Genomic DNA, 56,007 nt, shown 5'->3' on the forward strand with positions numbered 1-56,007 from the left:
CGCCAACACCAAGCCCGCATCAGCCACTACAGGCGACGCGGACACAGCCCATAAACCTGCCCAGCAATCAGCACAAGCACCGTTGCAGTACTAGGACCTTTCGTTTGGATCAGCTCGGCCGTGAGGTGCGGTTCTTCTCAGCCGACCCGTCGCGTGCCATGCCCCGCGACGCCGAGATGATCCAAACGACAGGGCCTGGGCCGGACACGGCCCAGGGGGGACGCCTCCCACGTGTGCCCGGTGGAGCCGCTTGCTCCGTCGGGCGCACGCCTGTTTGACTCAAGACATGGAGAACTATGGGGGACGGCGCCGTCAGGCCGAGCGGGACGCGATCACCGTCGAGATCGGATACGCCCTGTTCAGCGCCGCGTTCGCGGCGGCGGTGCTGTTCGGAGCGATCGTCGGGCCCGCGTTCGCCTTCGACGTGTCGGACGGCGCCCGCGGCACCCTCGTCGGCGTGGGTACCACGGTCGCGGTGGTGGTGTTCTTCGCCCGGGTCGTCAGCGTGCTGACGCGGTTCCGGCAGGCGTCTCAGCCCAACCAGCCCGGCCGCACCAACCCCGACTCGTAGGCGAGTACGACGAGTTGAGCCCGGTCCCGGGCGCCGAGCTTGACCATCGTGCGGCTGACGTGGGTCTTCGCGGTGAGGGGGCTGACGACCAGGCGGCGGGCGATCTCCTCGTTGGACAGGCCGATGCCGACCAGCGCCATCACCTCCCGCTCGCGCTCGGTGAGTTCGGCGAGGGAATCGGCCGCGGCCGGCTCCTTCGAGCGGGCGGCGAACTCGGCGATCAGACGCCGGGTCACTCCGGGTGACAGCAGGGCGTCGCCCTCGACCACCGCCCTTACGGCGCGCAGGAGTTCCTGCGGCTCGGTGTCCTTGACCAGGAAGCCGGAGGCGCCCGAGCGGATGGCCTCGAAGACGTACTCGTCGAGTTCGAAGGTGGTGAGCATGACCACCTTCACGCCCTCCAGGGCGTCGTCCTCGGTGATCCGGCGGGTCGCGGCAAGGCCGTCGAGGAGTGGCATGCGGATGTCCATCAGGACGATGTCGGGCCGCAGTTCGCGTACCTTGCGCAGCGCCTCCTCGCCGTCGGACGCCTCCCCGGCCACCTCGATGTCGGGCTGTGCGTCGAGCAGCGCCCGAAAGCCCGCCCGCACCAGTGACTGATCGTCGGCGAGCAGTACGCGGATCACCGGTCCTCCTTGGTGTGGGCAGGAGCCTTCAACGGCAGTACGGCGAGCACCCGGAACCCGCCTTCCGCACGCGGGCCCGCCTCGATCGTGCCACCCAGCGCGGCCGCCCGCTCCCGCATTCCGGCCAGCCCGTTGCCGCTGCCGCCCGCGTCGGCGCCGGTCGCGGGACCGTCGTCGTCGATCCGCAACCGTAGCGTCGCGTGGTCGTCCTGATCGAGGTGCACGCGCGCGTGCCGCGATCCGGAGTGGCGTACGACGTTGGTGAGGGCCTCCTGGACGATCCGGAAGGCGGCGAGGTCGGTACCGGGCGCGAGGCGGGGCGGCTCGCCCTCGACCTCCACGGTGAGGCCGGCGCTTGCCGCCTGACTCACCAGTTCGGGCAGCCGGTCGAGGCCGGGCGCCGGAGCGCGGGGGGCGTCGCCGGGGGTGCGCAGTGTGTCGAGGACCTGGCGGACCTCGCCGAGGGCCTCCTTGCTCTGGGCCTTGATGGTGGAGAGCGCCGTACGCGCCTGCTCGGGGTCGGTGTCGAGGAGCGCGAGGCCCACGCCTGCCTGGACATTGATGACGGAGATGCTGTGCGCGAGGACGTCGTGCAGCTCACGGGCGATCCGCAGCCGCTCCTCGTCGGCCCGCCGCCGTGCCGCCTGCGCGCGCTCGGCCCGCTCCCGCGCCCACTGCTCGCGCCGCGTCCTGGCCAGCTCCGAGACCGCGACGATCGCCGCGACCCAGGCGGCGATCACACCTTCCTGCCCCCAGGAGGCAGCCGAGTCACCGGACGGCGGCAGCCACTGGTACAGCCAGTGGGCCACGAGCGCGTGTCCGACCCAGAACACCGCGACCGCCGCCCAGGCGGCCTTGCGGTGCCCGGTGAGGATGGCGTTGAAGCAGGCCACCGCCACGGCCAGGAAGACCGGCCCGTAGGGGTAGCCGGCGCCCAGGTAGAGCGTGGCGGCCACCGAGGTGCCGAACATGACGGCCACCGGATACCGCTTGCGCCACAACAGCAGTCCCGACGCCACGAACAGCAGCACACGCGCGAAGGGGTCGAGTTGCTCCCGGTAGTCCCCCTGGGCCTCGGCCGCGAAGTTCGAACCGGCCATCACGAAGACCGTGATCAGCACGGTGGAGCGCCACGGCCAGCGGGGAGTGTGCTCCTCGTCGTCCCAGCGGTTCCACCACGGCGGCCCGTGCCGCCACCACGTCGGCGGGCCGCCGCCCCGGCGTACCTGCTGCTCGTCCATGTCCGCCACGCTAGACGCGATGGCCGCCGAGCGGCGTCCCCCGCGCGTGGTGATCACGCGTACTCCCCGCGAAGTACGCCCCGCTCACCGACTCACCTCAGGCCCACACCCTGCGCGAGCCGCGTCACCGCGTGCCGGAAGAACGCCTCCCTGTCCTCGACGACCCGGTTGAACTGCCCGAACAGCTCGAACCCGACGAGTCCGAAGAGCTCGGCCCAGGCGGCGATCAGAGCCGCGACCGTCGCCGGGGGGAGGTCGGGGGCCAGGTCGGCGGCCATGCGCTCGGCCTCGGGGCGCAGATCGGCGGGCAGGGACGGGGGTTCGGTGAGGTCCGCGCCCCGATGGGCGTCACGGACGATGCCGATGAAGACGAGGCCGACGCGGGAGGCGGGCGGGACCGTGGTGTCGGGCGCGGTGTATCCGGGCACGGGCGAGCCGTAGATCAGGGCGTACTCGTGCGGATGCCGCAGCGCCCAGTCCCGTACGGCCTCCGCCACCGCCGTCCAGCGGCGGAGGGGTGCGGCGTCCGCGGACTTGTCGTGCGCCGCTTCCGCGCTCTCGCCGATGGAGTTGTAGGCGTCGATGATGAGAGCGGTCAGCAGGTCGTCCCGGCTGGGGAAGTAGCGGTAGAGCGCGGAGGAGACCATGCCGAGTTCGCGGGCCACGGCACGCAGCGACAGCTTGGCGGCGCCCTCGGCCGCGAGCTGTCTGCGGGCCTCGTCCTTGATGGCCGCGGTGACTTCCATCCTGGCGCGGGCACGGGCGCCCTGTGCGGTGCGACTGCTCATGTGAGCCAGTCTCCCACGAATATCGGAGCAGTGCACACAATCGAGAGCACTGCTCTTGCATTGGATCGGCGATCTCGTGCACACTGCTCTCAAGCGAGAGCACCGCTCTCTCAAACTCTCACCGGGGGTTCCCATGTCATCGCCGTACTACCTCAAGGGCAGCCCGCTCAACGTCCGCCTCAACAGCGTCATCGGCTGGCTGGCCCGGCACGGACTGAGCATCGCCGGCACGGCGGAGATGTCCGTGCGCGGACGCAAGAGCGGCAAGATGCAGCGCATCCCGGTCAACCCGCACACCCACGAGGGCGGGCAGTACCTCGTCTCGGCCCGCGGCCACTCCCAGTGGGTGCGCAACATGCGCGCCGCGGGCGGCGGGGAGCTGCGGGTCGGGCGCCGGGTCCGTGCGTTCTCCGCGGTGGAGCTTCCCGACGAGGAGAAGCTCCCGATCCTGCGGACCTATCTGGAGAAGTGGGGCTGGGAGGTCAACCAGTACTTCCAGGGGGTCACCGCGAAGTCCTCCGACGAGGAGATCATCGCGGCGGCCAAGGACCACCCCGTCTTCCGGATCACCGTCGGCCGGTGAGCCGCGCCCGCGTCAGGCGGTGACCTCGTCGCCCTCCTGCGCGGGGCGGCGGTCCAGCGCGGTCAGGGCGCGCTGGGCCATGGGATGGCTGCGGACGATCTCGCCCAGCGACGTGGAGCCGCGGGTGATGTCCGTGAACGCCTTCCAGGCCGGCCGGAAACCGGTCAGCGCCGCGTGGAAGAGGCCGGGCCGGCGCTCGAACACCGTCAGCAGCCGCTTGCCGACGCTCATCTCGACACCGAGGCCCGCCTTGACCGCGAAGGCGTAGTTCAGGGCCTGGCGCCGGGCGTCCACCGCGTCGTGCGCCTCGGCGATCCGGACCGCCCACTCCCCCGCGAGCCGCCCCGAGCGCAGGGCGAACGAGATGCCCTCGCGCGTCCACGGCTCCAGCAGACCCGCCGCGTCACCGCACACCAGCACGCGCCCGCGTGACAGCGGCGAGTCGTCGGCCCGGCAGCGCGTCAAGTGCCCGGAGGAGACGCTCGGTTCGAACCCGGCGAGCCCGAGCCGGCCGATGAACTCCTCCAGATACCGCTTGGTCGCGGCGCCTTCACCGCGTGCCGAGATCACCCCGACCGTGAGCGTGTCGCCCTTGGGGAACACCCAGCCGTAACTGCCGGGAATCGGGCCCCAGTCGATGAGGACCCGTCCCTTCCAGTCCTCGGCGACCGTGTCCGGCACCGGGATCTCCGCCTCCAGGCCGAGATCCACCTGGTCGAGCTTCACCCCGACATGGGCCCCTATCCGGCTCGCGCTGCCGTCCGCGCCGACCACGGCCCGCGCGAGCAGCGTCTCGCCGTCCTGCAGGACGACGGCGACGCTGCGCCGGTCCGGGACCGCCGAGCCGTGCTGCTCGACGCGCTGCACGGTGACGCCGGTGCGCAGCTCGGCACCCGCCTTCTGCGCGTGCTCGACGAGCTGCTGGTCGAACTCGGACCGGTTGATCAGCCCGAACAGCATCTGCCTGGAACGGCGGGTGCGGGTGAAACGGCCGTTGTTCGAGAACGTCACCGCGTGCACCCGGTCCCGGAAGGGCAGCTCGAACCCGGGCGGGAGCGAGTCGCGCGAGGGTCCGATGATGCCGCCGCCGCACGTCTTGTAGCGCGGCAGCTCCGCCTTCTCCAGCACCAGCACGCGCCGCCCGGCGACCGCCGCCGCGTACGCGGCCGAGGCCCCCGCGGGTCCCGCGCCCACCACGACGACGTCCCACACCTGCCGCACGTCGTCCGCCGAAGAGTTCTCGCTGCTCACGATGGTCTACTGCTCCCGATCAAGCCGCCGCCTGCTGCTGTCCCCCGCATCCTACGGCGGGCGTCGTCGCAGGCCGCTGTGGGAGGATCACACCACTCATACGTACAACGTCGCACCCACAAGGAGCGTGCCCATGTCGTCGAATCCGGTCGCCGAGACCGTCGCCTCGCTGATGCCAAGGGCGAAGGCGGAGCTCACCGAGCTGGTGGCATTCAGGTCGGTGGCGGACTTCGACCAGTTCCCGAAGGCCGAGAGCGAGGGCGCGGCCCGCTGGGTCGCCGACGCGCTGCGCGCCGAGGGCTTCGAGGACGTGGCCCTGCTCGACACCCCCGACGGCACGCAGTCGGTGTACGGCTACCTGCCCGGCCCCGAGGGCGCGAAGACAGTCCTGCTGTACGCCCACTACGACGTGCAGCCCCCGCTGGACGAGGCCGCCTGGAGCACCCCGCCCTTCGAGCTGACCGAGCGCGACGGCCGCTGGTACGGACGCGGTGCCGCCGACTGCAAGGGCGGCGTGATCATGCACCTGCTGGCGCTGCGCGCGCTCAAGGCCAACGGTGGCGTGCCGGTGCACGTCAAGGTGATCGCCGAGGGCTCGGAGGAGATGGGCACCGGCGGTCTGGAGCGGTACGCCGAGCAGCACCCGGACCTGCTGGAGGCCGACACCGTCGTGATCGGCGACGCGGGCAACTTCCGCGTCGGCCTGCCGACGGTCACCTCGACCCTGCGGGGCATGACCCTGGTGCGCGTGCAGATCGACACGCTCGAAGGCAACCTGCACTCCGGCCAGTTCGGCGGTGCCGCGCCGGACGCGCTCGGCGCGCTGATCCGCGTACTGGACTCGCTGCGCGCGGAGGACGGCTCGACGACGGTGGACGGGCTGACCGGCGAATCGACATGGCAGGGGCTGCAGTACGACGAGGCGCAGTTCCGCGAGGACGCCAAGGTCCTCGACGGTGTCGGGCTGATCGGCTCCGGCACGGTCGCCGACCGGATCTGGTCGCGCCCCGCCGTCACGGTCCTCGGCATCGACTGCCCGCCGGTCGTCGGCGCCACCCCGTCCGTGCAGGCGAGCGCGCGTGCGCTGATCAGCCTCCGGGTGCCGCCGGGCGTCGACGCCGCCGAGGCGACCAAGCTGCTCCAGGCCCACCTGGAGACCCACACGCCGTGGGGTGCCCGGGTGCGCAGCGAGCAGATAGGGCAGGGCCAGGCGTTCCGCGCCGACACGAGCAGCCCGGCGTACCAGGCGATGGCGGACGCGATGGCGGTGGCGTACCCGGGCCAGGAGATGCAGTACGCCGGCCAGGGCGGCTCGATCCCGCTGTGCAACACCCTCGCCGCCCTCTACCCGCACGCGGAGATCCTCCTCATCGGCCTGAGCGAGCCGGAGGCGCAGATCCACGCCGTGAACGAGAGCGTGTCCCCGCAGGAGCTGGAGCGGCTCTCGGTCACCGAGGCGCTGTTCCTCCGTAATTACGCGGCGAGTTGAGGGACCCGCAGCTGATGATGGGGCGATGATCCGCAACGAACGCCTCGCCGCCCACACCGACATCGCCACGTCCCTCGCGCTTCTCGGCGACCACGAACTCGCGGCCCTGGTGGAGTCGGGCGAACCGCTCGGCACCGGAATCGGTGGCCGTTCGACGCTGGTCGAGGTGGACGGCAGACGGGTCTTCGTGAAGCGGGTCCCGCTCACCGACGTCGAGTTGCGGCCGGCGAACGTCCGCTCCACGGCGAATCTCCTCGGACTGCCGACGTTCTTCCACTACGGCATCGGCAGTCCGGGATTCGGGGCCTGGCGGGAGCTCGCCGTGCACACGATGACCACGAACTGGGTCCTGGCCGACCGGTTCGCGGGGTTCCCGTTGACGCACCACTGGCGGGTTCTGCCCGACGTACCGCAGCCGTTGCCGGAGTTGCTGTCCGACGTGGAGCGGGCCGTCGCCTACTGGGGCGGCGGCCCGCGCGTGCGCGAGCGTATCGAGGGGCTGCGGACGGCGTCCGCGAGCCTGGCGCTGTTCCTGGAGTACGTGCCGTACACGCTGAACGAATGGCTGGACGCCCGGCTGCGCACGGATGAGGCCGACGCCGCGTGCGCCCTGGTGGAAAGGGAACTCGCGGCCACCACCGGCTTCCTCCGCGAGAGCGGGCTTGTGCACTTCGACGCCCACTTCCTGAACTTCCTCACCGACGGCCACCGGCTCTACCTCGCCGACTACGGCCTCGCCCTCTCCGCCCGCTTCCCCCTCACCCCGCAGGAGCGCGGCTTCTTCGAGCGGCACCGGCACTACGACCGTGACTACACGGCGTTCCACTTCGTGAACTGGCTCGCGACCGCCCTGTACGGCTACGGCACGGACGATCGCGAGGCCTTTGTGCGTGACTGCGCCGACGGGGCGAGGCCGCGGGACATCCCGCGGGTCGCCGCCGGCATCATCGAGCGGTATGCGCCACTGGCCGTCGTGATGGGTGACTTCGCCAGGCGGCTGCAGCACGAGAGCAGGCTGGCCCCGTACCCGTACGACGAGCTGCGGCTCGTTCATGAAGGCGTCGGAATGCCCGCCTCCAGGTAGAGCGCCGCCCCTCGTTCCCGCGCCCGCAGCGCCCAGCGCAGCCGCTCGTAGCGCACCGGCGGCAGCAGGTCGGCCGCCTCCTCCTCCGTGACGAAGCGCCAGTCACGCAGTTCGGGGCCGGGCAGCAGGAGGCGTTGGGCCTCCTCGGAGTCCAGCCGACCGCCGTCGAAGAGCAGGCGCAGACCGCCGTAGCCGGGAGGCGAGGGCCGCTCCCAGTCGACGACGAGGAGGCGGGGCACGTCGTCGAGCCGTATCCCCGTCTCCTCGGCGACCTCGCGCATGCCCGCGCGCGCGGGCGCCTCGCCGCGCTCGACGACACCGCCGGGGAACTCCCAGCCGGCCTTGTACGTGGGGTCGACCAGCAGCACCCGGTCCTGCTCGTCGAAGAGGAGCACACCCGAGGCGAGGGTCTCGGCGGTGGGCTCGGGGGTCTGCACGATGTCGCAGACGGGGAGCGTACCGTCGCCGACCGTCTCGGCGATCCGCGCGGCGGTCTCGTACGGCGTCAGGCCGCTGTTGTCGACAGGGTAGGCGTCGGCGGTGAGCCAGGCGGCGAGCGCGGCGCGGTACGGCTCTATGTGGTCGTACGACCACTGCCGGATCCGTATGTCGCCGTCGGGCAGGTCGGGCGGGATCTCCCGCCCGGCTATTCGCTCGCGCAGGATCGTTTCCGCCGGGGCGAGCAGGACATGCTGGACGGTGATGCGGCGGGCGGCGAGGCCGCCGAAGATCTCGTCGCGGTACTCCTGGCGCAGCAGGGTCATGGGGACCACGAGGGTCCCGCCGAGCTCGGCGTGCAGCGCGGCCGCCGTGTCGATCACGAGACGTCGCCAGATCGGCAGGTCCTGGAAGTCACCGACCTCGGTGAGGCGTTTGGGCGGAAGCAGGTGGGTGAGTGCTCCGCCGATGACCTCGGGGTCGAAGAGCGTGCTGTTCGGGATCAGCTCGATCAGTTCCCGTGCGGTGGTGGTCTTCCCCGCACCGAACGCGCCGTTGATCCAAACGATCACGTTTCCCCCTCTTCTGTTGGCCCCCTGTGGCTTGCCCGCTCCACCCTGCCACGGAAACCACCTCTCGTAGAGAGCGCATGACGACGGCGCCGTCCTCCGCTCGGATACGGGGGTACGGCGCCGTGTGGTCGGGTCGGCGGGCTCGTCAGCCCTTCTTCCCGTGCTTTCCGTGCGGGGCGTTGTTCACCGCCCGGTCCGTTTCGCGGTTGATCGCCTTGCCGAAGGTGTCCAGGGTCTGGTCCACGTTGATCCCGGCGAGCTTGGTCGGAGCGGTCGTGTTGAGGCCGGCGAGCTTGTTCTTACCGCTCATGTCCAGGCCCGCGGCCTTGATCTGACCGCCGGTGCCGGGCAGTCCGGCCGAAGGGGACCCGGTGCCGGAGGTGCCGGAGGACTCGGCCGAGTGGGACGGCGTGACAGCGGCGACGACGAATCCGGTGGCCAGGGAGGCGATGGCGAGCATGCTGCGCTTCTTCATGCCCGGTTCAACTGCGAAACGGCCCCGGAGTCACGCCCCACCTCCGGACGAACCGGACAGCGACGCGACCTCGGCCCCGGCCTGCCGCCGATCATGTCGGCGCCGCCGGGCCAGATCGCCGGCCGCCTCCGGCCATCCCGGAAAGGCGAACTCGAACCCCTCGGCGAGCAGCCGGCCGGGGACGACCCGCCGGCTCTTCAGCAGCAGCTCGGTGTCCGAGCGCAGTGCGAACGCGCCGAGTTCGGCCATCCACTTCGTCGCGGGCAGTCCCACGGGGACACCCCAGGCGGAGCGCAGGGCGCGCATGAACGCGCGCTGCGGCAGCGGCTCGGGCGCGGCGAGGTTCACGGGCCCGACGAGATCGTCCCGCTCGACCAGGAACCGGACCGCGCGGACGAAGTCCCGGTCGTGGATCCAGGAGACGTACTGCCCGCCGCCCGCCACGGGCCCGCCGAGCCCCAGCCTCGCCAGCCGCAGCAGGACGTCGAACACACCGCCGCGATCGGGGCTCATCACCATCGCGGAACGCAGGGCGACCTTGCGGGTGCGCGGCGTGTCGGCCTCCTCCTGCGCCCGCTCCCAGGCCCTGGCGATCTCGACGCTGTAGGACCAGTAGCCCGGCACATCGGGCTCACCGCCGCCGATGACACCGGTCGCCTCGTCGTTGGCGGCGTCGAAGCGGTGGGCGTAGACGGTGGCGGTGCTCATCTGGAGCCAGACGCCGGGCGGCCGGGCGGCGTTCGCGATCGCCTCGCCCACGATCTCGGTGGAGTGCACCCGCGAATCCATCATGTCCTGCAAATTGGCCGGGGTGTAGCGGCAGCTGACGCTGCGCCCGGCCAGGTTGATCACGACATCGCTGCCGTCGATCTCCTCGGTCCACGGGCCCCGGGTCGCGCCGTCCCACCGGACCTCGCCGTCGCGCGTGGGCCGCCTGGTCAGGACGACGACCTCGTGCCCCGCGCTGCTCAGCGCGCGGTTCAGGATCGTGCCCACCTGCCCGGTTCCACCGGGAATCACTATCTTCATCGGCTCCCCCTCGAGTGTCGGAACGAGCCTAGCGCAGAGTATTGAACATGTTCAAAAGTCGGTTGTGACGCCATTCCCGGTCCAGACACTTTCCAACACACTCCGACAGGTTCTACCGTGAGCGCACCATGACGCGTACATGCCGTCATCTCGCTCTCGCAGGTACGGAGGAACGTAAGGATGCGTCACCTTCACACCCGCACAACCCGAAGAAGGCTGGCCGGAGCCCTGGCCGCGGGCCTGCTGTGCGCGGCGGGACTCGCCGTCCCCGCGGCCACCGCAGCGCCCGCCGCACCCGCCGCGGACGACGGTCTCGCGCTCACCCCGCCCATGGGCTTCAACAACTGGAACTCCACGCACTGCCGTGCCGAGTTCAACGAGGCCATGGTCAAGGGGATCGCCGACATCTTCGTCGAGAAGGGCCTCAAGGACGCCGGGTACCAGTACGTCAACCTCGACGACTGCTGGGCCCTGCCCACCAGGGACGCGAACGGCAAGCTCGTGCCCGATCCGGTTCGCTTTCCCCACGGGATCAAGGCCGTCGCGGACTATGTCCACGCCAAGGGCCTGAAGCTCGGCATCTACACCAGCGCGGGCACGAAGACCTGCGACACCATCGGCTTCCCGGGCGCCCTCGGCCATGAGTACAGCGACGCCCGGCAGTTCGCGGACTGGGGCGTCGACTACCTCAAGTACGACAACTGCAACAACCAGGGCGTGGACGCCAAGCTGCGTTACACGACCATGCGGGACGCGCTCAAGGCCACCGGCCGCCCGATCGTGTACAGCATCTGCGAATGGGGCGAGAACAAGCCCTGGGAGTGGGCGGCCGACGTCGGTCAGCTGTGGCGCACGACCGGCGACATCAGCGACAACTGGGGCTCGATGCTGTCGATCCTCAAGCAGAACCTGGCCCTCGCGCCGCACGCCGGCCCCGGCCACTGGAACGACCCCGACATGCTGGAGGTCGGCAACGGCGGCATGACGGGCACCGAGTACCGCTCGCACTTCTCGATGTGGGCGATCATGGCCGCGCCGCTGCTCATCGGCTCCGACCTGCGGTCCGCCTCCGAGGAGACCTTCGCGATACTCGGCAACCGCGAGGTCATCGCGGTCGACCAGGACCCGCTGGGCAAACAGGGCAGCGTCGTCTCCTCGGCGGGCGGGCGCTGGGTCGTCGCCAAGGAGATGCGGGACGGCAGCCGCGCGGTGGCGCTCTTCAACGAGTCCGGCACCGCCCAGCGCGTCACCACGAGCGCCGAGGCGGTGGGCCTGCCCGACGCCGACGCGTACACGCTGCGCGACCTGTGGCAGCACCGCGACTACAACACCGCGGGCACCATCTCGGCGACCGTCCCCGCCCACGGCACGGTCCTGCTGCGTGTCTCCGCCGACGACACGTGGGCCCAGCACCCGCCGGCCGTGGAACTCGGCCTGGACGGCAGCCCCTTGGTCGAGGCGGGCACGGCGGCCGCGCTGACCTCGACCGTCACCGACCTCGGACGCACCCCTGCCAGGCGCGTGTCCGTCACGCTGACCGGCCCCGAGGGATGGTCCGTGAAGGCGACGTCACCGACCACCTCGCCGACGCTCCCGACGGGCCGCTCCCTGCGCACCAAGTGGACGGTCACGGCGCCGAAGGGAACGCCCACCGGGTCGTACGGCCTCACCCTCAAGGCGAGTTACCGCTCACCGACCGGTGTCCGCGTCGACAGCGCGCTGCCGCTAACCGCGACCGTGGTGGCGCCACCGCCCTCGGGGACGTCCGGGCTCGGTGACCTTCCCTGGCTGTCGGCCACCAACGGCTGGGGCCCGGTCGAGCGCAACACCAGCAACGGCGAGAGCGGCGCGGGCGACGGCAACCCGATCACCATCGGCGCGGTGGTGTACGGCACGGGCCTCGGGGTCCACGCCGACAGTGCCGTCGAGTACTACACCGGCGGTGCGTGCGAGACGGTCACCGCGCAGGTCGGGGTCGACGACGAGGAGGGCGCGGACGGCACCGTCGCCTTCGAGATCTGGGCGGACGGGCGCAGGGCCGCCGCGACCGGAGTCCTCGGCAACGCGTCGCCGGCCCAGCCGATCACGGCCGATGTGACCGGCGCCCAGGTGGTCCGGCTGGTCGTCACCGACGGCGGCGACGGCGTCACTTCGGACCACGGGGACTGGGCGGAGGCGCGGTTGAGCTGCTGAGCGGGGGAAGCCGGGGTGAGTGCGCGCGCCTGTGGTGTGCCGCTCACCCCTGATTCCGGCGGCTGAACGTTCCTGCCCCAGCCGCCGCCTCACACTTTCGCCGCGGTCGCCCCCGCCTTGCCCGCGAGCGCGAGCGCGGCCGCCGCGGCTCCCACCAGCCCCGCGTCCGTGCCCATCTGGGCCGGTGTGATGGTCAGCCGCTGGACGAAGGACAGGGTGGCGTATTCGTGGAGGGCCTTGCGCAGTGGCGTGAAGAGGACGTCGCCCGCCTTGCCCACTCCCCCGCCGATCACCGCGATGTCGATCTCGACAAGGGTCGCGGTGGCCGCGATCCCGGCGGCCAGGGCCTGTGCCGCCCGCTCGAAGGAGGCCACGGCGACCGGGTCGCCGGCGCGCGCGGCGGCGGCCACCGCGGCGGCGGACGTGTCGCCGTCCGGGCCGGGCTGCCAGCCGTTCTCGATCGCCCGCCGGGCGATGTTGGGACCGCTCGCGATGCGCTCCACACAGCCGCGCGAACCGCACGGGCACAGATCGCCGTCCAGGTCGACGCTGATGTGACCGATGTGGCCGGCGTTGCCGGTGGGGCCGGGGTGCAGCCGGCCGTTCAGCACCAGACCGCCGCCGACGCCCGTGGAGACGACCATGCAGAGCGCGTTGTCGTGCCCCCGGGCCGCTCCCTGCCAGTGCTCGGCAGCCGTGATGGCCACCCCGTCCCCGATCAGCTCGACGGGCAGCCCTCCGGCCGCCTCCTGGACCCGCCGGACCAGCGGGTAGTCGCGCCAGCCGGGCACGTTCACCGGACTCACGGTGCCCGCCGAGGCGTCCACCGGTCCCGCGCTGCCGATTCCGAGGGCCGTGGCGCGCCCCCACAGGGGCGCAGCGGTGAGTTCGCCGACGACCGCCTCGACGGCCCGCATCACCGTCTCACCGTCCTCCTGGGCCGGCGTCGAGCGCTGGGCCCGGGAAACGATCGTGCCGTGGCCGTCCACCAGCGCTCCGGCGATCTTGGTGCCGCCGATGTCGAGCGCAGCCACGAGGTCGGTGTGCATCAGTGTCAGTTCTCCCCGTCAACCATTCGGATCTCCCCGTCAACCACGGGAAATGGGCGAGCCGGTCTCGCGGTGGGGACGCAGGCCGGAGATTGCGGTGGACAGTGTCTCCCGGATCTGACAACGTTGTCCAGGCTCTATGCTCGACGCCACATCCTCATACAAACCCATGGACCGACGCATCCCCATGGACCGACGCGTCCCCATCCGTCCCATGGATAGACGCATTTCCATGGACCGACGCATCCCCGTGGACGACGACAGGACAGGACATCCGCATCGTGCCCGAGACCATCCGCCGATCCGACCGCGCGCCCGAGAACCGCTACGGCAACCGTCCGACCATGAAGGACGTCGCCGCGCGTGCCGGAGTCGGCCTGAAGACCGTCTCGCGCGTGGTCAACGGAGAGCCCGGGGTCACCCCGGAGACGGAGCGCCGCGTCCAGGAAGCCATCGACGCCCTGGGCTTTCGCCGCAACGACAGCGCGCGGGTGCTGCGCAAGGGCCGTACGGCGAGTATCGGACTGGTCCTGGAGGATCTCGCGGACCCCTTCTACGGCCCGCTGAGCCGATCGGTGGAGGAGGTCGCCCGGGCGCACGGCGCGCTGCTCATCAACGGCTCCAGCGCCGAGGACCCCGACCGCGAGCAGGAACTGGCGCTGGCGCTGTGCGCGCGGCGGGTGGACGGGCTGGTGATCATCCCCGCCGGTGACGACCACCGGTACCTGGAGCCCGAGCTCAAGGCGGGTGTCGCCACGGTGTTCGTGGACCGCCCGGCGGGGAAGATCGACGCCGACTGCGTCCTGTCCGACAACCACGGCGGCGCCCGCGACGGCGTCGCCCACCTCATCGCCCACGGCCACCGCCGGATCGGTTTCATCGGCGACATGCCCCGCATCCACACGGCCGCCGAACGGCTGCGCGGCTATCGGGCCGCCATGGAGGACGCGGGCATACCGGTGGCCGACTCCTGGATGTCCCTGGGCGTCACGGACCCGGAGCGGGTGCGCCGGGCGGCCGAGGTGATGCTCACCGGCCCCTCCCCCGTCACCGCGATCTTCGCGGGCAACAACCGTGTGACGGTCACCGTGATCCGTGTCCTCGCCGAGCAGAGCCGCCGTGTCGCCCTGGTCGGCTTCGACGACATCGAACTCGCCGACCTGCTCCAGCCGGGCGTCACCGTCGTCGCCCAGGACGCCGCCGCCCTCGGCCGCACCGCCGCCGAGCGGCTGTTCCGGCAACTGGACGGCACCCTGGTCGCTCCGGAGCGCATCGACCTGCCGACGCGGCTGATCACCCGTGGCTCGGGCGAACTGCCGCCGGAGGACTGATCCGGGTATGGACGACCGCGACCTGGAGACGCTCGGCCTGGCGGACGCGCCGCGCGATCATCCGCTGCTCTACCCGGGCGCCTGGCCGGCCGACTCCGGGCTCCTCGACGGGAACCGGCTGCTGCCCCTGGACCGCCTGGTGTACGACGACCGGGTGCCCGTCCTCGCGGTCGGCTCCAACGCCTGCCCGGGCCAACTGCGGCGCAAGATGAACGCGTTCGGGATCGTCTCACCGCTGCCGATGGTGAAGGTACGGGTGACCGGCATCGAGGTGGGCGTCTCCGCGCACGTGAGCCGCTTGGGCTATGTGTCCGCGTCGCCGTTCCACGCGCCGGGCCACGTACGCGAGTTGTTCCTGACCTGGCTCGACGACGAGCAGTTGGCGGTGATCGACGCGAGCGAGGGCGTGCCGCTGCCGGACGGCAATTTCGGCCGCGCCTGGCTGCCGTCGACCGAGGTACGGATCGACCTGGCCGACGGGACCACGCTCCCGGGGGCCTTCGTGTACGTCAACCGCCATGGCGTCCTGCGTGACGGCGGCGGCGCGCCGCGCACCCACCCCGGCCAGCGCGCGCTGCTCACCGAACTCCTGATGGGGTCGGCCCGGTTGCGGAAGCTGTTCGGTGTCGCGCCCGAGGAGTTCTGCGAACGGGCGCGGGCCGACGCCGAGCTGTGCCGAAGGGGCACCCTGCTGTTCGCGGAGGAGAAGCTGGTGACGGCCTCCGGGCTGGAGGGCTACCTCCCCGCCGAGCGGTCCTGAGCTCAGCAGACCGGGAGTCCGGGCACCGGCTCGTCGTTGTTGCCGCCTTCGATGTAGACGTCGCTGACGTAGACGTTGGTGTTGCCGCTGTCGTCGTCCGTCCTGGCCCACCAGACGTTGGTCCACTGACCGGACGTCTCACGACGGCCCAGGTTCTGCTGGCAGTAGAAGTAGTTGGTGCCCGCGTTGAGGACGCCGACCTTGGTGCCGGAGGCGGTGTAGGAGTCCGCCGTCTTCCACACCTGGCAGTTGTACTTGCCCCCGCCGATGGAGAAGCAGGACGGGTCCGGTGTGGTGCCGCCGCTTCCGCCCGTGGTGCCTGCGCCTCCTGTGGTTCCGCCACCACCGGTGGTGCCGCCGTCGCCGGAACCGCCGCCCGTGGTACCGCCGTTGGTCCCGCCCCCGCCCGAGGTCCTGGAGGGGGACGAGGTGCCGGGCCGGTCCGAGGGCTCGGTCTCCGCGGAACGGCTGGGGGACTTGGACGCGTCGGGGGACTTCTCGTCGTCGCCCTTCTCGGTCAGACCGGAGTCGTTCGAGGGGTCGGTGTCGGGGCTGCCGCTCGCCTCGGCGGACCTGCCCTCCTGCGCGGTGGCGGACAAGGAGTCCTGCGCTTCGGTCTTGGCGTCGCCCTTGTTGTTGACCAGGGCGACCGTGACCCCGGCCGCCGCGAGGACGACGGTGACGGCCACGGCGGCGAGCAGAGCGCGCCCCTTGCGCCGGGAGGGCGGATCGGAGGAGGTGACCATCGGGCCGGTGGCGTCCGCGTCGTGCGGCGGGGTGGGGCCGCCGTGGCCGTGCTGGTACGGCCCGGAGGGTGCCGGGGCACCGCCGTACGGGGACACGGGCGGCTGCCCGGGGCCACCGGGCCCCTGTGCGGCCGGGCCGGAATGGCCGACGGCGCCGAAGCCCTGGGCCGGCGGTGTGCCCTGCCCGGGAGTCGCGGCTCCCTGCGCTCCCTGGGCCGGGGCGCCGAAGACCGGTGCCCCGGGGAGGCCGGACGCGGGCACGCCCTGCCTCGGTGTGTCGCCGCCGCCCTGCGCCGCGGGCGCGCCCTGTCCCTGGCCGCCGTACACCTGTGGCTCTGCTTGGCCGGTGGGGCCGACGGGGGCCGTGGGTCCGAATCCGGGCGGCACCGACGGGACACTGCGCTGCGTCTGCCCGGGCCCGGGGTCCGCCGGCCCCCGCAGCGCCGCCGTCGGCGCGTCCGTGCCGTCGGCGTCCGCGACCGCCTGGAGGAGTCCGCGCGCCTCGTCCGCCTCGGGGCGGGACTCGGGCCGCTTGTCCATCAGTCGCTGGAGGACGGGGCCGAGCGGTCCCGCGTTTCGGGACTCGGGCAGGGGCTCGCTGACGATCGCGGTGAGCGTGGAGAAGGTCGATGTGCGGCGGAAGGGCGCGGAGCCCTCCACCGCCGCGTACAGCGTGGCGCCCAGCGCCCAGACGTCCGAGGAGGAGCCCGGCTCGGCGCCCTGGGCGCGCTCGGGCGCCAAGTAGTCCAGGGAGCCGACGAGATGGCCGGTGCGGGTCAGATGGGTGGCCGAGCCGTCGCCCGGGTCGTCCATCGTCGCGATGCCGAAGTCGGTGAGCACGACCCGGCCGGAGGTCTCCAGCAGGATGTTGCCGGGCTTGACGTCACGGTGCAGGACGCCGGCCCGGTGCGCGGCGGCCAGCGCGGCCATGACCTTGGCGCCGATCCCGGCCGCCTCACGCGGATCGAGCGTGCCGCGCTCGCGCAGCACGGCCTCCAGGGAGGGGCCGTCGACCAACTCCATGACGATCAGCGGGCGGCCGTCGACCTCCGCGACATCGTGAACGGCCACGACACCGGGGTGCCGCACCCGGGCCGCCGCACGGGCCTCGCGCTGCATCCGCAGCCGCAGATCGGCCAGTTCGGGGCCGTCGGCATCACTGTAGGTGCGCAGCTCCTTGACGGCGACCTCGCGGCCGAGGACCTCGTCGACGGCCTTCCAGACCACGCCCATGCCGCCGCGCCCGAGTTGCGTCACGACGCGATAGCGCCCCGCCAGCAGTCGACCGGCCTCGTCCGCCTGTCCGTACTCCCCCGAAGACACCGCTGCCCCGTTCCTGTGACACGTCTTTGCGTCCGTACAGACTACGGGGCGGCAGTGACAACGCCAGCGGCCGGCGGCCGTTGTGACTGGCCCGCTACTTGGCGGACACCGTCAGGTCACCGCGCCGGGGTGCCGCGAATCCCTCCAGATCGACACGGGTCAGACCGGCGAGCCGGGCGACCTCGGCGATGTCGAGGGCACCGCAGTCCAGTCCGCGCAGCAGATAGCCGCTGAGCGCCTTGGCGGTCGCGGGCTCGTCCATGACGTCGCCGCCGGCCCGGTTCGCGTACCGGGCGAGGCGGCCCGCCGCCTGCTCGAAGCCCTCGCGGTAGAAGGCGAAGACCGCCGCGTACCGGGTCGGGATGTGGCCGGGGTGCATGTCCCAGCCCTGGTAGTAGGCGCGCGCCAGGGCACGGCGGGTGAGGCCGTAGTGCAGCCGCCAGGCGTCGTGGACCTTCTCGGTCGTACCGATCGGCAGGACGTTCGTCGAGCCGTCCGAGACGCGTACGCCGGTGCCCGCCGCCGCGACCTGCATGATCGCCTTGGCGTGGTCGGCGGCCGGGTGGTCGCTGGCCTGGTAGGCGGCGGAGACGCCGAGACAGGCGCTGTAGTCGAAGGTGCCGTAGTGCAGGCCGGTGGCGCGACCCTCGGCGGCCTGGATCATCCGGGCGACGGTGGCGGTGCCGTCGGTGGCGAGGATGGACTGGCTGGTCTCGATCTGGATCTCGAAGCCGATCCGGCCGGGTTCGAGACCGCGCGCCTTCTCGAACTCCTCCAGGAGCCGCACCATCGCGGTGACCTGCTCGGGATAGGTCACCTTCGGCAGCGTCAGCACCAGTCCGTCGGGCAGGCCGCCGGCCTCCATCAGGCCGGTGAGGAAGATGTCGAGGGTGCGGATGCCCCGGTCGCGTACGGGCGCCTCCATGCACTTCATGCGGATGCCCATGTACGGGGCCGCCGTGCCGTTCTCGTACGCCTCGGCGATCAGGCGTGCCGCGCGGGCGGCCGTCTCGTCCTCCTCGGCGTCGGGGCGGGGGCCGTAGCCGTCCTCGAAGTCGACGCGCAGGTCCTCGATGGGCTCGCGCTCCAGCTTGGCGCGCACGCGCGCGTACACGGGCTCGGCGAGTTCGCCGGACAGGCCGAGGACGGCGGCGAAGGACGCGGCGTCGGGCGCGTGGCGGTCGAGGGCGGCGAGGGCCTGGTCGCCCCAGGAGCGGATGGTGTCGGCCGCGAAGGCGTCGCCGGGGACGTAGACCGTGTGGACGGGCTGACGGGTGCCGGGGTCTCCGGGGTAGCGGCGCTCAAGCTCGGCGTCGACCGGCGCGAGGGAGGCGCTGATCTCCTCGCTGACGGCGCCCGCGAGGCTCGTCGCCACCTTCTCCTGTTGGCCCTGACCCATTCCCACACCCTCCTACTTCCGCGATACGGAATCAACAATCCGTATAACGAAGTTATCCGGGGACCTTCCACCTGGTCAACACCATGTCCACGGGGAGTCACTCCCCCATCTCGCCATGTTCACGCTCATCTCAGGACGCGGTATCACACTTCCATACGCACGCCCCGCACGACTCGTCCGGCAGTTCCCACCGAAGGAGCCCCTGTGCCGAACCACAGTCGAGTCACGCGCCGTCTGGGCCTGAAGGCCGCGTTAGCCGCGGCGGTCACCGCGCCCCTCTCCAGTACAGCACTGTCCACGTCGGCCGCCTCGGCGGGTGAGCGGCCGGCCCGCCGCCACCTCCAGGTCATGTCCTTCAACCTGCGCTTCGCGAGCACGGCGGAGCCCAACAGCTGGGCCGTGCGCAGACCGGTGATGCGCGAGCTGCTGCGCCGCGAGGCCCCGCACGTCATCGGCACCCAGGAGGGCATCTTCTCGCAGCTGCTCGACATCGACTCCGACCTCGGCCCGCGCTACGACTGGGTGGGCACCGGCCGGCTGCACGGCGGCCGCGACGAGTCCATGGCGATCTTCTACGACTCCCATCGACTGCGCCCGACCGAGTACGACCACTTCTGGCTCTCCGGCACCCCGGACGTGATCGGCTCCAACACCTGGGGCGCCGCCTTCCCCCGCATGGTCACCTGGATCCGCTTCCGCGAACTGACCGACGGCGGCCGCGAGTTCTACGTGCTCAACACCCACTTCGACCATGTGAGCCAGTACGCGCGCGAGCGCAGCGCCAGGCTCATCGCCGAGCGGATCGACGGCTTCGACCGCTCGCTGCCGGTCGTCGTGACCGGGGACTTCAATGTCGCCGCCCACAAGAACACGGTGTACGACACGCTGCTCGGCGCCGGTCTCGTGGACACCTGGGACAGCGCGCGCGAGCGCGGCGATCTGTACGCGACCTTCCACGGCTACAAGCCGCTGACGCCGAACGGCGACCGCATCGACTGGATCCTCAGCACGCCCGGCGTGACAGCGCACCGGGCGGCGATCAACACCTACGCGGAGAACGGCCAGTTCCCGAGCGACCATCTGCCCGTACAGGCGTTCCTGAGCCTGGGATGACACAAGGCCCCCGTGACCGTCGGCACGGTCACGGGGGCCTCGCTGCGCCTGTTCGGGATCAGCCCTTGCGGGACTTGATCTCCTCGGTCAGGGTCGGGACGACGTCGAAGAGGTCGCCGACGACGCCATAGTCGACCAGCTCGAAGATCGGGGCCTCGGCGTCCTTGTTGATCGCCACGATCGTCTTCGAGGTCTGCATACCGGCACGGTGCTGGATCGCGCCCGAGATGCCGGAGGCGATGTACAGCTGCGGCGAGACCGACTTACCGGTCTGACCGACCTGGTTGGTGTGCGGGTACCAGCCGGCGTCCACCGCGGCACGCGAGGCGCCGACGGCCGCGCCGAGGGAGTCGGCGAGGGCCTCGATGATCGCGAAGTTCTCCGCGCCGTTGACGCCACGGCCACCGGAGACCACGATCGCGGCCTCGGTCAGCTCCGGACGACCGGTCGACTCACGCGGCGTGCGGCTGGTGACCTTGGTGCCGGTGGCCTGGGCGGAGAAGGTGACGGACAGCGCCTCGACCGCGCCGGCGGCCGGGGCGGCCTCGACGGCAGCGCTGTTCGGCTTGACGGTGATGACCGGGGTGCCCTTGGAGACACGGGACTTGGTGGTGAAGGACGCGGCGAACACCGACTGGGTGGCCACCGGGCCCTCGTCGCCGGCCTCCAGGTCGACGGCGTCGGTGATGATGCCGGAGCCGATGCGCAGCGCCAGCCGGGCGGCGATCTCCTTGCCCTCGGTGGAGGACGGCACCAGCACGGCGGCCGGGGAGACGGCCTCGACGGCGGCCTGGAGGGCGTCGACCTTCGGGACGACCAGGTAGTCGGCGTACTCGGCGGCCTCGTGGGTGAGGACCTTGACCGCGCCGTGCTCGGCGAGCGTGGCGGCGGTGTCACCGGCGCCGTTGCCCAGCGCGACGGCGACGGGCTCGCCGACGCGGCGGGCCAGGGTCAGCAGCTCCAGGGTGGGCTTGCGGACGGCGCCGTCCACGTGGTCGACGTAGACGAGAACTTCAGCCATGGGATTGCTCTCCTGCGGATTGCGAAGGCTTGAGGGGCGGAAGGGGTGTTGAGCCTCAGCGGGCCGACAGGCCCTTAGATGAACTTCTGGCTCGCGAGGAACTCGGCGAGCTGCTTGCCGCCCTCGCCCTCGTCCTTGACGATCGTGCCGGCGGTGCGGGCCGGACGCTCGGCCGCGCCGTCCACGACGGTGTAGGCACCCTCAAGGCCGACCTCCTCGGCCTCGATCTCCAGGTCGGACAGGTCCCAGGACTCCACCGGCTTCTTCTTGGCGGCCATGATGCCCTTGAAGGACGGGTAACGCGCCTCGCCCGACTGGTCGGTGACGGACACGACCGCCGGCAGGGATGCCTCCAGCTGCTCGGAGGCGGAGTCGCCGTCGCGGCGGCCCTTGACCGTGCCGTCCTCGACGGAGACCTCGGACAGCAGGGTGACCTGCGGGACGCCCAGCCGCTCGGCCAGCAGGGCCGGTACGACACCCATGGTGCCGTCGGTGGAGGCCATGCCGGAGATCACCAGGTCGTAGCCGGCCTTCTCGATCGCCTTGGCCAGCACCAGCGAGGTGCCCAGGGCGTCGGTGCCGTGCAGGTCGTCGTCCTCGACGTGGATCGCCTTGTCGGCGCCCATGGACAGCGCCTTGCGCAGCGCGTCCTTGGCGTCCTCCGGGCCCACCGTCAGGACGGTGATCTCCACGTCGTCGTCGGAGTTCTCGGAGATCTGCAGCGCCTGCTCGACCGCGTACTCGTCGAGCTCGGAGAGCAGACCGTCCACGTCGTCCCGGTCGACGGTCAGGTCATCGGCGAAGTGCCGGTCGCCAGTGGCGTCGGGCACGTACTTCACAGTGACAACGATCCTCAAGCTCACGCCGGCTCTCCTACTGCGTCGACATTTCTCTGCTGCCTACTTGCAGGCAGCATAGGCGCCCCAAGCGGACGATCCCGATCGGGGCGACCCGCGCCCCGAGCGAAATATTACTCGTCAGTACACCCAGTTCGTGCCCGCTAAGCAAGCGCTTTGAACTGTGACCTTTGCAACGCAGCGTAATCGGAAATCGACGTGCTCGCAGAACCGTGGACGGCCGGTTCGGTCACATGGGTTCGGTGAGCTCAGTCACGTAGCCCGTTGAAGCGGCCCTGGTGGTACAGCAGCGGGCGTCCGGGGCCGGTGGGGTCGCCCAGGACGACCTCGGCCAGCACGATGCGGTGATCGCCGGCCGGGACCCGCGCCGTGACCCGGCAGATCATCCAGGCCTGCACGTCGTCGAGGAGCGGGACCCCCTCGGGGCCCTCACGCCAGTCGGTGGACGGGCCGAAGCGGTCGGCGCCGCTGCGAGCGAAGGTGCCGGCCAGCTCCTGCTGGTGCTCGCCGAGTATGTGGACGCCGACGTGGTCCGTCGTGGATATCGCCGGCCAGCTGGAGGCGCCGATGCCGATGCCGAAGGAGAGCATCGGGGGCTCGGCGGAGACCGAGGTGAGGGACGTGGCGGTGAAGCCGACCGGGCCCGTCTCACCGCGCGCGGTGATCACAGCCACTCCGGCGGCATGACGCCGGAACACGGAGCGAAGCAGGTCGGGGGAGGCTAGCCGAGGTGTACCCAGGCCGGACGTGGCCGTCATGGAGTTGTCCTTCTGCGAGGGGAGGGATCCGGATCCGTGGTTGCTCAACAGTCCGGACAGCACGCGCTCGCGGTGCGGGCCAGATCGACGTGGACCCGTCCGAAGAGAAGGAGTTCCTCACACATACGGTCAGGCTGACGATAGGTGGTGCGCACAGTCAAGTAGGTCCCGGGATGTGGGAGATGACTCACCCTCGTGTCACGCCCCCTCAGACCGCTTCCCCCAGGGCCGCGATCACGTCCGCCTTGCGAGGCTGGCCGGTGGCCCGCCGTACGACATTGCCGTCGGCGTCGAGCACCAGCACGGTCGGGGTCTTGAGGATGTCGAGCCGGCGTACGAGGTCCAGGTTGTCCTCGGCGTCGATCTCGACGTGGCTCACACCGGGGACCAGGCCGGCCACCTCGCCGAGCACGCGCCGGGTGGCCCGGCAGGGCGCGCAGAAGGCGCTGGAGAACTGCACGAGGGTGGCGCGCTCGCCCAGGTCCCCGCCCAACTCGGCCGCGCCGAGCCGCATTCCGTCGTCGCGCCCGCGCACCCTTACTCTCCCGCTCCGCCGCCGCTGCAGCACTCCGTAGGCGCTCGCCATCGCGAGCACCGCCACACACACCACCAGTCCGGTCATCACCCTGCTCAAGCGTTCATGAGACTGCAAAGATTCCCAGCTCCCGGAAGGCTGCCCGTTGCGGAATGCTTGATTCATGGACATTGATGTGAGGGGGCCGCGCTTCGGGGCGGCCGTGACGGCCCTGGTGCTGGCGGTCGTTCTGGTCACCGGCAGCGCCTGGCTGCTCGCCTGGCAGACGCTGGCGTTCGCGCTGGGCGCGGCGGGCGGGGTGGGCCGGTCGCCGTACGGCCTGCTGTTCCGCACGGTCGTGCGGCCGCGGCTCGGGCCGCCGACCGAGTTCGAGGCCCCCGAACCGCCGCGGTTCGCACAGTCGGTCGGGCTGGTCTTCGCCGGCCTCGGCCTGGTCGGATACACGCTGGGGCCGGACTGGCTGGGGCTCGCCGCCACCGGGGCCGCGCTCGCGGCGGCCTTCCTGAACGCCGTCTTCGGCTACTGCCTGGGGTGCGAGATGTACCTGCTCGTGCGGCGGGCGACGGTGCGCGCTGGGTAAAGGCGACGCCAAAATCCGAGGTGGATCACGGGGCTGACGTGACGAGGATCTCGCCGTTCCCCGGCACTTGGGCTTGGCCGTCGGCCGTTCTTGGGGCACGATCTGCGACATGCCGTAAACCTACGGCTGCGTAACTTTTCCACTGGGAACCCCCTGCCCAGGCAGAGAAGGAAGGGTCCACCCCGTCCATGGCAGAGCTTGTCTACCGTCCTGTCGTCGGTTTCGCCCAGGCGTTGTTCAAGGCGTGGGACCTCAAGATCGACTGCAAGGGGTCGGAGAACATTCCGCGCTCGGGCGGCGCCGTGCTGGTGAGCAACCACATCAGCTACCTGGACTTCGTCTTCAATGGCCTGGCGGCGCTCCCCCAGAAGCGCCTCGTGCGCTTCATGGCGAAGGAGTCCGTGTTCCGGCACCGGATCTCCGGTCCGCTGATGCGCGGTATGAAGCACATCCCGGTGGACCGAGGACAGGGTGAGGCAGCGTACGCCCACGCGCTGGACTCACTGAGATCCGGCGAGATCGTCGGGGTCTTCCCGGAGGCCACGATCTCGCAGTCGTTCACGCTGAAGAGCTTCAAGTCGGGCGCCGCCCGACTGGCCCAGGAGGCGGGCGTACCGCTGATCCCGATGGCCGTGTGGGGCACCCAGCGCCTGTGGACCAAGGGCCACCCCCGCAACTTCAAGCGCAGCCACACCCCGATCACGATCCGCGTCGGCGAGGCGATCGAGGCGTCCAAGGACAAGTACGCGGGCGCGATCACCCGCCAGCTGCGCGAGCGCGTCCAGGAACTGCTGGAGGCCGCCCAGCGCGCCTACCCCGTGCGCCCGAAGGACGCGGGCGACACCTGGTGGATGCCGGCGCACCTGGGCGGCACGGCCCCTACACCGGAGCAGGTGCGCGCGGCCGAGGCGCGCTGACGCCCGAGCGTCGCCTCGCCTCCGCACACCCGCACGCTTCCGCGGTCTGGACGCCCGGCCTGCCCATGGCTACGGTCCCGGTACCGGGCCCGCGCCCGGGAAAGGGGGCCCGAGCTGCGTGCTTGCCGAGGTCGCGGCCGGAGTGATCGTCGAGGCCGTCGTCAGTACCGCGCGCTGGCTGAGGCGTGAGACCACGGGCGGGGAAGACGCCGAACGGGCCCTGCTCCGGTGGTTCGACACCTATGCGCTCGAACCCTCCCAAGGCCTCGGCCCGACGCTGCCGGACGGTGTCCCCACCGCTGTGGTGCAGGACTTCTTCCGCCACGTCGACAGCCAGGCTCTGCTGCACGAGCTGATGGCGTCCCGTCTCACAGACGCCCCGGAAGCCGTGATCACCAAGCTGCGCGAGGCTTACGCCTCCTGTGCTCGCGCCGCGCTGGGCCCGACGTTCGCCCACATCGGACTCGACGCTCCCGAAGCGGCGGCGGGCAGCCTGGCGGAAGAGTTCTTCGATCATTGCGACCTCGAAATCGCCGGTTTCGTAGGGCGGTTGAGTGATGCGGACTCCACGTTGCTCGACCGGATCCGCCAGGAGGCGTTCTCGGCTCGGGTCGTCGCTGTCCTCGGGGCCATCGAACGGCACACGCGCGCCCTGTCCTTACGGGACTCGAGTTGCCTGGCGGCGGACCAGTCGTTCGTCTCGGCCTACCGCCGACAAGCCGCATTCGCCCACGGGTCCCTGGAGCCACCCGATTTCGAGCGACGTCGGCGCGTGCCGATCGGGGACCTGTATGTGACCCCCGGCATCACCGCACTCCTCGAGAACCGGGCGGTGCAGGACGACGGACCCTCGCTCGGCCTGACGGATCTACAGCGCGCGCTCGACCGGACAGTCCTGCTGGGTGACCCCGGCTGCGGCAAGTCGACCGCCTGCCAGGTCCTGCTGCACCGGCAGGCCTCCGACTCCGGGGCGCGCGTGCCGTTCCTAGTCGTCCTGCGCGAGTTCGCGCTCGCGGACGCAGTCCGGCGGTCGGTTGTCGATCACATCGAGTACCGCCTGGAGACGTACTACCAGTGCCCGGCACCACCGGGTGCCGTCGACCGGCTTCTGCTGAGCGGAGCGGCTGTCGTGGTCTTCGACGGCCTCGACGAGCTGGTCGACACCACCCGGCGACGCGAGATGACCGAGATAGTCGAGCTCTTCTGCGCCCAGTACCCCCTGACTCCCGTCCTGGTGACGTCCCGCGCCGTGGGATACGACGAGGCGCGTCTCGACGACCGTCTCTTCGAGTGCTACCGGCTCGGGCCGTTCGATGCCGAGCAGAGCCAGGAGTACGTCGAGAAGTGGTTCGCGCAGGAGGAAGCAACTCCGGAGGACGCTCGTCGCAGCACGTCGTCCTTCCTCACCGAGAGCTCAGGGTTGCCGGACCTGTGCGCCAACCCGTTGATGCTTGCGCTGATGTGCATCCTGTACCGCGGCACGAGTTCCCTTCCGCGCAATCGCCCAGAGGTGTACGAGCAGTGTGCCTCCCTGCTCTTCCGCAAGTGGGACGTCCGGCGCAGGATCCACGTGGAACTCTCGATGGCGCGCCTTGTCGAACCCGCCCTGCGGCACCTCGCCTTCTGGCTGTTGACGCGGCACGGCGACGTGGCCGCCGTGGCGGAGCGCGAACTGGTCGACCGTGTCATGGAGTTCCTGGACGCACGCGGCTTCGAGGACCGGACTGAAGCGAGGGCGGCGGCGCAGCAGTTCGTCGGGTTCTGCCGAGGACGCGCCTGGGTGTTCAGTGACGTGGGCACCGACGCACAGGGGGAGAGCCTCTACACCTTCACGCACCGCACCTTCCTGGAGTACTTCGCCGCCGCGCAACTCGCAAGCACGAGTGACACCCCGGAAGTGCTGGCACGGCGCCTCGCGCCGAGAGTGACCCGCCAGGAATGGGACGTCGTGGGCCAGCTGGCGGTGCAGATAAAGGACCGCGCGACGGACGCGGGAGCCGCACGCGTCTTCACGGCGTTGCTCAGCGACCATCGCCGCAGGTCGTTGGCCGGCCGCGGAAACCTGCTCGCGTTCCTCGCACGCTGCCTTACCTGTGTGGATCCGCCACCTCGCACGGTGCGACGGCTTGCGCGAGCGACAGTGGAGCACCTCATGCTCGGCGATCCGGCGACGGAGTGCAGCGCTCCGCTGGCCGCGCTGCTGCGCAGCAGCTGGGACTGCCGCGACGTCGTCACGGACGAACTCAGCCATGCCGTCGCCGAGGCCGTGAGTTCGGGCGATCCCACGCGCCGCCGCGCCGCGCTGCTCCTGGCGGGCTATGCCGGGGCCGCGTTCTGGGGCGACTCTTCCTCTCCGGCCCATGCGCACTGGGATGAGTTCTCCCAGCAGATGATCGCCCGCTACGCCGCGGAGTTCCTGGCGATCGCACCCGATCACACTGGCCTGATGGACGTCTGTCTCGGCCATGGCCTGACCGACCTCGGGGATTGCTTCCAGCGCTGCGAGCTGGACTTCGGCTCGCTCTGGCGAGGATGGCAGATGGGAATCTTCGGGCCTGGAGCCTGGTATCCCTACGCCTCTCGCTGCGTGTTCGTCCTGCTCCTGGGGACCGAGGCGTGCCGACCCTTGTTCGAGACGACTGTTCAGGACTGCTCCGCGGTCGGCACGTGGCTCGTCCGCCATCCCGAGCCGCCCTGGACCGATCACGCCGACGACGTGTCCGCCTTCCTGATCACCATCGCCGAATCCCTCGCCGTGCGGGAAGGGCAGCGCCTGCCCGACCTCACCCCCGAGGGCTATCTCGGGGCCACGGTGATGCTGCTGGGCTCCCTCGAGGCCAGCCGTGAACCTTCCGTCGAACGAATCGTCCCGGAACTCGGCCCACTGGCTGAACTGGAGGCATACGTTCGTGCGCGGTACGGCGGCGACGGCGCCCGCCTCCCCGATCTCCCTGTCCCAGGCGCGTTCCACGACGTCCTGCGAGCCTGGGCCCGGCGGGAGGTGAACTTCGTACGCCGGGCATGACCGGACCTATGAGCCGTCAGACGCCCGGCGCCGGCGGCCGGACCTCGATCCGTGCTCCGGGGCTGAACTTCTCCAGCAGGTCGGCGAGTTCCCTCGCCGCGCTCTCGACGTCGGCCACAGGCATCGGCGACAGGCTCTCCAGTAGAAAGATTCCGGACACCGTCTCCTCGGTGAGGCGGGTGCGCGGGCCCTGGCGCCAGTTCCAGCGGCGGCAGGTGACGCCCGCGTCGTCGCGCCACACGATCTCGCCCGCGTCCGGGTGCTCGACGACCTCCTCACCGCCGGCGACGGTGACGAAGTCCTCCTCGCCGGTGGCGCGCACCAGGTGCATGCCGCCCTCGATGCGGTCGATGTCCTCGCCGCCCACGGGGACGAGATGGGCGACGCTGATGGCGTTGTACACGTCCACCAGGAGGTTGATCCGGGGCAGGCCCGCCTCCGTCAGCGCGCGCTTGGCCAGCGCCTCCGCGGAGTTGCGGGTGCGTGAGGGCTTCGAGCCGAACGCCGTGTACGCCTGCCGCCAGGCCGCCATGTGCGGGTCCTCGTGCGGGGCGCGCCCGGCCAGACGTACGGCCAGGCGCCGGGCCGCGTCGTCGAGGACCGCCGAACTGGCCTCCGTACTCGGGCCGTTGACCAGACCGTGCGCCTCCACGGCGACGTGCGTGAAGCCGGGTACGAGCGCGCGCAACTCGTCGGACACGGTCAGCGCGAGAGTCATCGTCCGCCTTCTCCCGGGGATCAGAGTGCGGTGGGGAGTGTCCGCCACAGGTGCGGCCGGTCGGGGGCGGCCTTGAGGACATCGAGCACCACCGGATGCGGTGCAGCATACAGGACCGGACAGTCCAGCTCATTGAACTCGGGGTCGGGAACGAAGGCCAGCCGCTCCCCGTCGAGCGAGAACTGCGCGTCCACGCCCGGCTTGTTGCCCCGGGGATCCTGCCGATGCCAGGCCCCGTTGAACCGCACGGCGATCAGACCGTGCAGCGCCTCGAACTTCTGATAGCACAGCGCGGTCGGGATGTCCTCGGCCCGCAGCAGCGCGGCCAGCGCGTGCGCCTTGGCGTAGCAGATGCCGGTCCCCTGCTCCAGGACGTCGGAGGCCCGCCAGGTGACGCGGAGATCACCGGAGTCCTGTGAGTGCGGGATGGTGTCGCGGACGAATTCGAAAGCCGTTCGTGCATACTCATACGAGTCAGCCACCCCGTGGGCGAGCCTCGCAGCCGTCTCACGCACCAGCGGATGGTGGTGATCGATCGCCTCGTCGGCGGCCAAATAGGCGGATAGATCTGCGGTTTCCTGGATCATCTGCATGACGGAGAGGGTAGGCGGCAGCGGAGCCGATGGTCAATCAAATTGCGAGCCATCGCATAGATATGCGGCGACGCGAAACGGCCGAACACAGCCGCAACCCCCGCGCCTTGTTACAACCCCTCCCCCGTACCGGCGGTCTCGGTCACCGACCGGATCACCGACGAGTTCACCGACGTTCTCATCGACCAGGGGGAATCCATGAAGCATCGTCTGCTCGGAGCCGCGCTCGCCGGCTGCGCTCTCGCCGCAGTCGGGGCCGGGCCCGTGTACGCCGTGTCCGACCAGTTGTGGATCGACGCGCCGTCGGAGTCCGTGCTGCCGGCGCAGGGCTCTGGCGGCCCGGCCGAGCGCACGCTCACGGTGCGGGTCAGCCACGACAACACCGAGAACGAGGTCGAGCCCGGCCTGCTGACCGTGGACACGAGCGAGGTCGCCTCCTTCGCGCGGGTGTCGTGGCCCTCGAACTGTGTGCCGGAGTCGGCGGTGAAGGCGGTCTGCGACTTCCCGGGGATGCCGGCCGGGACGGACCTCGTGACGGCGGCCCGACTCGGCCTGAGCGCACTGCCAGACGCGGACCTCGCCGCCTCCGAGTACGTGCGCTACAGCGCGAACGCCGGTGAGCTGACGTCGTTTCCCGCGGAGACGCGGGTCAGCCTGGGCGACGGTCCGGACCTCGGTCTAAGCCAGGCCGAGTACCAGCGGGATCTCAGGCCCGGAACGAACACCCGGGTGAGCGCGACGGTCGGCAACAACGGCAACCGCGCCGTGCAGCGAACGCTGCTGTGGATCAACGCGTCGTACGGACTGCGCTTCAAGGAGCGGCACTCCAACTGCGAGTACCGGCAGCACGGGACCGGGGAGTCCGCACTGTGTGTGCTGGACGAGCCGGTGGCTCCGGGCGAGCGGTACGCGCTGACGACCGGTCTGCGCGTGGAGCGCAGGGCGCTGTACGAGCGGTTCGACCACTCCGTACTGCCGTATTCGGACCAGGCCCTCGAAGAAGCCCGCGCCGAGTGGACCTGGACCCCGGGGACGGGTCCCGAGCTGGACCTTGGCCCCGTGACGGCGGCGCCGGCCGTCGCCGGGGAGGACGACATCGATCTGTCGGACAACTACCGGGTCGTCATCCTCGAAGCCAGGAACACCGCCGACCTGAAGCTCACCGGCAGCAGGGTGCGCGGGGCAGCCGGTGACACCGTGACCGCGGCCGTCACCGTGCACAACCGGGGCCCGGCTTGGGTGGCGTCGCTGGGTGCGGGCGCGCCCGTGGCGGTGGTGCGGATCCAGGCGCCCGAGGGCACGACGATCGTCGGTGTGCCGGAGGAGTGCTCGCCGCTGCCGCCGTCCGAGGAGGGGGCGCCCGTCACGACGTACTTCTGCTGGACTCCGATCTACCTGCGCGACGGGGCGTCCCACCGGGTGGAGGTGCGGCTGAGGATCGACGAGGTGGTACGCGGGGCGCGCACCACCGTCGAGACCCTCAACGACGAACCGGAGCTGCCCATCAGCAGGTTCGACCCGAACCTGCGCAACAACAGGGCACAGCTCGTGGTCAACTGACGGACGACGTCCGCTAGCGCGCCATCTCCTCCTTCAGCGCCGCCACGAACGCGTCCACGTCGTCCTCGGCCGTGTCGAACGCGCACATCCAGCGCACGACACCCTCCGCCTCGTCCCAGAAGTAGAACCGGAACCTCTTCTGCAGGCGCTCGCTCACGTCGTGCGGAAGCTTGGCGAAGACGCCGTTGGCCTGCACCGGGTAGAGGATCTCCACGCCGTGGACGGCACGCACGCCCTCGGCGAGGCGCTGGGCCATCTCGTTGGAGTGCCGGGCGTTGCGCAGCCACAGGTCCTTGGCGAGCAGTGCCTCCAACTGCACGGACACGAAGCGCATCTTGGAGGCCAGCTGCATGGACAGCTTGCGCAGGTGCTTCATGTGGCTGACGGCGTCCTGGTTGAGGACGACGACCGCCTCGCCGAACAGGGCGCCGTTCTTGGTGCCGCCGAGGGAGAGGATGTCGACGCCGACCGCGTTGGTGAACGTCCGCATGGGCACGTTCAGCGAGGCGGCGGCGTTGGCTATCCGGGAGCCGTCCAGGTGCACCTTCATGCCGTGCGCGTGGGCGTGGTCGCAGATCGCGCGGATCTCGTCCGGCGTGTAGAGGGTGCCCAGTTCGGTGCTCTGGGTGATCGAGACGACCTGGGGCATCGCCCGGTGCTCGTCCTCCCAGCCGTACGCCTGCCTGTCGATCAGCTCGGGGGTGAGCTTGCCGTCCGGCGTGGGCACGGTGAGCAGCTTGAGGCCGCCCATCCGCTCCGGTGCGCCGCCCTCGTCGACGTGGATGTGCGCGCTCTCGGCGCAGATCACTGCGCCCCAGCGGTCGGTGACCGCCTGGAGCGCGACCACGTTGGCGCCGGTGCCGTTGAAGACCGGGAAGGCCTCGGCGGTGGCGCCGAAGTGGCTGCGGATGATCCGCTGGAGGTTCTCGGTGTAGTCGTCCTCGCCGTAGGCGACCTGGTGCCCGCCGTTGGCCAGGGCCAGGGCGGCGAGCACCTCCGGGTGGGCGCCGGCGTAGTTGTCACTGGCGAAGCCGCGGACGTCCGGGTCGTGATGACGCCGAGCGTCGGTCTTCGGAGGGTTCACGGCTTCTCGGTCAGCCACAGACGGTTTCCGTTCACTTCGGCGGCGGGCTTGTCCCAGACGCCGACGACCGCGTCGGCCAGGTCCTTGACGTCCGTGAAACCCGCGAACTTCGCGTTGGGGCGATCGGCGCGCATCGCGTCGTGCACCAACGCCTTCACCACCAGGATGGCAGCCGCGGACGTCGGGCCCTCGGCGCCCCCGGCCTTGCGGAAGGCGTCGGCGAGCGCGAGCGTCCATGCCTCGGCGGCGGCCTTGGCGGCGGCGTACGAGGCGTTGCCCGCGGTCGGATTCGAGGCGCCGGCGGCACTGATCAGCAGATACCGCCCACGGTCGCTGCGCTGCAGGGCCTCGAAGAAGGCCAGTGAGGTGTGCTGCACGGTGCGGATGAGCAGCAGCTCCAGGAAGTCCCAGTCGTCGAGGCTGGTCTTGATGAAGGTCTCGCTGCCGCGCCAGCCGCCGACGAGATGGACCAGGCCGTCGACGCGGCCGAACTCCTTCTCGGTGCGCAGGGCCCAGTCACGCGTGGACTCCAGGTCGAGCAGATCGACCGTCTCGCCGGTGACGGACGCGCCGCCGGAGGCGTAGCGCGCGGCGTCCACGGCCTCCGCCAGCCGCTCGGGGTCGTTGTCCGCGCCGACGACCGTCGCGCCCGCCTCGGCCAGTCGCCGCAGCGCCGCCCGGCCCGCGGGTCCGCCCGCGCCGGCCACCGCGATCACCGCACCGCTGAGAGCTCCGTTCCCCGCCATTTTCTTCGCCTCCTGCTGAGCCGTGTTCTCGGTGCTGCCGTCGCTCACGCGGCGACTCGCTCGGCGCTCTCCGCGGTGATGCCCTTGGTGGAGGCGATCACTTTCTTCAGCTTCTTGGAGAGTGCCTCATAGAACATGCTCAGCGGAAACTCGTCCGGAAGCACGTCATCGACGAGCTTGCGCGGCGGCAGGGTCAGGTCCAGGGCGTCCGGGCCCTTGGCCCAGCGCGATCCCGGGTGCGGGGCGAGGTAGGTGGAGACCAGCTCGTAGCCGGCGAACCAGTGGACGAGCTTCGGGCGGTCGATGCCCTCGCGGTACAGGTTCTCGATCTCGGCGCACAGCTGGTTGGTGACCTGCGGGGCGCGGTCCCAGTCGATGTACAGCTTGTTGTCGGTCCAGCGGACGACGTCGTGCTTGTGCAGGTAGGCGAAGAGCAGCTGGCCGCCGAGGCCGTCGTAGTTGCGCACGCGCTCGCCGGTGACCGGGAAGCGGAACATGCGGTCGAACAGCACGGCGTACTGCACGTCACGGGCCTGCGGGACGCCGTCCGTCTCCAGCTTCACGGCCTCCTTGAAGGCGGTGAGGTCGCAGCGCAGCTCTTCGAGGCCGTACATCCAGAACGGCTGGCGCTGCTTGATCATGAACGGGTCGAACGGCAGGTCACCGTGGCTGTGGGTGCGGTCGTGGACCATGTCCCACAGCACGAAGGCCTCTTCGCAGCGCTTCTGGTCGTGGACCATCGCGGCGACGTCCTCGGGCAGGTCGAGGCCGAGGATGTCGACGGCGGCGTCGGTGACGCGGCGGAAGCGGGCGGCCTCGCGGTCGCAGAAGATGCCGCCCCAGGTGAAGCGCTCGGGGGCCTCGCGCACGGCGATCGTCTCGGGGAAGAGCACGGCGGAGTTGGTGTCGTAGCCGGCTGTGAAGTCCTCGAACTTGATGCCGCAGAACAGCGGGTTGTCGTAGCGGGTGCGCTCCAGCTCGGCCAGCCAGTCCGGCCAGACCATGCGCAGGACGACCGCCTCGAGGTTGCGGTCGGGGTTGCCGTTCTGCGTGTACATCGCGAAGACCACCAGGTGCTGGAGGCCGTCCGCGCGGCTCGCGGCGGGCTGGAAGGCCAGCAGCGAGTCGAGGAAGTCGGGCACCTCGAAGCCGCCCTCGGCCCAGCGGGTCAGGTCCTTCACGAGGGCCTCGTGGTAGGCGGCGTCGTGCGGCAGCAGCGGGGACAGCTCACCCACGGCCTCGACGACACGCCGTACGGCGGCCTCGGCGTCCGCCCGGGAGGGCGCGCCCTCGGCCTCGAAGTCAATCGATCCGTCCTTGGACTGCCATGGCCGGATCAGCTCCACGGCATCCTTGAGCACCGGCCATGCCGGGTGCTCAACCACCCTGGTCACGGGAGGAACCTTCCCCTCCACTGCCGCCTGCACAAGAATTTCCGTCATGCCCCATCCTCCACGGGAGAACCTTACGTAAGGACACCGTATGCATACGAGGTTCCTCTCAGCAAGAGGAGGTCCGGGAAAATATCCTGCGTATCCCCAAGGTCACAGAACTTTTTCCTGTTGAATGCCGTAACGGCGATTAGACCGGCATCCATTGGGCAGACGCAGAGCCGACCCGCCGGAACCGGTCAATTCGCGCGGGACTCGCCCACCCCAGGGTGACCGGCCAGAGGGGCAGGATCCAGGCACGGCACGTCCATGGCCGCAAACCCTGTGTACACGTGGGGTTCATCACGCGCACAGGCCACTAGGCTGCGGCACTGCCGCGCGAACAGTCCGCTCCGGTTCGCGCGCGAGCCGAGCCGCCGTCGACGGAAGCGAGTTGAACGTTGAACTTCCTTACCATCGGTCATCGCGGAGTCATGGGTGTCGAACCCGAGAACACCGTCCGCTCCTTCGTCGCCGCCCAGCAGGCCGGCCTCGACGTCATCGAACTCGATCTCCACCTGAGCAAGGACGGCGCGCTCGTCGTCATGCACGACACCGATGTGGACCGCACGACCGACGGAACCGGCGCGATCGCCGACAAGACCCTCGCCGAGCTGCGTGCCCTGGACGCGGGCCGAGGCGAGCGGGTGCCGGTGTTCGAGGAGGTCCTGGACGCCGTGAAGGTGCCGATCCAGGCCGAGATCAAGGACGTCGCGGCGGCACGGGCGCTGGCCGAGGTGATGAAGGAGCGGGACCTGGCGCCCCGGGTCGAGGTGTCCTCGTTCCACGACGACGCCGTCGCCGAGATCGCCCGCCTGGTGCCCGGGGTACGGACCGCGCTGATCGCCAGCCGCTACGGCACCGACATCGTCGACCGGGCCGTCGCGGTCGGCGCGGCGACGGTCTGCCTGAACATCCGCCGGCTCACCCTGGAGATCGTGGAGCGCGCTCGCAAGGCGGACCTCAGGATCATCGGCTGGGTCGTCAACACGCAGGACCACCTGCGTCTCGTACGGGCCCTGGGACTGGACGGCGCGACCACCGACTACCCGGAGATCAAGCGCACCGGCCGCTTCACGGCCTGACCGTCCACCGCGTGAACGTCACACCAGCTCCTTGACCAGCAGCTCGAACTGAAGGTCGTCCCGCTGCGGGATGCCGAAGCGCTCGTCGCCGTACGGGAACGGGGTCATCCGGCCCGTACGGCGGTAGCCGCGCCGCTCGTACCAGGCGATCAGGTCGTCCCGTACGGAGATCACGGTCATGTGCATCTCGGTCACACCCCAGGTCTCGCGGGCTCGCCGCTCCGCCTCCGCGATGATCACCTTGCCGAGGCCGGCGCCCTGGAGGGCGGGGCTGACCGCGAACATCCCGAAGTAGGCGTACTCACCGCGGTGTTCGAGCTGACAGCAGGCGACGATCCGCCCGTCCCGCTCGACGGTGAGCAGCCGGCTGTCGGGCGACTTGATGACCTCCCGCACGCCCTCCGGGTCGGTCCGCTGCCCTTCGAGGATGTCCGCCTCGGTGGTCCAGCCGGCCCGGCTGGAGTCCCCGCGGTAGGCCGACTCGATCAGCGCGACCAGCGCGTCCACGTCGGCGTCGACGGCGTCGCGGAAGGTGAGTCCGGTGTCGGCGGGGCTCGCGGCGGTGTCCATGGGGCGCTTCTCCACTCTCGGGCGCGGCTCGGGCACCGCTGAGCGTAACGCGCCACTAGGGCCTGTCCGGCGGATCAGGTCGGCTCAGGGCAACGGCGCCTTCCAGCCGACCCGAGCGGGGTCTGGTGCGTGCAGCTGCAAGGCGGAGGAGGGAGTCGACGCGGAGCGTCGGCGACCGACGACAACGCGGCAGATGTGCGTGCCAGACCCCGCGACGCCGGCATGATCCGCCCGACAGGCCCTAGGCTCCGGCTGCATGGTGCATGTACTGAGCGGCCGGACCCTGCTCCGCCCCACCGATCCCGAACGGTCCCGTGTCTTCTACGGCGAGCAACTGGGCCTCGCCGTCTACCGCGAGTTCGGCACCGGGCCGGAGCGCGGCACCGTCTACTTCCTCGGCGGGGGCTTCCTTGAGGTCTCGGGGCGTTCCGAGACGCCGCCGTCCCCGGCCGTGCAGCTGTGGATGCAGGTCGAGGACGCCGCCGCCGCGCACGAGGAGCTGGCGGCGAAGGGCGTCGAGATCGTGCGGCCGCCGGTCCAGGAGCCCTGGGGGCTGATCGAGATGTGGATCGCCGACCCGGACGGGACGCGGATCGTGCTGGTGGAGGTGCCGGCGGACCATCCGCTGCGGTACCGGCCCGGAATCTAGGGCCGGTGCTCCCCGCGGGCCGGCTGTGCCGCGCGGGGCCCGGTGGCTCTTCCGCCGGTTGGCCGGGGCTCTGGGCGGGGCTTAGCGTGCTGGAGGGGGTTTTCCTTCGCGGGAGGAGCGCCATGAAGCTCGACAAGCCGGTGACCGGCGGACCCTGCTGGACGGAGCTCGGGACCAGTGATCTGGCCGGGGCCAAGGGGTTCTACGAGGGGTTGTTCGGCTGGCGCGCCGAGACCGATCCGCGTCAGGAGGCGGGCGGCTACACCGTGGCGCACCTCGGGGACGCGGCAGTGGCCGCGCTGACGCCGCTGTACCAGGAGGGGCAGCCGGTGGCGTGGAACGTGTCGTTCGCGGTGCCGGACGCGGACGCGGCCGCCGAGCGGGTCACGCGGGCCGGCGGCACCGTACTGGTCGGCCCGATGGACGTGTTCGACGTGGGCCGCTTCGCGGTGGCCGTGGACCCCACCGGCGCGGTCTTCCAGCTGTGGCAGGCACGGTCGTTCAGCGGCGCGGGGCTGCTCAACGCGCCCGGCGCCCTGGGCTGGGTGGAACTGCTGACCCGGGCGCCCGAGCGGGCCGTGGAGTTCTACACGACGGTGTTCGGCTGGACCGTCAACGCCTCGGAGCACTACACGCAGTGGGGCATCGACGGGGCCGACTTCGGCGGGATGCTGACGATGGACGACAAGTTCCCGCACGAGGTGCCGGCGCACTGGCTGCCGTACTTCGCCGCGGCGGACGTGGACTCCACGGCGGCGGAAGCGACCGAGGCGGGCGGCACCATCCTCATGGAACCGACGTCGGTCCCCGACGGTCCGCGCATCGCCGTGCTGCGGGACCCGCAGGGCGCGGTGTTCGGCGTGTACCGGGCGGCCGACGAGCGCTGACGCGACGGCTCGTGCGGTTCAGGTGCGCAGGGCTCCGAGCCGTCCCTCAAGCCTGCCCAGCAAGTCGCCGAGCAGGGCGGCGAGTTCGCCCCGCCCCTCCGGGTCGAGTTCGGACAGTACGGCCGTCTCGTACGCGAGTTGCTCCGGCAGGATGCCGTCGACCAGGTCCCGGCCCGCGTCGGTGAGGCGGAGGTGGGCGACACGACGGTCGCGGGTGTCGCCGCGGCGCTCGACCAGGCCCCGCTCGGTCAGCTGCTTGAGCCTCTTGGTGACGGCGGCACCCGAGGAGAAGGTCTCGCGGGCGAGCTCACTGGGGGTCAGCTCGTGACCGGTGCGGCGCAGCGCGCCGAGCAGGTCGAACTCGGGGCGGCTGAGGCCCGCACGGCGCAGGGGGGCGTCCTCGGCCTGCTGGAGGAGAGCGGCACAGCGGTTGATGCGGCCGATGATCTCCATGGGGGCGGTGTCGAGGTCGGGATGGACGGTCTGCCACTGCCGGACCACCGCGGCCACCGTGTCATGTCTCGCCCCGGCCGGCCCGCCGTTCGTCCCCGTCATGGCCGTACGCCCTCCGTCGTGGTAGCTGTGCGCTGGTCCGGGTGCGGCTCTGGGCTCCGTCCCGTAGCCGCGAGCGTACGGCGTCCGGTCCGCTCGGCACGCGCGACCCGCGACCGGTGCGGAACGGCCACCGCCGCGGCGAGCCCGACCAGCGCGCCGACCAGGGTGTCCACGATCCGCTCGCTGATCAGCCGTCCGGGTTGCTGGAACCCGGCGAACTCGGTGATGAGCAGCGCCATCGGCGTCACACAGACGCTGCCGAGCCAGTAGTTGCGCCCGATCAGTGCCTCGGCGCCGAAGTTGAGGGCGAGACAGCACAGCACCAGGGCGACCTCGCCGGTGTGGGCGAGCGGCACCAGCGCGGCGAAGAGCAGGACGCCGAGCAGGTTGCCGACGACGCGCTGGACGCCCCGGCCCCAGGTGAGGGTGAGGTTGGCCTGGTACAGGGACGCGGCGGTGACCAGGGCCCAGTAGGGGCGGCCGGTCCCCAGGGCGAGGGAGGCGTAGCCGGCGAGGGCGCAGCCGAGGGCGGTACGCACGGCGAGCGGGGTCAGCGGGCGCAGACGGCGCCACAACGGGCCGGGGTGGACGGTGAGTTCGGTGTCGATGCCGGTGAGGTCGTCGACGTCGGGCAGGGGCCGGTTGCCCCGTACCTGGCGGGCCCAGGTGCGCAGCAGCGCCGGGTCGGCGTCGGCCGGGGCTGCGAGGGCGACCTCGGCGTGGACGACGAGGCGTTCGAGGGCGCGGCGGGTCTCGGAGGGGCTGCCCGCGGAGAGCAGCGCCTGCCGGGCGGTCCGGACGGCGGCGTGGGCCGGGGCGCGGTCCCGGTCGGTGCCGTGGGTCTCGGCGTAGGCGGCGGCCGCGTTCAGGGCGCCCGCGGTGGCCCGGCGCTCCGGGCCGTGCGGTCGCAGCAGGCCGGGGGCCATGCCGACGAGCCAGGCCCAGGCGCCGGCCGCGGCGGCCAGGGCGAGGTGGCCGGGGAGCCGGCCGAAGGTCTGCGGGACGAAGAGGGCGGCGGAGCTGATGAACGTGAGGACGACGTTGCCCGGCGGACCGATGCGGGTGGCGTCGCACAGCACCTTCTGCACGGCTGCGAGCACCGCGCCGACGGCGACCAGCACGATGGTGCTGCGGGTGAGCGAGGCCGTGACCAGGGCGGCGGCGAGACCGCCGAGCATCCCGAGCAGCACCCACGCCAGGGCGCGGGCTCGAGCGGCGTAGGGCCGGTTGTGGGCGTAGAGCGCGCACAGGGACCCGGCCATGGTGTACATCGCCAGGTCGAGCCGGCCCAGCGCGAGCAGGGCGAGGTTGGGCGGGGCGACGGCGGCGACCACGCTCAGGGCGGGCTTGAACCAGATGTCCGAGGGCCGGCCGAGGCGCAGCACCCCGAGGAGCGGAAGGCGACTGCTCATACCCATTACCTTAGCAAGTGTTTTACTCGTAAAAAACATGCCTGGACCCGCCCTGACGTGCCGTGACCTGTCGTGCTCCGCCGAGTGCTCCCCGTGTACACCCTTGCGCTCGCGTGCGCACCGCACGGCCGGGGCATCGACGGACTGTCCGAGACCGTCGAGCGGGGAGGTGCGCGTGCACGGACCGGCTTCGCCCGGCTGGCTGCTGGTCGCGCTGTGTGCGGCGACCGGGGCCTACTGTCTGCTGCGGATGCGCAGCCACGTCGAGGAGCAGCGCCGTACCGCGGGCGGCGAGGCGCTGATGGGCTTCGGCATGGCCGCGATGGCGGTGCCCGCCGCGGTGTTCACGCCGCCGGCGTGGGCCTGGCCCGGTTATGCGGCCGTGTTCGGCGCGGCGGCGCTGCACGCCCTGTGGTCGGCACGGACGGGCACTCACCATCTGCACCATCTGGTGGGGTCCTCGGCCATGGTCTACATGTCGCTCTCGATGGCCGCCTCACCCGGCCATCAGGGTGGACACGGCGGCTCCGGCGTCCCGCTCGTGACGGGCGCGCTGCTCGTCTACTTCACGGCGTACGTGCTGCTGTCCGGCGTCCGCCTGGTGCCCGTCGCCGCCGCCGGCGCGGGGGCCCGCTGGGGCGACCGCCCGGAACTCGCGCGGGCCTGCCGGCTGTCGATGGGGATCGCCATGACGGCCATGCTGCTGACCCTCTGAAGGACACACCCCTTGAGCGAGCAGGGGATGAACCGCCGGGGGTGGCGATTTCTGACGCTGCGATAGCGAAGTCCGCGGCCGGGTACCCGCAACCCGTCAGCTGGTCGCGCGGCTCCGGGGGGCGACCCGCGCTCTCCTGTGGCGGCGGCGTCGCAAACCCCACCCCTGCGCTGGCCTCCCGCCCCACCGGTCGGCGAGGATCGCAGTATGCACACCCAGTCCGTCGAGTCCCCGCCCCGCCCACCGGCCGAGCGCACAGCCTCCCGCTGGGCCGGTGCCCTCACGCTGTGCTCCGCGTTGCTGATCGCCCTGGTCGCGGTCCGGTGGTACCCGCTGATGACCCTCGACGACGGCATCGCGGACACCACGCACCGCTGGGCGGTCGACGAGGGCGGCGTCACGCACACGTTCCGCATCCTGACGGACTGGGTCTGGGATCCGTGGACGATGCGCGTTCTGACGTTCGCGGTCGCGATCTGGCTGGTGTGGCGCAGAGCCGCGCGCTGGACGGCCGTATGGCTGGTTGTCACCTGCGCGCTGGCCACGGCGATCCAGCAGTCGCTGAAGGTCCTGATCGACCGCCCCCGCCCCGTCTGGTCCGACCCCGTCGACTCCGCCCACTACGCCGCCTACCCCTCCGGCCACGCCATGACCGCCACGGTGGTCTGCGGTCTGCTGCTGTGGCTTCTGCACCGCTACGGCGCCCAACCCGCCCTGTGGCGTACGGCCGTGACCGTGGCCGTGATCTCCGTGGCCGGTGTCGGCCTGACCCGGGTGTGGCTGGGCGTCCACTGGGCCACGGACGTCGTCGGCGGGTGGCTGCTGGGCGCGCTGGTCGTGGTGCTGGCGGTGGGTGTGCACGCGCGGTGGCGAGGGTGAGCGCGCTACCGCGAGTGGGCGAATTCGTCCGTGTGTTCCGCGGCGGCGATCTTCCCGCGCGGTGGAACGCGCCCCGTAGGATCCCTTCATGACCGCAGTTCTGTTCGATTTCTCCGGGACCCTCTTCCGTGTCGAGTCCACCGAGAGCTGGTTGCGCGGAGCGCTCACCGAGGCCCAAGTGGAGATCGCCGAGGCCGAGTTGGCCGAGGCCGTGCAGGCACTGGAGGCGATGGGCGCGCTGCCGGGCGGGGTCGACCCCTCGTGGCTGCCGGAGAACGTCGCGAGTGTCTGGGGAGTGCGGGACAAGAGCGCGGAGCTGCACCGGGCGGCGTACACCGGCCTCTCGCGGCATGTGCAGCTGCCCGACGACCGGTTGCACGACATGCTCTACGACCGCCACATGACACCGCCCGCGTGGCTGCCGTACCCGGATGCCGCCGACGTACTGCGGACCCTGCGCGAGCGGGGCGTCGGCATCGGCGTCGTCAGCAACATCGGCTGGGATCTGCGACCGGTGTTCCGGGAGCACGGTCTCGACCCGTACGTGGACACATACGTGCTGTCCTACGAGCACGGCATCCAGAAGCCCGACCCCCGGCTGTTCGCGGCGGCCTGCGAGGCGCTCGGCGCCGATCCGGGGGACGTCGTCATGGTCGGCGACAACCGACGCGCGGACGGCGGTGCGGCGGCCCTGGGCTGTGCGGTGCACTTCGTGGACCATCTGCCGGCGGCCGAACGGCCGGACGCGCTGCGACCGGTGCTTGAACTCGTGGGCGCCGGACTTCCGACCGACGGCGCCGGACCGCGGGCCGACGGCGCCGACCCGACCGCCGGGAAGTAGCCTCCGGCCACCATCCCGGCGGTCGGGCCTGTCCCGGACGATCCCCCGCGTCGCCCGGGACAGGCGGCAACCTCGACCAGGCCGTATCAAGGCCGGGCCGCACGCACTGAGTATAGTTGGCTGGCAGCCAGTCAACGCAGGAGTTTCAGCATGTCCCCGCGCAGCGCCTCGGTCAATGAAGAACTGCGGCGGCGATCCCGGGAGCGGCTGCTGCAGGCGGCGGTCGAGCTGGTCGGCGAGCGCGGCTACGACGCCACGACGCTCGGCGACATCGCGGACCGGGCGGGCTCGGCGCGCGGACTGGTGTCGTACTACTTCCCCGGCAAGCGCCAGCTGGTGCAGTCCGCCGTGCACCGGCTGATGCACCGCACGCTGGAGGAGGCGCTGGAGGGCGAGCCGCGCGCCGAGGACGGCCGGGAGCGGATGGCCAGGGCCATCGACGCGATTCTCGGCCTGGCCCAGCACCGGCCGGTGCTGATGCGTCAGCACATGGCGGGGATCCTCCAGGCCGAGGGCTTTGTGCAGTGCCCGGAGCAGCGGCGCCTGGCCGAGCTGCTGCGCGAGACTTGCGAACGGCACGGCTCCCTGAATGTCGACACCGACTATCCGATGCTGCGTGCCCTGCTCATGGGTGCGGTCTACGCGGCGCTGGTGCCCGGGGTGCCGATGCCGGTGACTGTGCTGCGGGCCGAGTTGTTCAAGCGGTACCGGCTGGACTGGGAGTCGGGAATGCCGCCGGACGAGGCGGCGGAGCCGGGTCGGGCGGGCGACACGGATCTGTCGCGCTTCTTCGCCACCGGGTCCTCGACCGACTGTCCGGAGGAGCGGTCGACGTAGGAGCTCCCCTCGGCCCGGGGCGCCGAGGCAGTACGGGCCGGACCGGGGTCAGCGTCGGGCGCGGCGAGGAGTCAGGAAGCCCGCGTCGCGTGCCTGGCCGATGAGCCGGAGCGACCTGCGCCGGCCGTGCCCCGTCGCGGTCATCACCGCGAGGACGGGGTCGAGACCCGCCTCCTGGGCGGCGCGGTACTTCTGCGCGACGAGCCAGTGCCCCTGGATACCTCGCGGCCAGTCCGGGCGTACCCGGCCCGGCCCGGCTTCCCTGCCGTCGTCGCCGATCGCCTCGTCCGTCTCATCCGTCTCGTTCCCGATCCCGCATGCCCGGGAGAGGGGATCCTCGATCCAGTCGGCGAGCGCCGCCAGGTCGTCGAGGGACAGCGCCGGCTCGGCCCGTACGTCCTCGATGGAGACACACCCCCGGGCGACCACGGCGAGCGCGTCGACCCGGGCGCCGTCGCCGAACTCCAGCCGGACGCCGAACCACGCCGTGGCACCGCCGCCGTCCCGCACCTGCCATGCGGGCCACACCGATACGGCACCGTCCGTCGCGGAGCGATCGGAAAGATTAAGAAAGGATGCTTCCAGCACACACGCAACGTAACCGCATGATCACACTCCATACGAACGAACACGCGCCCCGCACGGCGCACAGCACCCTGTCAGCGGAGCGGTCGCGGTGCGATGCTGGACTTGAGAGCGACTCCTGACGATCTCCGGACAAGGAGTTCCGCCGTGCTTCATGTCGCCGTCGTCGGCTCCGGGCCCAGCGGGTGTTACACCGCCCAGAGTCTCGTACAGCAGGATCCGGACGTGGCCGTCGACGTCCTGGACCGGCTGCCGTGCCCGTACGGCCTGGTGCGGTACGGCGTCGCGCCCGACCACGAGAAGATCAAGTCACTGCAGAACAACCTGCGCACGGTCCTGGAGCACGAGCGGGTGCGGTTCCTCGGCGGTGTCCAGATCGGTCCCGGCGGGATTCCGGCCGCACGGCTGCGCGAGCTGTATCACGCGGTCGTGTACTGCGTGGGCGCCGCCACCGACCGGCATCTCGGGATTCCGGGCGAGGACCTTCCGGGCAGCTGGTCGGCCACCGAGTTCGTGTCCTGGTACAGCGCCCACCCGGACGCCGTCGACAACGGGTTCGTGGCCGGTACACGATCGGCGGTGGTGATCGGCGTCGGGAACGTCGCGGTGGACGTGGCGCGGATGCTGGCCAGAGGCACGGCCGAACTGAGTCCCACCGACATGCCCCAGGCGGCGCTCACCGCCCTCGCCGCGAGCCGCGTCACGGACGTCACGATGGTGGGCCGGCGCGGTCCTTCGCAGGCCCGCTTCACCACCAAGGAGCTGCGGGAGCTGGGCACCCTGCCGGACACCGAAGTGATCGTGGAACCGGCCGAGTTGGCGATGGATCCCGCCTACGCCGACCCCTCCGGCCTGCCCGCGCCGCAGCGCCGCAACGTGGAGGTGCTGCGCGGCTGGGCCGGGTCCCCGGCGCGGGACGCCGGCCACCGCATCCGGCTGCGCTTCTTCCTGCGCCCCGTCGAAGTCCTCGCCGACGCAGGGCGCGTGGGCGCGGTGCGCTTCGAACGGACGGCGCCCGACGGACGGGGCGGAGTGACGGGCACGGGCCAGTTCGAGGACGTCGAGGCCCAGTTGGTGCTGCGCTCGGTGGGCTATCGCGGAGTGCCCCTTGAGGGGCTGCCGTTCGACATCGCGACCGGCACGGTGCCGCATCTCGCGGGCCGCGTGCTGCGGGAGGGCATCGTCGCGCCGGGCGAGTACGTGGCGGGCTGGATCAAGCGGGGCCCGACCGGTGTCATCGGCACGAACCGTTCGGACGCCAAGGAGACGGTGACGTCGCTGCTGGAGGACGCCTCCGCGCTCGTAGCGAAGGAAGTACCCGAAGAGCCTCTTACGGCACTGCGCGCCGAGGGGGTCGAGCCGGTGGAGTGGGCGGGTTGGTGCGCGATTGAGCGTGCCGAGGCGGAACTCGGCGCGTCACTGAGCAGGGGTGTGGTGAAGCTCCCCGACTGGGAGTCGTTGTTGGGTGCCGCGCGCAACAGCGCGCCGTAGGGGCGCGGAGAACTGCGCGACCAGCCACAGACGAACCCGCAGAGAGAAACGAACCAGCAACACCCCCGAAATCAACAATCTGTTCAAGGAGCCTACGGTCTCGCCCATGACAGACAGCTCACCCCCGCACCCCGTCGACGAAGTCCCACCCGCACGCCACCTCGCCGCCTTCGGCCTCCAGCACGTACTCGCGATGTACGCCGGCGCCGTGGCCGTCCCCCTGATCGTCGGCGGTGCCATGAAGCTGCCGCCCGCGGATCTGGCGTATCTGATCACCGCCGACCTGCTGGTGTGCGGCATCGCGACCCTGATCCAGTGCGTCGGCTTCTGGCGGTTCGGTGTACGGCTGCCGATCATGCAGGGCTGTACGTTCGCCGCCGTGTCCCCGATGGTGCTGATCGGCACGACGGGCGGCGGACTTCCCGCGATCTACGGCTCGGTGATCGTCGCGGGGCTCGCGATCGTGCTGCTGGCGCCGGTCTTCGGAAAGCTGCTCCGGTTCTTCCCTCCCCTGGTCACGGGCACGGTGATCCTGATCATCGGCCTCTCGCTGCTGCCGGTCGCGGGCAACTGGGCCGCAGGCGGCGTCGGTTCGTCGGACTTCGGGGAGCCGAAGAACATCGCGCTGGCGGCGTTCGTCCTCGCGGTGGTGCTCGGTGTGCAGCGGTTCGCGCCCGCGTTCCTCAGCCGGATCGCCGTGCTGATCGGCATCGCGGTCGGGCTGGCGGTGGCGGTGCCGTTCGGGTTCACGGACTTCGGCGGGGTCGGCGAGGCCGACTGGCTCGGGATCAGCACGCCGTTCCACTTCGGGGCGCCCACCTTCGAGTTCTCGGCGATCGTGTCGATGCTGGTGGTGGCGCTGGTGACGATGACCGAGACGACCGGTGACCTGATCGCGGTCGGTGAGATGACGGACCGCAAGGTGGAGCCGCGCTCCCTCGCGGACGGCCTGCGCGCCGACGGTCTGTCGACGGTGCTGGGCGGCGTCTTCAACACCTTCCCGTACACGGCGTACGCCCAGAACGTGGGTCTCGTAGGCATGACCCGGGTGCGCAGCCGCTGGGTGGTGGCCACCGCGGGCGGCATCCTCGTGCTGCTGGGGCTGCTGCCCAAGCTGGGCGCGGTGGTGGCGGCGATACCGGCGCCGGTGCTGGGCGGTGCGGGCCTGGTGATGTTCGGGACGGTCGCCGCGAGCGGGCTAAGGACGCTGGCCGCGGTGGACTTCAAGGGCAACGACAACCTGACGGTGGTGGCCGTTTCCGTGGCCGTGGGCATGCTGCCGGTCGGCGTGCCGACGATCTACGAGAAGTTCCCGGACTGGTTCCAGACGGTGATGAACAGCGGCATCAGCGCCGGCTGTCTGACGGCGATCGTGCTGAACCTGCTCTTCAACCACCTGCCCGGCAGGGTGGGTTCAGGCGCTGGCGAGACGGACGGCCTGCCGCGCGGCGGCGTCGAGGAGGGCGTCGAGAAGTCCCGGGAAGAGACCGTCTAGGTCCTCCTTGCGCAGGCCGTTCATCTTGGCCGTGCCCCGGTAGACCTGCTGGATCACACCGCTCTCGCGCAGCACCCGGAAGTGGTGCGTGGTGGTGGACTTGGTGACGGGCAGGTCGAAGTACGAACAGGAGAGCTCGCCGTCGACCGCGGCGAGCTCTCGTACGATCTGCAGCCGCAGCGGGTCGGACAGCGCGTGCAGTACGCCCTCCAGACGGATCTCCTCGCGCGTCGGGTGCGGGAGGTCTCGGCTGCTGACAGCGGGGCTGGTCACGGCGGCTCCACTTCGTCGGTTTCCCTCACTCGGGATCTCCCGGGCTCGGGTTCCCTCATTGTACGAGACCTCTCGTAGTTTGACACTTCTCGTACTACGATGCCTATCGTACGAGTCGACGACTGGTCCCGCGAACGAATGGAGTCCGCCGTGAGCGCGCTCTTCGAGCCCTACACCCTGCGCGATGTGACGATCCCGAACCGGGTGTGGATGCCCCCGATGTGCCAGTACTCGGCCGCGCCCGACGGCCCCGACGCGGGCGTCCCCAACGACTGGCACTTCGCGCATTACGCCGCCCGCGCGACCGGTGGCACGGGACTGATCGTCGTCGAGGCCACAGGAGTCAGCCCCGAGGGCCGGATCTCCCCGTACGACCTGGGCATCTGGAACGACACTCAGGTCGCGGCGTTCCGCCGGATCACGCGCTTCCTGGAGTCACAGGGCACGATTGCGGGCATCCAGCTGGCCCACGCCGGCCGCAAGGCCTCGACCGACCGGCCCTGGACGGGTGGCGCGCCGGTGGGGCCGGACGCCCACGGATGGCAGCCGGTGGCGCCCAGCGCGATCGCGTTCGCCGAGGGGCACCCGGTGCCGACCGAGCTGACGGTCGCCAGGATCCAGGAGATCGTGGGGCAGTTCGCGGACGCCGCGCGCCGTGCCCTCGCCGCCGGGTTCGAGGTCGCCGAGATCCATGGCGCCCATGGCTATCTGATCAACGAGTTCCTCTCGCCGTACTCCAACCACCGCACGGACGAGTACGGCGGCTCGTACGAGAACCGCACCCGTTTCGCCCTCCAGGTCGTGGACGCCGTACGCGAGGTGTGGCCGCAGGACAAGCCGCTGTTCTTCCGCATCTCGGCCACGGACTGGCTGGAGGAGGGCGGCTGGAGTGCCGACGACACCGTCCGCTTCGCCGCCGACCTCAAGGCCCACGGCATCGACCTGCTCGACGTCTCGACCGGCGGCAACGCCTCCGGCGCCCGCATCCCGGTCCGCCCCGGCTACCAGGTGCCGTTCGCCGCGCGGGTGAAGGCCGAGACCTCGCTGTCGGTCGCCGCGGTCGGCCTGATCACCGAGGCCGAACAGGCCGAGAAGATCATCGCTAACGGCGAGGCCGACGCCGTCCTGCTCGGCCGCGAGCTGCTGCGCAACCCCTCGTGGGCGCGGCATGCGGCACGGGAGCTCGGAGGCGAGGCGCACGTGCCGCACCAGTACCACCGCTCCGTTTGATCACCGGGCCCGGCCGGAGCGGTGAGCCGTCCGGCCGGGCCGCCGGCGAACCCCGGTCACCGTCACTGGGCCTGGGCCGGCAGCCGCCCGGCCACCAGCCGCTCCAGCTGCGGCAGGAAACGCTGCCCGGCCACCGCGAGTGCGATCGACGCCGCCACACCCGCCCACGCGAGGGGGCCGAGCGGCGTGCAGCCGAAGAGGTTGCTGACGCCGGGCGTCTGGACCAGGACGACGAGGGCCGCCGCGGAGCCCAGGGCGGTGGCCTGGACCAGCGGGCTGCCCCGGCGGTCGGCGAGGGTCTGCGCGAGTTGTGTGCCGACCACCGCGCACAGCGCCATCGTGGTGGAGCGGCGGGCGCTGCCCGGGGTGAAGCGGCCGAACAGCCAGGCCGAGGTGGCACCCAGAGTGGTGGTCAGGGCGCGGTGCCGGATCTTGCGGATCAGAGGTGCGCCCAGGGGTTCGGTGGCTGCCGGGCCGGGTGCCGGTCGTGCGTCCGGCCGATCGGCCGCGTCTTCCTCCGACTCCTCAGGCTCCTGCGGCTCCCCCGGCTTCTCAGGCTCCTCCGACTCCTCTGCGGGCTTCGGCGTCACCGCGACCGCCATCGCCGGGAACAGGTCCGTGAACAGGTTCACCAGCAGCATCTGGCGGGTGGACAGCGGCGAGGCACCCGACAACAGCGTGCCGAGGAGTCCGAAGCCCACCTCGCCCGCGTTGCCGCCGATCAGGATGGCGATGGCGTCGGCGACGCTGTGCCACAGCGCCCGGCCCTCGGCGACCGCGTCGATCAGGACCGTCAGGTCGCCGTCGGTGAGCACCAGGTCGGCCGCGTTGCGGGCGGCCGCGGAGCCGCGGGCACTGATGCCGACGCCGATGTCGGCGGCGCGGATGGCCGCGGCGTCGTTGGCTCCGTCGCCGACCATGCCCACGACCCGCCCGGCGTCCCGCAGCGCCTCGACGACCTGGAGCTTCTGCTCGGGCGCGACCCGGGCCACGACGCCCACGTCACGCAGCATCCGAACGCGCTCCTCGCGGTCCGCGGAGGCCAGTTCGTCCCCCGTGATCACACCGGTGTCCTCGGGCCAGCCCAGCTCCGCGGCGATGGCCCGTGCGGTCTGCGGGTGGTCGCCGGTGAGCATGACGGGGCGTACGCCTTCCTCGCGCAGGCCCTGGACCAGGGCCGTGGAGGTGTCGCGCGCCACGTCGGCGAGCGCGAGCAGTCCGGTGAACTCCAGCTTCTCCAAGGGCTGTTCGAGGACCTCGGCCGCCTTGTCGGCCGGGTCGAGCCGGCGCTGGGCGACCGCCAGGACCCGCAGTCCGTCGCCGGCCAGCGCGTGCGCCCTGTCCGACGCCGACGAGGGCAGGCCGGAGCAGGCGGGCAGCACCGTCTCGGGGGCGCCCTTGACGACGAGCACCGGTGAGCCGTCCTCGGCCTGGCCGACGGCGGCGGCGTAGCCACGGCCCGCCTCGAAGGGCAGCCCCTCGGTCTGGGTCCACTCGGGGTCGGGGGCGGCCGCGTCCAGGACGGCCTCGTCGGTGGCGTGCACGGGCCGGTCCGAGCCGCCGTTGAGCTGGGGGCAGGCACGTGCCGCGACCCGCAGCGTGGTGTCGGCCTTCGATTCGTCCGGCGTACTGACCGTCCCGTCGGCGTCGGTGAGCCGCACCAGGCGCAGCCGGTTCTCGGTGAGCGTGCCGGTCTTGTCGAAGCAGATGGTGTCCATCCGGCCGAGCGCCTCCAGGGTGCGCGGGGCCCGCACCAGGACGCCGCGCCCGCTCAGCCGCCGGGCCGCGGCCAGCTGCGCCACGGTCGCCACCAGCGGCAGTCCTTCGGGCACCGCCGCCACGGCCACCGCCACCCCGCCGCTCACCGCGCGGCGGATCGGAGTACCGCGCAGCAGCGACAGGGCGGTCACCCCGGCGCCGCCCGCCAGGGTCCACGGCAGGGCCTTGTCGGTGAGTTCGCGGAGCCTGGCCTGCACTCCGGCGGACGGCGGCTTGCGGGAGGCGAGGGCCACGGCCCGCGCGGCCTCCGTGCGCTCCCCGGTCTCCACCACGACGGCGCGAGCATGTCCGGCCACCACGGTCGTGCCCTCGAACACCATGCAGGCGCGGTCCGGCACAGCGGCGTCCGGCGCCGGGTCGGTCCCCTTGGCGGCCGCCAGGGACTCACCGGTCAGCGCGGACTCGTCGACCTCCAGTCCGTCCGCCCACACCAGGCGGGCGTCGGCGGGCACCACGTCGTCCGCCCTGAGCTCGATCAGGTCACCGGGCCCGAGCTTGACGGCGTCGACGACCTGCGGCTGGGCCGACGGGTCCTCGGTGGTGACGCGCGCTTTCTGTTTCTGCTTGGCGAGCAGCCCGGACAGCGCCCGCTCGGCGCGCATCCGCTGGACGCCGCCGACCAGCGCGTTCAGGTCGAGCGCGCCGACGACCAGCAGGGCGTCCAAGACCGAGCCGAGGATCGCCTCGGCGGCGGAGCCGACGGCCAGCACCGGGGTGAGGGGGTCGTCCAGTTCCCCGCGCATGGCCTTGGCGAGCCGCAGCGGCCCGCTCACCGGCGCGAACACGCGCTGCCGGCCCATCGTCCGCATCGTCTCGCGTGCGCGGTCGGTGAGCTGCTCACGCCGGGTCGGCTCGGGGCCGGTCTCCTGCTCCAGCCGTTCGCGGACCTCGGTGGTCTCCAGTTCGTGCCAGGCCACCCGTGGCCGGGGGTGCGGGGCACGGGCCAGGGCCACGCCGAGGGCGGCGCGCGTGCCGGTAAGCAGGGCCCAGGCGGCGCTCGCGTCGACCGGGGTGTGGCGCAGCCCGGGCCATGGCGTACGGCGGCCTCGCTGGGACTTTCCGATGGCGACCAGGAGCCCGGACAGTGCGGCACCGGACCGGGCCAGGACCTGCGAGCGGCGGCCGACCCCGCGCGCGGCCGGGACCGCCCGCAGCAGCCGCCAGACATCGGCGAGCCCGTGCGGAGCCAGCACGTCCGCGCCCCAGACGACGGCACCCCCGCGGTCGGTGAGGGCGACGGCCACGTCGGAGGCGAGCAGCCCGGCGAGTATGTCCTCGTCGGCCTCCCCGGGCCGTGCGACCGTGACGACGACGCCGTCGTCGCCGCGCAGCGCGTTCACCACGTCGCTCAGCGACCGCTCGTCGCGCACGACCTGGTCGGCGAGGGTGGTGAAGTCCGCCAGGGCCGGATCGTCCACCATCACGACCCGCAACCCCGCCCGCCGTGCCGCGTCCAGCACCACCTCCGCCCACGGATCCGCGTCCGCGCCCGGAGTCCGCAGCGCACTCGGGTGCAGTACGACCGTGTCGGCCATCTCCAGCTGGCGCAGCCGCTCGGTGTCGCGAACCAGGACGCCGGTGCGGGACAGCGCGGAGCTCAGTACGGCGTGGAAGGCGGCGGGCCCGTAGCGCGCGGCCTTGGGAGAGCCCGCGAGCACCGCTTCCGCCGCCTCGCTGCCGTCGTGCTTGACCAGCAACATGGCCGCGGCGCCGGCCAGGCTGCCGGTCTCGGCGTGCGTGGCGTACTCCTGGGCCGGGGACGTGCGCAGCGGCGGGCGCGGGAAGTCGTCCCCCGCCACGCTGGTCCGCTCCGGCGCGCAGACCTCGTCGTGGACCTGGTCGAACGCCGCCGCGCGGGCCACCGTCTCCCCCAGCTGGAGCGTGCGCAGCGCGCCGTCGAGCAGCAGGGCGGTCGGGGTCCGGCCGGCGCCGTGGACGGCGGCGTTCGCGATGGCCAGGGCCACATCCATGCGGGAGCGGCCGATCCTCGCGCGCAGCCAGCCACGGAAGTTCGGGTTCTCCCGCAGCAGCGTCGCCAGCGCGGTCACCGACCGGGGTGAGGTGGGCAGGCGCAGGGCGTATCCGGCGAACGCGACCGCGATGCCGGCGCCGTCGGCGGCGAGCGCGGTGGCGGCGGCCCGTACTCCGGCGGGGTCGGCCGGATGAGGGACGGCGTCCACCGTCTCGTCCGTCTGGGCCAGACCGTGCCGGGCGGCGATCGCGGCCGCCTTCTCCACGACCCGGTCACCGGCCGACTCCTCGACGGCGGTCACCACGAGCCGTCGCAGGCCGCCGTCCCAGTAGGCGAGGGCCACGTCCGGCCGCTCGGCCAGCTCCGCGGCGACCCTGCGCGCCACATGTGCCGTCCCGCCCTCCCGCCGTACGCGTTCCGGCGCCTCGGGCCGCAGTGCGAGGTGGGCCCGGGCGCCGGACCGCCAGGGTCGTGGCCGGCCGGGCAGGGTGTGGCGGGCGACCCGTACGACACGGGCGGCGGTGTCCACGCTCCGCACCCCCGCCCGGGCGGTACCCGCCACCGCCCCCGCGGCGACTCCCACCGCGGGTGCCGCTCCTTGGGCCAGCAGTCGGGGGCCGGCTGCGACCGCGGCGGCCGCGGCGGCTGTCGGGCGGGTGAGCAGTCCCAGAACCATCGCGTGACCTCGGCTGATTGCGTCCTCGATCGATGTCGCTTGCGTGCGGCTCCGGGTTCCCGCAAAACGGCGGGTCACCCGCCGATGCGGAGGCTGATCGCGTCGGCCACGGAGGGCGAGGCGTCCGCGGGCCCACGCCGACGGACGCCTCGCGCTCCGCGTGAGATCAACCGGCCGCGCAGGCCGTCCCGTTGAGCGTGAAGGCGCCCGGCGCCGCGCTGTTCCCGGTGTGACTCGCCTGATAACCGATGCCGACGCTCTCACCTGGCGCGACCGCCGCGTTGTACGAGGCGTTGCTCGCCGTCACCGCACCGGAGGCCGGGGCGTACGCGGCTCCCCAGCCGCCCGTGATCGTCTGGCCGGCGGGCAGGGTGAAGCCGAGCTGCCAGCCGTTGACCGGCGCGGATCCCGTGTTGGTGAGGGTCACGGAGGCGGTCAGGCCGGTGTTCCGGGCGTTGGTGCCGACGGTCACCTCGCATGCGCCGGGCTGGGGCCGGGGTGCGGACCCGCCGCCGTCCAGGCCGAAGAAGGTGAGGACCCGGGCGGCCATGCCGTAGCCGTAGATGTTGTGGCCGATGCCCCGGAGGCTGATCGCCTCCACCGGGGCGCGGTCGCCGGTGCCGCCGTAGCGGGTGCGGGTCCAGCCGGACTGGGGTGTGTCCGTGACGGCCGGGGTCTGGCTGACGCCGTGGACGTTCGTCCACTGCTTGATCATCTCCCCGAGGTTGGGGTAGCGCAGGACGTCGTCCTCGGTGCCGTGCCACAGCTGCATACGGGGCCGGGGGCCGGTGTAGCCGGGGTGGGCGGCACGGGCGATGTCGCCCCACTGCCGCGCGGTGCGGGTGACCGTGCCCTGTGCGCACGCGCTGTTCCACTCGGAGCCGTCGGTGGTGGCGAAGCAGCCGAAAGGGACGCCCGAGAAGGCGGCGCCGGCCGCGAAGACGTCGGGGTAGTCGCCGAGCAGGACGTTCGTCATCATCGCGCCGGAGGAGATGCCGGTGGCGAAGATCCGGCCGGCGTCGGCGTCGTAGGTGCGCGTGACCCAGTCGACCATGGACCTGATGCCGACCGGGTCGCTGCCGCCGTCGCGCTTCAGCGCCTGCGGTGAGGAGACGTCGAAGCACTTGCTGCTGCGGGTGACGGACGGGTAGATCACGATGAAGCCGTACTGGTCGGCCAGCGTGTCGTACTCGGTGCCGTGGTACATGTCCGGACCGGAGCCGGTGCACCAGTGCGCGGCCACCAGCACGGCCGGATCGGCGGTCACGCTGTCCGGCACATACAGGTACATCCGCAGGTTGCTGGGGTTGGCGCCGAAGCCGGTGACCTCGGTCAGCGTCGCGGTGGGGACGGCGGCGGCCACCTCGGTGCGGGCGGACGCGTCGGGGGCGGTGACGAGAAGTGCCGCGAGCAGCGGCAGGAGGGCGGCGAGCAGCGTCCGGAGCGGTCTTGGCGCGGTCGTGCGGGTGCGGGTGGGAGTGGGAGTGGACACGTCCTTGGTCCCTTCTGGTCGCGGCTCGTGGACGTGGTGCGGCGACAGGCGGCGGGGCTGTTCGACCGGGTCGGCGGGAGAGCGGCGGGAGAGGCGTCCGGAGAGCGCCCGGAGAGGCATCGTGGCATGGACACGCTCACGATAGAAGCGCTCCCACGCCATGCGACCGAGAGCCCTTGCACTCCACGGGGCTGACCGAATTCTTCCGCGCGAAGCGTTGACTAGAAAGCGCTTGCACTCTACGTTCCGTTCAGCAGTGTGACCGAGCCGCTTCGCCGCACCCCCACACGACCACACTGTCCACGCACAGCGTTCTGCATGACACACATCGTTCATCTACATGATCGAGCCGCTCCTCTCGAAGGGACGCATCCGCATGCGAACTCTCCCCCCACGTGCACGCCCGCAAAGAACCGCACTGGCGACGGCCGCCGCAGCCGTCCTCGCCACCGCGGCCGTCCTCACCACCCCGCAGCCCGCCGGTGCCGCCGAGTCCTCGCCGATCGGGTTCGGCGCGGGAACGAACGGCGGCGGCAGCGCCTCGGCGGTCACCGTCTCCACCCTGGACGCCTTCAAGGCGGCGGTGACCGGTGGCTCGGCCAAGGTCGTCCGGGTCAACGGCCTGATTCCGCTGAGCGGTCAGGTCGACGTCGGCTCCAACACCACGGTGCTGGGCGTGGGTTCGTCGTCCGGGTTCACCGGCGGCGGGCTGCGGCTGAAGAACGTTTCCAACGTCGTCGTGCGCAACCTGAACATCAGCAAGCCGGTGGCGCCGTCCGACGGCATCACGGTCCAGGCGTCGACGAAGGTGTGGATCGACCACAACTCCTTCTCGGCCGACCGCGATCACGACAAGGACTACTACGACGGGCTGCTGGACATCAATCACGGCTCGGACAACGTCACGGTGTCCTGGAACACCTTCAAGGACCACTTCAAGGGCTCGCTCGTCGGCCACAGCGACAGCAACGCGAGCGAGGACACCGGCCATCTGAAGGTGACGTACCACCACAACAGCTTCAGCAACGTCTACTCGCGCATCCCCAGCCTGCGCTTCGGCACCGGACACTTCTACAACAACTACGTGGCCGGCGCGGACACCGCCTGCCACTCGCGCATGGGCGCCCAACTGCTCGTGGAGAACAACGTCTTCCGCGACACCAAGATCGCCGTCACCACGAGTCGCAGCAGCGACGTGGACGGCCACGCCAATCTGCGCGGCAACGATCTCGGCGGAGCCGCGACCGAGATCTCCCAGGTCGGCACCTTCACCACGCCGCCGTACAGCTACACCGCGGAGTCCGCGTCCACCGTCGTCGCCTCGGTGACGGCCGGAGCGGGCGCCGGAAAGCTCTGACCACCCCCACCCAACAGAAGGCATCGGGACATGACTTCACCAGCGAAGCCCCGCGCGCACCGGCGCGCAATGACCGGCGGCCTGGCCGCACTCGGCCTCTCGACTGTCATGATCACGACAATCGGCGTGCCCCCGGCGAGCGCCGCCACCTGGCCGACGCCCACCAGCAGCCGGCCGGTGAGCTCGACCATCCAGGTGTCCGGCGTCCGGGACGGCGGCATGGTCCGCTACTACGGCAGCGGCGACCTGGCCGGCGACGGACAGGAGGAGGGCCAGGACCCGATCTTCGAGCTCGCGCCCGGCGCGACACTGAAGAACGTCATCATCGGCGCGCCCGGCGCCGACGGCATCCACTGCGAGGGCAACTGCACCCTGCAGAACGTGTGGTGGGAGGACGTCGGCGAGGACGCGGCCACCTTCCGGGGCGGCTCGACCTACACGGTGACCGGCGGTGGCGCCAAGAAGGCCGCCGACAAGGTCTTCCAGCACAACGGGCCCGGCACGCTCAACATCTCCAACTTCGCGGTCAGCGAGTTCAAGACCCTGTACCGCTCGTGCGGCGACTGCTCGACTCAGTACACGCGCAAGGTCAACCTCAGCAACATCGAGGTGACCGGCACGGGGACCACGGCCCGCCTAGTCGGCATCAACGTCAACCGGGGCGATGTGGCGACACTGCGCGGCATCACGATCCTCAACGACGCCGGCCGCAAGGTGATCCCGTGCCAGAAGTACAACAACAACACCGCTGTGGGTACGGGCCCGGACAGCACGAACTGCCTGTACTCCAGCTCGGACATCACCTACCGGTAGCACCCGCTCGCAGGTAGTCCCCCCACGGTGAGGGCGGCCGTCCGAAGCGTCCCCGCACGGCGCTTCGGGCGGCTGCCGTGCCGTGTGCGGTCAGGTGCGGGCACGCGCGCGTGCGCTGTCGGGGGCGTCATACCCGTCACGCGCGCGTACGTCCTCCGCCAACTCCCGCCGGTAGGCCGCGTACGCGGTGCGCAGCCGGTCGCCCGGCCAGTCGGGCGGGAGGAGTTCGGGGGGCAGCACCGGGTCGGCGAGCAGATGCCGTACGACGGCCGCGAAGGCGGTGAAGCGGTCGGGCGGGCGCTGGGCGCGGGTGACATGGGCCAGCAGGGCGCGGCCCGTGCCGGCCCACGCGTCCAGCGGCCACAGGTCCGCGGCGAGCGCGCGGGCCGGGCGGTCGGGGCGGGCCGTGTAGCGCTGTGCCACTTGGTCGACGTCGTCCGGCAGGGTGCGGAGCAGGTTGGCGGGTCGCAGCCAGACGCCCTCGCGGAGTTCGGCGAGGCGGAGCCGGGTCAGTTCGGTGCGCAGTTCG

Annotated in this window: 51 protein-coding genes (1 of these 51 only partly in view); 24 read left to right on the top strand and 27 right to left on the bottom strand. The window is 71.4% G+C overall.

Going from position 1 to position 56,007, the window contains the following annotated elements; genetic code table 11:
- The first annotated feature begins 286 nt into the window (after positions 1-286).
- Complete coding sequence (locus ACZ7NC_RS36395; RefSeq protein WP_471494880.1) at positions 287-571, top strand: DUF6332 family protein; 285 nt, start codon at positions 287-289, stop codon at positions 569-571.
- Here the strand turns inward: ACZ7NC_RS36395 and ACZ7NC_RS36400 are convergent.
- From ACZ7NC_RS36400 to ACZ7NC_RS36410, 3 genes are all read right to left on the bottom strand, one after another.
- Positions 532-1,197, bottom strand: coding sequence for a response regulator transcription factor (locus ACZ7NC_RS36400; protein WP_471494882.1), 666 nt, complete (start codon positions 1,195-1,197; stop codon positions 532-534). The two genes, ACZ7NC_RS36395 and ACZ7NC_RS36400, sit on opposite strands and share 40 nt — an antisense overlap.
- A complete protein-coding gene (locus tag ACZ7NC_RS36405) occupies positions 1,194-2,438 on the bottom strand; it encodes a sensor histidine kinase (protein WP_471494884.1) in 1,245 nt (414 codons plus the stop codon). The genes ACZ7NC_RS36400 and ACZ7NC_RS36405 overlap by 4 nt, the downstream gene beginning before the upstream one ends.
- Before the next feature lie 92 nt (positions 2,439-2,530).
- Complete coding sequence (locus ACZ7NC_RS36410) at positions 2,531-3,226, bottom strand: TetR/AcrR family transcriptional regulator (RefSeq protein ID WP_471494886.1); 696 nt, start codon at positions 3,224-3,226, stop codon at positions 2,531-2,533.
- Between the two features lie 133 nt (positions 3,227-3,359).
- Here ACZ7NC_RS36410 and ACZ7NC_RS36415 point away from each other — a divergent pair, with 133 nt between their 5' ends.
- Positions 3,360-3,809 (top strand): nitroreductase family deazaflavin-dependent oxidoreductase, encoded by a 450-nt coding sequence (locus tag ACZ7NC_RS36415; RefSeq protein WP_471494888.1) that lies wholly within the window; start codon positions 3,360-3,362, stop codon positions 3,807-3,809.
- A gap of 12 nt (positions 3,810-3,821) precedes the next feature.
- Here the strand turns inward: ACZ7NC_RS36415 and ACZ7NC_RS36420 are convergent, their stop codons facing one another.
- Positions 3,822-5,060, bottom strand: coding sequence for a geranylgeranyl reductase family protein (locus ACZ7NC_RS36420; RefSeq protein ID WP_471494890.1), 1,239 nt, complete (start codon positions 5,058-5,060; stop codon positions 3,822-3,824).
- 133 nt (positions 5,061-5,193) lie between these two features.
- On the opposite strand from ACZ7NC_RS36420, the gene ACZ7NC_RS36425 reads away from it, so the two are divergent.
- Both ACZ7NC_RS36425 and ACZ7NC_RS36430 read left to right on the top strand, forming a co-directional pair.
- A complete protein-coding gene (locus ACZ7NC_RS36425) occupies positions 5,194-6,549 on the top strand; it encodes a M20/M25/M40 family metallo-hydrolase (protein ID WP_471494892.1) in 1,356 nt (451 codons plus the stop codon).
- A 25-nt stretch (positions 6,550-6,574) separates the two neighbouring features.
- Complete coding sequence (locus ACZ7NC_RS36430) at positions 6,575-7,633, top strand: protein kinase family protein (protein WP_471494894.1); 1,059 nt, start codon at positions 6,575-6,577, stop codon at positions 7,631-7,633.
- Here the strand turns inward: ACZ7NC_RS36430 and ACZ7NC_RS36435 are convergent.
- From ACZ7NC_RS36435 to ACZ7NC_RS36445, 3 genes are all read right to left on the bottom strand, one after another.
- Positions 7,600-8,643, bottom strand: coding sequence for an NUDIX hydrolase (locus ACZ7NC_RS36435; protein ID WP_471494896.1), 1,044 nt, complete (start codon positions 8,641-8,643; stop codon positions 7,600-7,602). The two genes, ACZ7NC_RS36430 and ACZ7NC_RS36435, sit on opposite strands and share 34 nt — an antisense overlap.
- Before the next feature lie 145 nt (positions 8,644-8,788).
- A complete protein-coding gene (locus ACZ7NC_RS36440; RefSeq protein WP_471494898.1) occupies positions 8,789-9,118 on the bottom strand; it encodes a hypothetical protein in 330 nt (109 codons plus the stop codon).
- A 30-nt stretch (positions 9,119-9,148) separates the two neighbouring features.
- Positions 9,149-10,147: a TIGR01777 family oxidoreductase gene (locus ACZ7NC_RS36445; RefSeq protein ID WP_471494900.1), complete on the bottom strand. Its 999-nt coding sequence runs from the start codon at positions 10,145-10,147 to the stop codon at positions 9,149-9,151.
- A 180-nt stretch (positions 10,148-10,327) separates the two neighbouring features.
- On the opposite strand from ACZ7NC_RS36445, the gene ACZ7NC_RS36450 reads away from it, so the two are divergent.
- The gene (locus tag ACZ7NC_RS36450; protein ID WP_471494902.1) at positions 10,328-12,340 is read left to right on the top strand and encodes an NPCBM/NEW2 domain-containing protein; all 2,013 of its coding nucleotides are present in this window, start codon (positions 10,328-10,330) and stop codon (positions 12,338-12,340) included.
- 89 nt (positions 12,341-12,429) lie between these two features.
- Here the strand turns inward: ACZ7NC_RS36450 and ACZ7NC_RS36455 are convergent, their stop codons facing one another.
- A complete protein-coding gene (locus tag ACZ7NC_RS36455) occupies positions 12,430-13,389 on the bottom strand; it encodes an ROK family protein (protein ID WP_471494904.1) in 960 nt (319 codons plus the stop codon).
- A gap of 281 nt (positions 13,390-13,670) precedes the next feature.
- Between ACZ7NC_RS36455 and ACZ7NC_RS36460 the strand changes: the two genes are divergently transcribed.
- Both ACZ7NC_RS36460 and ACZ7NC_RS36465 read left to right on the top strand, forming a co-directional pair.
- A complete protein-coding gene (locus tag ACZ7NC_RS36460; RefSeq protein WP_471494906.1) occupies positions 13,671-14,720 on the top strand; it encodes a LacI family DNA-binding transcriptional regulator in 1,050 nt (349 codons plus the stop codon).
- 7 nt (positions 14,721-14,727) lie between these two features.
- On the top strand, positions 14,728-15,480 hold the full coding sequence (locus ACZ7NC_RS36465) for a hypothetical protein (RefSeq protein WP_471494908.1): 753 nt from the start codon (positions 14,728-14,730) through the stop codon (positions 15,478-15,480).
- A gap of 2 nt (positions 15,481-15,482) precedes the next feature.
- On the opposite strand, the gene ACZ7NC_RS36470 is transcribed toward ACZ7NC_RS36465, so the two are convergent.
- Positions 15,483-17,549, bottom strand: a complete 2,067-nt coding sequence (locus ACZ7NC_RS36470; protein ID WP_471494910.1) for a serine/threonine-protein kinase — start codon at positions 17,547-17,549, stop codon at positions 15,483-15,485.
- Between the two features lie 94 nt (positions 17,550-17,643).
- Positions 17,644-18,948 (bottom strand): DUF6986 family protein, encoded by a 1,305-nt coding sequence (locus ACZ7NC_RS36475; RefSeq protein WP_471494912.1) that lies wholly within the window; start codon positions 18,946-18,948, stop codon positions 17,644-17,646.
- Positions 18,949-19,152: 204 nt separating this feature from the next.
- On the opposite strand from ACZ7NC_RS36475, the gene ACZ7NC_RS36480 reads away from it, so the two are divergent.
- Positions 19,153-20,061 (top strand): endonuclease/exonuclease/phosphatase family protein, encoded by a 909-nt coding sequence (locus tag ACZ7NC_RS36480; RefSeq protein ID WP_471494914.1) that lies wholly within the window; start codon positions 19,153-19,155, stop codon positions 20,059-20,061.
- Between the two features lie 58 nt (positions 20,062-20,119).
- Here ACZ7NC_RS36480 and ACZ7NC_RS36485 read toward each other — a convergent pair whose 3' ends face one another.
- The 4 genes from ACZ7NC_RS36485 to ACZ7NC_RS36500 all read right to left on the bottom strand — a co-directional run bounded on the left by ACZ7NC_RS36485 (position 20,120) and on the right by ACZ7NC_RS36500 (position 23,319).
- A complete protein-coding gene (locus ACZ7NC_RS36485) occupies positions 20,120-21,082 on the bottom strand; it encodes an electron transfer flavoprotein subunit alpha/FixB family protein (protein ID WP_471494916.1) in 963 nt (320 codons plus the stop codon).
- A 74-nt stretch (positions 21,083-21,156) separates the two neighbouring features.
- Entirely contained in the window at positions 21,157-21,945 is a 789-nt protein-coding gene (locus ACZ7NC_RS36490; RefSeq protein WP_471494918.1) for an electron transfer flavoprotein subunit beta/FixA family protein, read from the bottom strand.
- Positions 21,946-22,187: 242 nt separating this feature from the next.
- Entirely contained in the window at positions 22,188-22,697 is a 510-nt protein-coding gene (locus ACZ7NC_RS36495) for a flavin reductase family protein (protein WP_471494920.1), read from the bottom strand.
- Positions 22,698-22,905: 208 nt separating this feature from the next.
- Entirely contained in the window at positions 22,906-23,319 is a 414-nt protein-coding gene (locus ACZ7NC_RS36500; RefSeq protein ID WP_471495005.1) for a TlpA family protein disulfide reductase, read from the bottom strand.
- Between the two features lie 76 nt (positions 23,320-23,395).
- On the opposite strand from ACZ7NC_RS36500, the gene ACZ7NC_RS36505 reads away from it, so the two are divergent.
- From ACZ7NC_RS36505 to ACZ7NC_RS36515, 3 genes are all read left to right on the top strand, one after another.
- Positions 23,396-23,812, top strand: a complete 417-nt coding sequence (locus ACZ7NC_RS36505) for a DUF4395 domain-containing protein (protein WP_471494922.1) — start codon at positions 23,396-23,398, stop codon at positions 23,810-23,812.
- Between the two features lie 188 nt (positions 23,813-24,000).
- Positions 24,001-24,729: a lysophospholipid acyltransferase family protein gene (locus ACZ7NC_RS36510; protein ID WP_471494924.1), complete on the top strand. Its 729-nt coding sequence runs from the start codon at positions 24,001-24,003 to the stop codon at positions 24,727-24,729.
- Between the two features lie 118 nt (positions 24,730-24,847).
- Entirely contained in the window at positions 24,848-27,754 is a 2,907-nt protein-coding gene (locus ACZ7NC_RS36515) for an NACHT domain-containing protein (RefSeq protein ID WP_471494926.1), read from the top strand.
- 16 nt (positions 27,755-27,770) lie between these two features.
- Here the strand turns inward: ACZ7NC_RS36515 and ACZ7NC_RS36520 are convergent, their stop codons facing one another.
- Positions 27,771-28,472, bottom strand: a complete 702-nt coding sequence (locus tag ACZ7NC_RS36520; RefSeq protein ID WP_471494928.1) for a B3/B4 domain-containing protein — start codon at positions 28,470-28,472, stop codon at positions 27,771-27,773.
- 20 nt (positions 28,473-28,492) lie between these two features.
- The gene (locus tag ACZ7NC_RS36525) at positions 28,493-29,065 is read right to left on the bottom strand and encodes a transglutaminase domain-containing protein (protein WP_471494930.1); all 573 of its coding nucleotides are present in this window, start codon (positions 29,063-29,065) and stop codon (positions 28,493-28,495) included.
- 198 nt (positions 29,066-29,263) lie between these two features.
- On the opposite strand from ACZ7NC_RS36525, the gene ACZ7NC_RS36530 reads away from it, so the two are divergent.
- Complete coding sequence (locus tag ACZ7NC_RS36530; RefSeq protein ID WP_471494932.1) at positions 29,264-30,625, top strand: hypothetical protein; 1,362 nt, start codon at positions 29,264-29,266, stop codon at positions 30,623-30,625.
- Between the two features lie 13 nt (positions 30,626-30,638).
- Here the strand turns inward: ACZ7NC_RS36530 and ACZ7NC_RS36535 are convergent, their stop codons facing one another.
- Genes ACZ7NC_RS36535 through ACZ7NC_RS36545 form a run of 3 tightly spaced genes read right to left on the bottom strand, consistent with a single transcriptional unit; the run spans position 30,639 to position 33,897 of the window.
- Positions 30,639-31,709: a threonine aldolase family protein gene (locus ACZ7NC_RS36535; RefSeq protein WP_471494934.1), complete on the bottom strand. Its 1,071-nt coding sequence runs from the start codon at positions 31,707-31,709 to the stop codon at positions 30,639-30,641.
- Complete coding sequence (locus ACZ7NC_RS36540; RefSeq protein ID WP_471495007.1) at positions 31,706-32,455, bottom strand: SDR family NAD(P)-dependent oxidoreductase; 750 nt, start codon at positions 32,453-32,455, stop codon at positions 31,706-31,708. The genes ACZ7NC_RS36535 and ACZ7NC_RS36540 overlap by 4 nt, the downstream gene beginning before the upstream one ends.
- A gap of 44 nt (positions 32,456-32,499) precedes the next feature.
- The gene (locus ACZ7NC_RS36545; protein ID WP_471494936.1) at positions 32,500-33,897 is read right to left on the bottom strand and encodes a DUF6421 family protein; all 1,398 of its coding nucleotides are present in this window, start codon (positions 33,895-33,897) and stop codon (positions 32,500-32,502) included.
- Between the two features lie 389 nt (positions 33,898-34,286).
- On the opposite strand from ACZ7NC_RS36545, the gene ACZ7NC_RS36550 reads away from it, so the two are divergent.
- On the top strand, positions 34,287-34,970 hold the full coding sequence (locus tag ACZ7NC_RS36550; protein ID WP_471494938.1) for a glycerophosphodiester phosphodiesterase: 684 nt from the start codon (positions 34,287-34,289) through the stop codon (positions 34,968-34,970).
- A gap of 18 nt (positions 34,971-34,988) precedes the next feature.
- Here ACZ7NC_RS36550 and ACZ7NC_RS36555 read toward each other — a convergent pair whose 3' ends face one another.
- Entirely contained in the window at positions 34,989-35,540 is a 552-nt protein-coding gene (locus ACZ7NC_RS36555; protein WP_471494940.1) for a GNAT family N-acetyltransferase, read from the bottom strand.
- Positions 35,541-35,796: 256 nt separating this feature from the next.
- Here ACZ7NC_RS36555 and ACZ7NC_RS36560 point away from each other — a divergent pair, with 256 nt between their 5' ends.
- Both ACZ7NC_RS36560 and ACZ7NC_RS36565 read left to right on the top strand, forming a co-directional pair.
- Positions 35,797-36,189, top strand: coding sequence for a VOC family protein (locus tag ACZ7NC_RS36560; protein WP_471494942.1), 393 nt, complete (start codon positions 35,797-35,799; stop codon positions 36,187-36,189).
- Between the two features lie 122 nt (positions 36,190-36,311).
- The gene (locus ACZ7NC_RS36565) at positions 36,312-37,076 is read left to right on the top strand and encodes a VOC family protein (RefSeq protein WP_471494944.1); all 765 of its coding nucleotides are present in this window, start codon (positions 36,312-36,314) and stop codon (positions 37,074-37,076) included.
- An 18-nt stretch (positions 37,077-37,094) separates the two neighbouring features.
- On the opposite strand, the gene ACZ7NC_RS36570 is transcribed toward ACZ7NC_RS36565, so the two are convergent.
- Complete coding sequence (locus ACZ7NC_RS36570; protein ID WP_471494946.1) at positions 37,095-37,631, bottom strand: MarR family winged helix-turn-helix transcriptional regulator; 537 nt, start codon at positions 37,629-37,631, stop codon at positions 37,095-37,097.
- Positions 37,628-39,043 (bottom strand): FUSC family protein, encoded by a 1,416-nt coding sequence (locus ACZ7NC_RS36575; protein WP_471494948.1) that lies wholly within the window; start codon positions 39,041-39,043, stop codon positions 37,628-37,630. Before ACZ7NC_RS36575 ends, ACZ7NC_RS36570 begins: the two co-directional genes overlap by 4 nt.
- 175 nt (positions 39,044-39,218) lie before the next feature.
- On the opposite strand from ACZ7NC_RS36575, the gene ACZ7NC_RS36580 reads away from it, so the two are divergent.
- From ACZ7NC_RS36580 to ACZ7NC_RS36595, 4 genes are all read left to right on the top strand, one after another.
- Complete coding sequence (locus ACZ7NC_RS36580; RefSeq protein WP_471494950.1) at positions 39,219-39,758, top strand: DUF5134 domain-containing protein; 540 nt, start codon at positions 39,219-39,221, stop codon at positions 39,756-39,758.
- Positions 39,759-39,965: 207 nt separating this feature from the next.
- On the top strand, positions 39,966-40,637 hold the full coding sequence (locus tag ACZ7NC_RS36585; RefSeq protein ID WP_471494952.1) for a phosphatase PAP2 family protein: 672 nt from the start codon (positions 39,966-39,968) through the stop codon (positions 40,635-40,637).
- An 88-nt stretch (positions 40,638-40,725) separates the two neighbouring features.
- Positions 40,726-41,478 (top strand): HAD family hydrolase, encoded by a 753-nt coding sequence (locus tag ACZ7NC_RS36590; RefSeq protein ID WP_471494954.1) that lies wholly within the window; start codon positions 40,726-40,728, stop codon positions 41,476-41,478.
- Positions 41,479-41,628: 150 nt separating this feature from the next.
- Positions 41,629-42,315: a TetR/AcrR family transcriptional regulator gene (locus ACZ7NC_RS36595; protein ID WP_471494956.1), complete on the top strand. Its 687-nt coding sequence runs from the start codon at positions 41,629-41,631 to the stop codon at positions 42,313-42,315.
- Positions 42,316-42,363: 48 nt separating this feature from the next.
- Here ACZ7NC_RS36595 and ACZ7NC_RS36600 read toward each other — a convergent pair whose 3' ends face one another.
- Entirely contained in the window at positions 42,364-42,903 is a 540-nt protein-coding gene (locus ACZ7NC_RS36600; RefSeq protein WP_471494958.1) for a DUF6214 family protein, read from the bottom strand.
- A gap of 144 nt (positions 42,904-43,047) precedes the next feature.
- Between ACZ7NC_RS36600 and ACZ7NC_RS36605 the strand changes: the two genes are divergently transcribed.
- Together ACZ7NC_RS36605 and ACZ7NC_RS36610 are read left to right on the top strand one after the other, a co-directional pair.
- Positions 43,048-44,391: an FAD-dependent oxidoreductase gene (locus ACZ7NC_RS36605; protein ID WP_471494960.1), complete on the top strand. Its 1,344-nt coding sequence runs from the start codon at positions 43,048-43,050 to the stop codon at positions 44,389-44,391.
- A 106-nt stretch (positions 44,392-44,497) separates the two neighbouring features.
- Positions 44,498-45,886 carry a nucleobase:cation symporter-2 family protein gene (locus tag ACZ7NC_RS36610; protein WP_471494962.1) on the top strand — a complete coding sequence of 463 codons (1,389 nt, stop codon included), beginning with the start codon at positions 44,498-44,500 and terminating at the stop codon, positions 45,884-45,886.
- Here the strand turns inward: ACZ7NC_RS36610 and ACZ7NC_RS36615 are convergent.
- The gene (locus tag ACZ7NC_RS36615) at positions 45,806-46,159 is read right to left on the bottom strand and encodes an ArsR/SmtB family transcription factor (protein WP_471494964.1); all 354 of its coding nucleotides are present in this window, start codon (positions 46,157-46,159) and stop codon (positions 45,806-45,808) included. The two genes, ACZ7NC_RS36610 and ACZ7NC_RS36615, sit on opposite strands and share 81 nt — an antisense overlap.
- A 150-nt stretch (positions 46,160-46,309) precedes the next feature.
- On the opposite strand from ACZ7NC_RS36615, the gene ACZ7NC_RS36620 reads away from it, so the two are divergent.
- The gene (locus ACZ7NC_RS36620) at positions 46,310-47,389 is read left to right on the top strand and encodes an NADH:flavin oxidoreductase/NADH oxidase (protein ID WP_471495009.1); all 1,080 of its coding nucleotides are present in this window, start codon (positions 46,310-46,312) and stop codon (positions 47,387-47,389) included.
- A 62-nt stretch (positions 47,390-47,451) separates the two neighbouring features.
- On the opposite strand, the gene ACZ7NC_RS36625 is transcribed toward ACZ7NC_RS36620, so the two are convergent.
- Positions 47,452-51,816, bottom strand: a complete 4,365-nt coding sequence (locus tag ACZ7NC_RS36625) for an HAD-IC family P-type ATPase (RefSeq protein WP_471494966.1) — start codon at positions 51,814-51,816, stop codon at positions 47,452-47,454.
- Between the two features lie 166 nt (positions 51,817-51,982).
- Positions 51,983-53,308, bottom strand: a complete 1,326-nt coding sequence (locus tag ACZ7NC_RS36630; RefSeq protein WP_471494968.1) for an extracellular catalytic domain type 1 short-chain-length polyhydroxyalkanoate depolymerase — start codon at positions 53,306-53,308, stop codon at positions 51,983-51,985.
- Between the two features lie 376 nt (positions 53,309-53,684).
- Between ACZ7NC_RS36630 and ACZ7NC_RS36635 the strand changes: the two genes are divergently transcribed.
- On the top strand, positions 53,685-54,665 hold the full coding sequence (locus ACZ7NC_RS36635; RefSeq protein ID WP_471494970.1) for a pectate lyase family protein: 981 nt from the start codon (positions 53,685-53,687) through the stop codon (positions 54,663-54,665).
- Between the two features lie 30 nt (positions 54,666-54,695).
- On the top strand, positions 54,696-55,478 hold the full coding sequence (locus ACZ7NC_RS36640) for a pectate lyase (protein ID WP_471494972.1): 783 nt from the start codon (positions 54,696-54,698) through the stop codon (positions 55,476-55,478).
- Between the two features lie 90 nt (positions 55,479-55,568).
- Here the strand turns inward: ACZ7NC_RS36640 and ACZ7NC_RS36645 are convergent, their stop codons facing one another.
- On the bottom strand, positions 55,569-56,007 hold the 3' portion of the coding sequence (locus tag ACZ7NC_RS36645) for a PaaX family transcriptional regulator C-terminal domain-containing protein (protein WP_471494974.1). The gene runs 353 nt beyond the window's last position; 439 of the gene's 792 nt are visible here — the last part of the coding sequence; its start codon lies beyond the right edge, outside the window — the gene reads right to left on this strand; the stop codon is at positions 55,569-55,571.

This window comes from Streptomyces sp. NPDC111802 (assembly GCF_055634335.1).

What these genes read in the sequence shown, in the direction of transcription:
- ACZ7NC_RS36525 (WP_471494930.1), bottom strand. Translation starts at nt 29,065, where the DNA reads ATGCAGATGATCCAGGAAACCGCAGATCTATCCGCCTATTTGGCCGCC.
- ACZ7NC_RS36410 (WP_471494886.1), bottom strand. Translation starts at nt 3,226, where the DNA reads ATGAGCAGTCGCACCGCACAGGGCGCCCGTGCCCGCGCCAGGATGGAA.
- ACZ7NC_RS36475 (WP_471494912.1), bottom strand. Translation starts at nt 18,948, where the DNA reads ATGGGTCAGGGCCAACAGGAGAAGGTGGCGACGAGCCTCGCGGGCGCC.
- ACZ7NC_RS36610 (WP_471494962.1), top strand. Translation starts at nt 44,498, where the DNA reads ATGACAGACAGCTCACCCCCGCACCCCGTCGACGAAGTCCCACCCGCA.
- ACZ7NC_RS36500 (WP_471495005.1), bottom strand. Translation starts at nt 23,319, where the DNA reads ATGACCGGACTGGTGGTGTGTGTGGCGGTGCTCGCGATGGCGAGCGCC.
- ACZ7NC_RS36520 (WP_471494928.1), bottom strand. Translation starts at nt 28,472, where the DNA reads ATGACTCTCGCGCTGACCGTGTCCGACGAGTTGCGCGCGCTCGTACCC.
- ACZ7NC_RS36510 (WP_471494924.1), top strand. Translation starts at nt 24,001, where the DNA reads ATGGCAGAGCTTGTCTACCGTCCTGTCGTCGGTTTCGCCCAGGCGTTG.
- ACZ7NC_RS36575 (WP_471494948.1), bottom strand. Translation starts at nt 39,043, where the DNA reads ATGAGCAGTCGCCTTCCGCTCCTCGGGGTGCTGCGCCTCGGCCGGCCC.
- ACZ7NC_RS36540 (WP_471495007.1), bottom strand. Translation starts at nt 32,455, where the DNA reads ATGGCGGGGAACGGAGCTCTCAGCGGTGCGGTGATCGCGGTGGCCGGC.
- ACZ7NC_RS36455 (WP_471494904.1), bottom strand. Translation starts at nt 13,389, where the DNA reads ATGCACACCGACCTCGTGGCTGCGCTCGACATCGGCGGCACCAAGATC.
- ACZ7NC_RS36595 (WP_471494956.1), top strand. Translation starts at nt 41,629, where the DNA reads ATGTCCCCGCGCAGCGCCTCGGTCAATGAAGAACTGCGGCGGCGATCC.
- ACZ7NC_RS36565 (WP_471494944.1), top strand. Translation starts at nt 36,312, where the DNA reads ATGAAGCTCGACAAGCCGGTGACCGGCGGACCCTGCTGGACGGAGCTC.
- ACZ7NC_RS36590 (WP_471494954.1), top strand. Translation starts at nt 40,726, where the DNA reads ATGACCGCAGTTCTGTTCGATTTCTCCGGGACCCTCTTCCGTGTCGAG.
- ACZ7NC_RS36395 (WP_471494880.1), top strand. Translation starts at nt 287, where the DNA reads ATGGAGAACTATGGGGGACGGCGCCGTCAGGCCGAGCGGGACGCGATC.
- ACZ7NC_RS36530 (WP_471494932.1), top strand. Translation starts at nt 29,264, where the DNA reads ATGAAGCATCGTCTGCTCGGAGCCGCGCTCGCCGGCTGCGCTCTCGCC.
- ACZ7NC_RS36570 (WP_471494946.1), bottom strand. Translation starts at nt 37,631, where the DNA reads ATGACGGGGACGAACGGCGGGCCGGCCGGGGCGAGACATGACACGGTG.
- ACZ7NC_RS36440 (WP_471494898.1), bottom strand. Translation starts at nt 9,118, where the DNA reads ATGAAGAAGCGCAGCATGCTCGCCATCGCCTCCCTGGCCACCGGATTC.
- ACZ7NC_RS36635 (WP_471494970.1), top strand. Translation starts at nt 53,685, where the DNA reads ATGCGAACTCTCCCCCCACGTGCACGCCCGCAAAGAACCGCACTGGCG.
- ACZ7NC_RS36640 (WP_471494972.1), top strand. Translation starts at nt 54,696, where the DNA reads ATGACTTCACCAGCGAAGCCCCGCGCGCACCGGCGCGCAATGACCGGC.
- ACZ7NC_RS36415 (WP_471494888.1), top strand. Translation starts at nt 3,360, where the DNA reads ATGTCATCGCCGTACTACCTCAAGGGCAGCCCGCTCAACGTCCGCCTC.
- ACZ7NC_RS36450 (WP_471494902.1), top strand. Translation starts at nt 10,328, where the DNA reads ATGCGTCACCTTCACACCCGCACAACCCGAAGAAGGCTGGCCGGAGCC.
- ACZ7NC_RS36405 (WP_471494884.1), bottom strand. Translation starts at nt 2,438, where the DNA reads ATGGACGAGCAGCAGGTACGCCGGGGCGGCGGCCCGCCGACGTGGTGG.
- ACZ7NC_RS36505 (WP_471494922.1), top strand. Translation starts at nt 23,396, where the DNA reads ATGGACATTGATGTGAGGGGGCCGCGCTTCGGGGCGGCCGTGACGGCC.
- ACZ7NC_RS36560 (WP_471494942.1), top strand. Translation starts at nt 35,797, where the DNA reads ATGGTGCATGTACTGAGCGGCCGGACCCTGCTCCGCCCCACCGATCCC.
- ACZ7NC_RS36425 (WP_471494892.1), top strand. Translation starts at nt 5,194, where the DNA reads ATGTCGTCGAATCCGGTCGCCGAGACCGTCGCCTCGCTGATGCCAAGG.
- ACZ7NC_RS36495 (WP_471494920.1), bottom strand. Translation starts at nt 22,697, where the DNA reads ATGACGGCCACGTCCGGCCTGGGTACACCTCGGCTAGCCTCCCCCGAC.
- ACZ7NC_RS36585 (WP_471494952.1), top strand. Translation starts at nt 39,966, where the DNA reads ATGCACACCCAGTCCGTCGAGTCCCCGCCCCGCCCACCGGCCGAGCGC.
- ACZ7NC_RS36465 (WP_471494908.1), top strand. Translation starts at nt 14,728, where the DNA reads ATGGACGACCGCGACCTGGAGACGCTCGGCCTGGCGGACGCGCCGCGC.
- ACZ7NC_RS36445 (WP_471494900.1), bottom strand. Translation starts at nt 10,147, where the DNA reads ATGAAGATAGTGATTCCCGGTGGAACCGGGCAGGTGGGCACGATCCTG.
- ACZ7NC_RS36485 (WP_471494916.1), bottom strand. Translation starts at nt 21,082, where the DNA reads ATGGCTGAAGTTCTCGTCTACGTCGACCACGTGGACGGCGCCGTCCGC.
- ACZ7NC_RS36625 (WP_471494966.1), bottom strand. Translation starts at nt 51,816, where the DNA reads ATGGTTCTGGGACTGCTCACCCGCCCGACAGCCGCCGCGGCCGCCGCG.
- ACZ7NC_RS36555 (WP_471494940.1), bottom strand. Translation starts at nt 35,540, where the DNA reads ATGGACACCGCCGCGAGCCCCGCCGACACCGGACTCACCTTCCGCGAC.
- ACZ7NC_RS36430 (WP_471494894.1), top strand. Translation starts at nt 6,575, where the DNA reads ATGATCCGCAACGAACGCCTCGCCGCCCACACCGACATCGCCACGTCC.
- ACZ7NC_RS36545 (WP_471494936.1), bottom strand. Translation starts at nt 33,897, where the DNA reads ATGACGGAAATTCTTGTGCAGGCGGCAGTGGAGGGGAAGGTTCCTCCC.